The organism is Paenibacillus sp. J31R98 (genome assembly GCF_056269245.1).
Map to the genome: position 1 here is coordinate 1,614,381 of NZ_JBWDNO010000001.1, position 57,671 is coordinate 1,672,051.

Below are 57,671 nucleotides of genomic sequence, written 5' to 3' on the forward strand. Positions count from 1 at the left end.
ATTGTAAGGAAGAGCCGTATTACTTGTCCGAATTAATTGAACAAAATATGTCTCACGGCAATTCGCCTCGAACCAATTATCATTCCTTCGTGAACCAATATTACGGCGAAGGACAGGATGTTTATTTGCCGGTCATCAATGAGCAAGATGGTTTTTTGCGTATGGATGGTGTGGTTTTGTTCAGAGGAGATCAAATAAAGCTCTGGTTAAATAGCGAGGAAGGCCTGTACTTGAAACTGCTCAAAGACAAAGTTCTGACCGGTGAGTACGATTTCAAGACGGGGCCTAAAGCGATGTATTCCTTCGTTATTCTGCATGGCAAGAGCAAGATTGACCTTAAGCAAAACAATAAAGTGAAGATATCCCTTAAATTATCGATACAGCTTAGGGAAATCCCTGAGCGCGCCAACCTCCTAAACCAAGCAGGAATGGATCAAGTGCGCAAGCAAATCGAGACTAAATTAACAAAGGAAATGGAAGCCGCGTTAATCCGTATTCAGAAGTCCGGAACTGATCCCGTCGGATTCGGAGAACAGTACAGACGGCATCATAGATCGTTCAACGAGGCCGAATTTTACGCGAAGATTTATCCGGAATTGAAATTCGAGGTTGCGACGAAGATCATTATTTTACATTCAGGGGTTGGACGATAGTGCAGCAGTTCATTAAAGAAAACCATACGGTTTCCGGATATTTTGTTTTTTTCATCATCGGCGTTTCCCAAGCTGCTGCGAACATATTTAACTTTCAAAGCTTGATCATCGGACATGCAGGTCAAGACAGCTGGATCTCCATTATACTCATGGGTCTTAGCCTGCATGTTATTGTCTGGATGATTTACAAGATGCTAGGAAATCCAAGTAAGGATGTCATTACGTTGCATCGTAATTTGTTCGGCAAGTATGTAGGAAATTCCATCTCGTTGCTGCTCATTGGCTACTATTTCCTCATGTCGTTATTTTACTTCCGGGCTTACATTGAAATCATTCTCGTGTGGGTATTTCCAGCTTCTCGCACATGGGTCATAGCTGGCATTTTTGTTTGCATCTTCTATTACATCGTATCTGGAGGATTTAGAGTAATTGCCGGGTTTTCGTTCATGTACTTGTTTCTAGCTCCTTTACTGTTTCTGTTCTACTTCCCGATCCGGCAAGGCGAGCTTCATAACTTGCTGCCTATACTCAATCATTCCATATTGGAGCTGTTGCAAGGTTCGAAAGCTTCCACATTTATTTTCTTCGGGATCGAAGCTTTGCTGATCTACTTCCCATTCTTGAAAGAGGCCGGGAAACATGCGAAATGGGCCCACTTTGCCTTGCTTTACACGACGTTTAAATATACGTTTATTATGGTTGTCGCTCTCATGTATTTCAGTCAGGGACTAATGAAGCATTCGCTATGGCCATCGCTCGCGATGACGAAGATCATTGAGCTATCCTTTATTGCGAGGGTCGAGTATCTCTTTATATTCCTATGGATGCTGGTCATTATCCCGACCGTATGCATCTCGATCTGGTGCTGCACAAGAATAATGAAGCGTGTTGCTGGTCTAAAGCCTCGAATTGCTTTGCCGGTGATACTGGCAGCTCTATTCATCCTCTCGCTTTTCTTTGATGAAAGAACACAGATTAATGCGCTGGAATCCTTCATCAATAAGCTCGGATTCTATTTCATCTTCGCCTATATCCCGATCCTGTTTGTTATCAATAGCATCGCAGCTCTAATAAAAAAAGACCTGCCTTCAGGCAAGTCCACATAGATGAATGCAATGTTATTTCCGCCGTCTGCGCCAACCGAAAATTTTCACATGAATAATAGCTCTGGTCGACCAATGGGCCAGAACATGAAGAATAATAAAGATGATAACGAGTGGCTTGAACAACAGCCAGCTGACTATCCAAGTGATGAAGATCTGCCAGGGCTTCAACCGACGCAACAGTTGATTAGGCCATAAGCAGATGCGATAGAACAGATACCGATGGCGAAGTGCAGCCAAGTATTCGTCCTGGTACTGCTTATCATCTGGATTGTGCTGCACCGCGCTGCGCATATAGGTCTCCTGCAGCTTATAATCACCGCGGCTGGAGGCAGCCCAAGAGAGATACATCAATACCATAGGCTCCTCCGTCCCATAGCGGATTGCCTCGCGGTCCAATCGTCTTGATTCGTCATCCGCTCCAAGCAGCGCCTCAATATAACTAAGTACTGCAAGATAGAGCGCATTCTCGGAATCCAGCTCGAGTGCAACGACCATTCGCTCCCTTGCTTCCTTGAACTTAGCCTTCTTGTTCAGTCGATTCGCTTCCAAGAAGTAATAATGGGCTTCGTATGGATCAATTCGCTGCGCTTCTTGAAGTGCGTTATAGAAGGCCTTCTCGTTGTCGGTTTCATAATAAACTGACACACGCACATACCAGCCTAATTGATGCTCCGGATCCCTCTTCAACGCTTCTGTCGCCCAATGCTCCGCTCGCTCATAGTCGCTCATGAGCAGATGAATCTGCGCATATAAGGCATACGGATATGGATCATGAGGGTCATCTCGCAGCAGCTGCTCCGTTTCAACCAGAGCTTCCTTATACCGCTTCCAGGAGATGAGCTGATAGACGGCGCTATAGGATGAAGCAGATGCTGGGGTTACTAGCTCTTCCACGTATATATCCTCCTGCCTCCCCGGCTACTTAATTCCATGCTTCTTGATATAGTCAAGGACGATCTGATAGTCACCGTTCATGTCGCTGAATGTGGCATAGTTCCTTGCGGTAGAGAACCAATCGATCGTCGTCGCTTTCCGAGACTTAGATGATTTGCGGAGATCTTCCTGTTCAATTGGCTGGATTTCGCCTGTCTCGAACGTCCGCTCCATCGCAGAATCCACAGCATCCTTAACTACCTGCTCCAGATCCGCACCGGAGAATAACTTCGTATCCGCCGCCAGCTTGGACAGATTGAGCGAGCCTGTCGGCTTCCCTGCCAGCTTCAGCTTAAGGATCGTATTACGCTCTTCTTCCTCCGGAGGCGGCACGAATACAAGGTGATTGAACCGTCCCGGTCTGCGCAAAGCGGAATCCAGATACCACGGCGTATTCGTCGCGCCAATGACAAAGACTTGATCATTGCCCGATTGCAAGCCGTCGAGCTCCGTCAACAGCTGATTAACGAGCATGCGCTCATGGTGCTGCCTCATCTGGTGCCGGCTGCCGCCCATCGCATCGAGCTCGTCGATAAAGATCACGCAAGGCTTGTTCTCGCGAGCCTTCTGGAATAGATCGTGCAGATTATGCTCACTCTGGCCTACGTACATCGACAGAATAGCCTGTAGCTCGATATGAATAAAATTCGCATCAATCTCGCCTGCAACCGCTCGCGCGAGGAAGGTTTTCCCGCATCCAGGTGGTCCGTATAGAAGCAAGCTTCCTCCTGCTTCTTTGCCGTAAGCTTTGAAGATTTCCGGCTGCTGCAGCGGAAGGATGAAGTTCATCCGAATCTTCTTCTTCACGTCATCCAGGCCGCCAACATCTTCGAAAGTTTCTTTGGGCTTATCCGATTCAACCAAAGATTGGTCATCCTTGTTGAACTGGATCAGCTTTAATTTATTTTTACGCCTTTCCATTAACTCATCATGATCCGACAAGCTGTTCCCTCCCTCATTACACATAAACAAATCATATCACCAAATCTAGCAAATTTCATATAGGGCTCCTTATATTGGAAGCTGATTATAAACAAAAAGCACGACATGCCCACTCACTTTGGAGCTGCATAGTCGTGCTAGTTCATGTTGTTGATTCAATTATTGAACGACAGAGTTAAAGGACATAATCCATACCGAACCGGCAACGATAACCAGTACGATGAACAGCCCGAGGATAAGCGCCATAACGTTGTACTTAGGTCCTTCTCCTTCTCTGATGTGCATGAAGAAGAATAACTGCACAATGAGCTGGATGACTGCCATAGTAATGATTGTCACGATGACGCCCGTCTTGTTCATGCTCGTTTCGAACACAATGAGAAGAGGGATGACCGTAAGTACGATCGATATAATGAAGCCAGTGATATACGCCTTGAGTGAACCATGGTCCTCGTGTTCGTCATGATGATCATGTCCGGCTGCGCCTGTATGATGCTGACTCAATTACATCACCCCCATCAAATATACGATCGTGAACAGGAAGATCCAGACGACGTCAAGAAAGTGCCAGTACAAGCTGATAACCGTTATTTTGCGTCTTGTAACCGGCGTGACGCCTCGCATCTTCAGTTGCACCATAAGTGCGATCATCCAGATGAGTCCGACTGAAACGTGTAGTCCATGCGTGCCAACCAAGACGAAGAAGGCTGTCAGGAAAGCGCTCCTCGAGATCGTTGCGCCTTCGTGCACCATATTCACGAACTCGTTGATTTCAAGTCCGACGAACGCTGCGCCGAGCAAGACCGTGACGATCAACCAGCCGATGAGCTGGCCGACCTTCTTCTTGTTCATAGCGAGTACCGCAAGACCGCTCGTAAAGCTGCTCGTAAGCAGGATGAATGTTTCCGCTACGAAGCCTGGTATTTCAAACAGTTCTTTCCCCGTCGGTCCGCCGTCCGTATGTGCTCTGAGAACGACATACGTGGCGAACAATGTGCCGAACAGCAAGCAGTCGGTGACGAGGAAGATCCAGAAGCCAAGCACTTTCATCGACTCCTGATCGTGGTGACCATGGTCATGAGAGTGCGAATCAGCACTGTGCGAATGGCTGTGCTCCATGGCATGCTGCATATTAAATCGCCCTCCCTGCTGCTATTTCGGTTTCTCTGACTTCTTCGACCGGAACATAATAATCGGTATCGTATTGGAACGAACGGATAAGCAGCGTCACGCCGACGCCTGCCATGCCGAGAATCGCCATCCACATCCAGTCGAATACGAAGCCGAAGCCCGCTACGAACCAGCATGCGGAGAAGACGAACGGAACGCCGGAGTTCTTCGGCATATGGATAGCCTCCAGCTGCTCTACCGGAACTGGCGGTGCTGGAGCAAAGTTGCGACGCTCCTTCTCTTCCCAATACGAATCCCGCTCGCCTGCATATGGAACAACGGCGAAGTTGTACATTGGCGGCGGCGAAGGAATCGACCATTCCAACGTGCGTCCATTCCACGGATCGCCCGTCGTATCGCGCTCGCCATATTTAACGCTATAAAGGATCTGCCAGACTTGAAACACAAAGCCAATCCCCATCAGGAATGCACCGATTGTCGATACGAGGTTGAGCGGGGCCCAGCCCATATCCCAGCCGTACGTGTACACGCGGCGCGTCATGCCCATGAAGCCGAGCGCATATTGCGGCATGAAACAAACATAGAAACCGATGTTCCACAACCAGAACGCCCATTTGCCGAGGCGGTCATTCAACTTGAAGCCGAACAGCTTCGGCCACCAGTAATAAATACCCGCAAGATAACCAAACACAACGCCGCCAATCAGCACCTGATGGAAGTGCGCAATCAAGAAGTAACTGTTGTGGTATTGGTAATCGGCTGGCGCTACTGCGAGCATGACGCCCGTAGCCCCGCCGACGACAAAGCACGGGATGAATGCGAGTGTCCATAACATCGGCTGCTCCAGCCTGATCCTGCCCCTAAACATCGTGAACAGCCAGTTGAACACTTTTGCCCCGGTCGGAATGCCGATGGCCATCGTCGCAATGGCGAAGAAGGTGTTAACGTCCGCCCCGGCGCCCATTGTGAAAAAGTGATGCACCCAGGTGAAGAACGACAGGATGCTGATACTCATAAGTGCGAATACCATGGATTTATAACCGAATATTCGTTTGCGAGAGAATGTAGCAACGATCTCGGAGAATATCCCGAATGCCGGCAATACAACGATATAAACTTCGGGATGTCCCCACATCCAGATCAGGTTGACGTACATCATCGGATTGCCTCCGCCATCCATCGTGAATAGATGACCTCCGAGGAAACGGTCGATGAACAAGAGTGCAAGCGTAACCGTCAGAATCGGGAAAGCGAAGATAATGATAATGCTGCTCGACAGAACCGACCAAGAAAACATTGGCATCTTCATCAGCTTCATGCCAGGTGCGCGCATCTTGAGAATCGTCACGACGAAGTTGATGCCTGTTGCAAGTGAACCAATACCCGAGATTTGAATACCCCAGATGTAGAAATTCTGCCCGACTCCCGGGCTATGCGACATCTCCGACAGCGGCGGATAGCTCAGCCAGCCCGCGTCCGGTGAACCACCAATGACAAAGCTGATATTGAACAGCATTGCGCCGAAGAAGAACAGCCAGAAGCTAACGGCGTTCAAGTACGGATACGCGACGTCCCGCGCTCCGATCTGCAGCGGTACAACCATGTTGAATAGACCGAACATCATTGGCATCGCCATGAACAGAATCATAATCGTGCCATGCGTTGTGAATACTTCGTTATAGTGCTCAGCTTGCAGGAAGTGCACGTTCGGCATCGCCAGCTGTGCCCGCATTAGCAGCGCATCCACCCCGCCGCGGAACAGCATGAGCAGCGATGCGATAAGATACATCATTCCGATTTTTTTGTGATCGACGGTCGTTAGCCATTCCCGCCATAGCCAGCCCCACTTCTTGAAATAGAACAGTACGAAGAGGATTGCGATGGTAGTTAGTCCAATGGAGACGTCTGCTCCATAAATAAGCGGATCGCCTGTCACAAAAAAAGAGGAAGCGAAAGATTGAATACTTGCAAACATAGCTTGTGCTCCTCTCTTAACCCATTAATGATTGTGATTCATTTCACTTGAATTCGAATTGCTCATATCCATGTCGCTCATATCGTCCATATCATGGACTTTATTAGAGTCGGAATCGGACTTCGGCGTATCCTCTTTGTCCTCATCTTTGTTCATATCCATATGATGACCGCCGTTCTTCATTACGACGGAATCGAACAGGTCAGCTGGATACGAGGAGAAGGTTTGCTCCTCTGATTGACCTGGCTTCGCTAATGCCACATAGCCGGCTTTCGTCAGCTCATTGTTCGAGCCTTTGACGCTCTCCACCCATTTGTTGAAGTCTGCCTGTGATTCTGCGACGACGTTAAATCTCATATGTGCAAAATCTTTACCGGTAAAGTTAGCGCCTGTACCGTAATACGTGCCTGGATGGTCAGCCTGCAACCACAGTGACATCGCCATACCTGGCATTGTGTATTCCTGTCCGCCAAGCTGCGGAATCCAGAAGGAATTCATTGGCGCATCGCTTGTTAATTCGAAGTCGACCTGTACGCCTGCCGGAATGTGCACGTAATTGACCGTGGCAATGTTCTGGCCCGGATACTGGAACAACCACTTCCAGTCGAGCGATGTGACTTGGATCTTGATCGGTTTGACATCTGTCACCGCAGGCTTCTTCGCAAGCGCGTAAGTGTCGCGAGCCGTGTAGGCGCCGAGGATACCGATAATAATAATCGGGATGCCCCACCATAGCACTTCAAGCACTTTACTGTCGTCCCAATGCGGCTTGTATGGAGCCGTATTGCCTGGTTTGTCGCGATAGCGAACGACGATAAACACCGTTATCGCCAGAACGGGAATAACGACGATCGCGCAGAGAATCGCGGATAGAATGATCAGCCGGTACTGGGTTTCTGCGACAGGACCTTGCGGATCAAACACGACAAATTTGCCTTCACATCCGGACAAAAGCATAACGCTTAACAGTCCGGTAATCAGCAGCATCAAGCCGCGGAGTTTGGAACTTTTCTTCATTGCTACTCATCTCCTTGCACGCTCGGTGGCGTGCTTTCATGGCCCTTTGTCGCTAGCATATCAGAGTCATGAGCAATTGTTACCGTCGTTAACAAAACCGTCAATCTTCTGTTTCTTTTCAGACACTTTGTGTTCAACAGTCGTTCAAGAATAGGACAATAAAGGGCTTACATGCACAAAATCAGGAAAACAAAAAAAGCTCCTCCACTCCCCGGCGGGAAGTGAAAGAGCTTAATTATTAAATATATCTTAAATATGTTCTGGCTGCTGTTCAGCTTGAACCTTCTGGCGATCTTTAGCGAAGCTCGGCTGCAATGCGTGGAACAACGATCCAAGTAACAGCACCTGAATGCCTCCGATAATAAAGCCGAATCCAATCATAAGTCCTAGATTCGTATCTTTAAAATCATGAGCAAAGCATGCGCTCAAGATGATGCCAAGAAGCATCAAACCGAAACCGATGCGCGGCATCAGAGAAGTCCAATAGTTGATTTTCTGCGCTTGCGACGGAACTTGAATCTCAGCACCTGCTGCTTTCGTGTTCTTATTCATTGTGAAACACTCCCGATGACGTATTGTATACGTTTACTATATCACAATTTTGTCACCAGGTGTTCACTTTTTGTTCATTTTTTTCGAAATAGGTGCTTATCCGATATCACACGCATTCTCAGGCGTGCGGATTGGGTTCTTTTCAATGGTGAATACTATATGGAAAATCTATTCTGAGGAATATAACCTGTATGTAACTTTATCGCACTTCCTCTCGTTTAGTGGTTGTAGCTTCGCAATTTAAACAGAATGGAGATCAACCACATTGATGAAGAAACAAGCTGTGAAATCGCTCGTCGCTGCTGCATTGCTGACCAGCATGATGATGCTCTCGGCATGCTCGGGCGATAATACGTCTAACAATGCCAACTCGGCCAATTCCAATACGACTTCGCCTCCTGCGAATTCGACGAATACGGGCGATGAGCCATCTAATGCAGGCAACGCTTCGAATGCGCCGACGAATAATACTGGCAATAATACGGGGACGGGGACGGATACGAATTCAAACTCTGCACCGGATACAGATAATACGACTTCGCCATCCACTGAGCAGAGCCAAACAACCAAGGATCTTAAAGCGATGCTGACGCTAGCGAAGGACGGGAAAGTAAAAGGGATTCCTTTCCAAGCCGATAAAGGGCTCATCGACGATGTTGAGAAGGACTGGGGCAAATCCGACAAGACGGATTACGCAGGCAAAGGGATGTATGCAAGCTATGCGAAGAAGCACGCGGTGATCGGCTTCAATAAAGGCAGCCAAATCTTCGATGTTCGTTCTGATGCGCCTGAGCTGCAATCGTTGACGCTCAAGCAGATCGAAGCAGCTCTTGGCAAAGCAAAGAATGTCACCAAGAATGGCAGCGACACGATCTATACGTATGAAGCGAATAAAACCTTCGAGCTGCGCTTCATTATCTCGAAGGAAACAGGCAAGGTTGACCATATCTCCGTGTATGCACCTGCGGATACCGTCAATAATATGGCGGGTTAAGCAAGAAAAAGAAAGGAGATTTCCTCGTCCACATGGGCGCAAGGAAATCTCCTTCTTTCATTCTCACTGTAATCCCCATGCAGCCAGCTCCAGCTCGGAGTTACTCTCGAAATCCGGGCTTATCGGCGTGACCCGCACGTTCACGTTCGCCTTCCAGAAGTTAATTGAAGTGTCGAAAGAAGCGCCTTCGTAGATGAATCTACCTCTGCCCGATTGCTGCACCGGCTCCAGCTTCACTTTCCATATCCCTTCACGGCCATCGGAGCCTACCGCTTCCACGCGCACGTCCTTATACCAAATCGGGCCGAGCTCGATTTCGGTCCGGAACGCCGTCTTATGCAGCCCAATTCTGCCGCTATGGTTATCTGTCACAATGTCCACTTTGCTAACCCGCACTCCAGACCAATTGTCCCGAATGAATTGCTTATAGGCTGCCACTCTGGAAGCGACCTCATAGTGATCTGATGCGAACCGCTTCCCTCTTGACATGACAGGTACATACAGCTTCTTCCAATAATCAATAATCATTCTATGCGTATTGAACGCTGGCGCGAGTGAGCAGATCGACTCCTTCATCCTATTGATCCAATCCATAGGGATGGACTGCTCATCCTGCTTGTAGTACAGCGGGATGATCTCTTCCTCAAGAAGACGATACAGCGCTTCGCTATCCTGCTTCACCTGAATATCGTGGTCGCCGTCCACATTGCCCTCGATCGCCCACCCGTTCCGCCCGTTGTAGCCTTCCGCCCACCAGCCGTCCAGCACGCTGCAGTTCAGCACGCCGTTCACCGCCGCCTTTTGCCCGCTAGTGCCGCTCGCCTCCATCGGCTTGGTCGGCGTGTTCAGCCAGACATCAACGCCTTGGACGAGCTTCTTCGCTTTATCCATGGCATAGTTCTCAACGATATGAACGCGGCCTCTGAACCTGTCTTCGCGTGAGAGCTCCACAATTTGGCGGATCATACTCTGTCCAGGGGCATCCGCAGGATGCGCTTTTCCCGCGAAGAGAAGGCACACCGGGCGCTCCGGATCGCCAAGTATACGAGCAAGCCGCTCCTGATCACTGAAGATCAGAAGTGCGCGTTTATACGTCGCGAACCGTCTGGCGAACCCAATCACGAGCGGTTCTCTGCCCCGCGAGCTTAGCGGCAGGTTTAGTTCTTCGAACATGTCTGCTTTGGCCTTCTGATGCTCCTCCCACAGCTCGATGCTTGGAATATCGCGAACGGCCGCCCATACTTGCGGATCCGCATTGCGTGAAGTCCAGTCCGGCGCAAGATAGCGGTCGTATAGCTCCTTCATCCCAGCGGCCAGCCATGTCTCGATATGAATGCCATTCGTAATGGAATCGACCGGAATGTCCTGTTGCGGGATATGCGGTATCCAGCGGTGGAACAGCTCACGGGTCACCTCTCCGTGCAGCTTGCTCACTCCGTTCACCTTCGAAGAGGCGCTGACGGCAAGCCTTGTCATGTTGAATGCGCCATTCATAAGGCCAAGCGACAGTATTCGCTCTCTATCCGCCCCAAGCTGCCAGTAATAATCGCCGAAATATCGATCCATCATCTCAAAGGAGAAAACATCATGTCCAGCGGGAACCGGCGTGTGCGTGGTGAACACGGTGCTTGCTTTGACCGTTTCGAGTGCTGTCTCGAAAGGTACGCCTTGCGCGGACAACACCCGAATGCGTTCGAGCGCCAGGAATGCGCAGTGCCCTTCGTTCATATGCCATACTTCCGGCTGGATGCCGAGTGCCGCAAGCAGTCGCGTGCCGCCGATGCCGAGTAGAATCTCCTGGCTTATACGCACATCTTGATTGCTCGGATATAACGTATCCGTCAAGCGACGGTCCGCTTCACTGTTGGCTTCAACATCCGTGTGGAGCAAATAGACCGTGACTGAGCCCACCTGTACAGCCCATGCTTTTGCAAAAACTTTCCTACCTCGTATCGGAATCTCGATGACAAGAGGTTGATTGTTATCATCCACGACAGGATGAACCGGATAGACGCTTGCCTCCAGATTAACCTCGGGGTACAGATGCTGCTGCCAGCCATTCTCGTCGATGTGCTGCTGGAAATATCCTTTGCCGTAAAATATACCTACGCCCGTAAGCGGAATATTCATGTCTGCTGCTGCCTTAATATGGTCGCCTGCCAATATGCCAAGACCGCCTGAGTAAATCGGTAATGACTCATCGAGTCCGAATTCTGCCGAAAAATACGCGATACCATGGTTTTGCATGATGTCCACCTCTTTTTAGCAAGATGCACTTCGTCATGTAAGCGCCTAACTGGCGCCTCTTTACTATATGCCGGCAAGTGGTGTAAGTGCCCATGGCAGCGAAATGGAAAAAAGACAGCTGTCCGATTGGACAGCCGCCTTCTCTCCTTCGTTCCAACTATTGATCTATGCTCATTGCTCAGTTTGTCGTGACAGACTTATCTGAAGCAACCGCAGATGACAATCGCAAGCAGAATGAAAAGCACCAGAATCGAACCGGAGCTTGTAAACGCACCACCAACATGACCACCGTTAAAACCGTTCATGTATTGCACCTCCTGAAGATTAGAGTCTGTTTAGAATATGTCCGAGGTACACGATTGGATTGGGTGCTTGGCAGGGATACAATTGCTCGGGTATGAATGCCTATTACTTGGAAAAGCAAAAAGCCCGCGGGAAGCGCGGGCTTGAGAGTCATTTACATCGATGAATTTAGGCAATAGGCTATCCCCTGCCAATTACAGTCGCCACTTTCCAATAACAGGCGATTGCTTCGGGCAATTCGCCCGAAGAGCTGGAGCGCGGCGACATCGTCAAGCTCGGTTACAGACAAGCCGAGATGCTCATCGAGCAGTTCATCAAGAAGTGCGCGAGCAGTCTCTTGATCCCAGAAAGCGGCGTTCATTTCACAATTGCCAAATAGCGAATAGTGATGTAGGTTGCATGAGCCAACCGTCCCCCATTCTCCATCGACAATCATGAGCTTCGCGTGCACCCAAACGTTATTCCGATTGGGTGTCCCATCATCACTGAGACCAGCGATGCCCGCTAAGGTAAACTTATCGAACGCAGCAAGCTCAAGCAATGCTTTCGGCAATGTATCATCGGCTGGCACAACGACCACGATTTCAACGCCTCGCAATAAAGCTTGCCGCAAGCCTTCGATAATTTCGGGAACCGTGATCGACTGGTTCTCCATATAGATCGAACGGCGCGCCGCACGGATTGCAGCGCAATATTGATCAAAGTTCGAGCGTTCGCCTTCAGCAGTCGGATACGCGATGCCTTGTGGCACTGCGTGCCCGTTAGACAAGCGCCCGTCTGCGATCGTCCTTTGAATCTGAACAGTCGCGTTGCCGCGTCTGCCCGGTACATCGGTCGGAAAAGCAAGATCATGCTCACTGCCAGCGCCCCAACGACCATCCGTAAGCTCACGTTCGCTTGCTTCGTTCCAGCGCTGTACGAAATTATGGTGAACATCGACTACGGAAGGCCCAGTGAGCTCGATGTACACATCATGGTTTTGTCCTTTGTCGCCGCGATGCCCCGGAGCGACCACGGAGTGCGGGTTGAGATTAATCCCGCCTAGAAAGGCCGTCTCTGACTCATAGCCTGCGTCAATGAGCCAGCTCTTCTGGTGCTGGCAATAGCCTGGCTTCGCCCGATCCCAGCGGATACGAAGGTACGGGGCACAAGCGCTGAGCTTACTGAAGTGCTCAGGTGCTCCCCAGAACGCATTCGTTCTCAAGTGTTCCGTCTCCTCATCGGGGCGCCAGAAGATGACGCGAACGTCCAATCCTCTCTCCGCAGCCGCACTCAGAACGTCAAGCGGGGAGCCTCTGCCATCCGGCATCCGGCATGCCGCCCACATGAATGTGACGGTTACCCATACGCTGTGCTTGGCCCCTTCAATCGCCTCGCATATGCGCCGAAACGCTGGTTCTCCGTCGATGAGCGGCTTAATATGATTCCCGGAACGCACGGGGTATGACGCACTACGCACATAAGGGATTTTAACTAGGTTATGACTTTCATGAGCCATGTTAACGCAACCGATGTCCGCCGGTAATCGCAAGCTCCGTACCCGTCACTGAAGCGGACTCATCGCTCAGCAGGAATACCGCGCCGTAAGCAATGTCCTCCTCCGTTTGAAGCCGCCCGAGCGGAACGGTTGCTTCGCCCATGGAAGCCAATTGTTCGGCGCTAATCCCCATCTTCTGGTGCAGCTCGATCTCGCCATCGGAGGCAACCCAGCCGACAGTGATCCAATTCGAGCGAATCCGTTTCTCCGCGAAATTCGAGGCAATATGCTTGCTCAGCGTCAGCATCGCGCCCTTGGAGCAAGAATAAGCGGCAAGATCCATCTGTCCCATATAAGCATTGGTTGACCCGATATGAACGATTGCGCCTCCCCCCGATTCCACCATCGAAGCGACGGCGTATCTGGAACAATAGAACGAGCCTTTAATGTTCACATCAAACACCGTATCGAACAATTCCTCAGACGTATGGAGCAGATCGCCTCGCGGGAAGATCGCCGCATTATTGACGAGCCCATTAATTCGACCAAAGCGTTCTACCGCTTTAGCAATCAATTGCTCGCAATCCTCCGTCTTGCTCACATCGGTACGAACGAACAAGCCGCCAGTGCCATAGGTCTGTTCAATCTCCCGGATAACGGCAGCGCCTTCTTGTTCGCTCCGGCCAGCAACGACAACGTTCGCCCCTTCGCTTGCACATTTAAGCGCGATGCCTCTACCGATTCCCTTAGTCGCTCCGGTCACGATAATTGTTTTACCATTCAGCCGTTGACCCATTCGATTCACTCCTTAGCAGCCCACTCCGCCAATTTCGCTTTCAAATAAACGCCCGATTCCCGCATCTCGTCCAATCCGTTGATCCCATCCTCAATGGAGATCCACCTATGGAAACCGATTTCACTCAATGTCGCGAAGATCTTATCGTAGTCGTTCAGCCCCTTGCCGATGACGCCATGCGCCAGCGCGGCCGAGTATCCCTGAAGCGTATACTCTCGCAGATCATTCAGCGTATAGCCTGGCTTCAGATACCTATCGCTAGCATGCATCGTCAGGATGCGAGACTTCACTTTCTCCATCACATCCAGCGGATCTTCTCCCGCGAGCAGCGCGTTCGACGGATCGAAGTTGACGCCGAACCATGGAGACGATAGCTCTGAGATGATGGCTAAGAACGTCTCGGAGGATTGCGCGAACTCTGGATAGACCCAATAGCCGTCTTTATAATGATTTTCCATCACCAGATGAACGCGGTTCTCTTCCGCATAAGGAAGCAGCTGACGGATGCAATCGACCGTCCACCTAATGCCGTCCTCGCGATTAAGATCAGGCCGATTCTGTCCGGAGAGGACACGTACGCTGCGGAACGCATCCGGCCCTATGAGTGCCATGATGTCGATCATCTGTTTCATCTTCTCGACTTCTTGTTCCCTTAGGTTCGCATCGGGAGTTGTGAAATCCGGCGACGAGCACATCATCGGAATTTCAAGCAGATGCGCTTCTGCGGCAGCTTTCACTTGAAGCAAGTAAGCTTCATCCGTTTGCTTCAGAAAAGTCGGATATAGCTCGAGGCCATCCACGCCGAGCGTAGCGGCCATCTCGATCCAATCGAATATCGTGATGGTACCGTCCGTCAATTCGTCCATTAGCCCTTTCGGGAAAACTGCGACTCTTGCATCTCTTAGACTAGGAGTTGGCACTATTCTTCACCTTCGCTACTAGAGTTTCGAGCACTTGCTTCAGTTCTCCGCGATCCGTGCTTGGACGGAATTCTTTGTGGTCAATGACAAGCGGAGCTCCGACGACGACAAGCGGTGCGCCAAGCTTCGGCATCTCCGCTGCTTGGTCAATGGAAAGTCCGCCAACGGCTTGAACAGGTATATTCACCGCTTTGACTACAGCTTCCAAATGATCGTATGGACTGCGGGCCGGATCTTCCCCTCGCTCGTCGAAGGATGTATGCACGAGGATATAATCGACGCCGTTCTGTTCCAGGAACTGGGCGCAAGCAACCGGATCCGGGGCAGCCATAATATCGCCCATTACTTTAATGCCGTAATCCCGTGCCGCCCGAACGACAGCCCGCACAGTCGCCGGGTGAGCGACGCCCATGACGACGACATGGGTCGCGCCGGCCTTCGCCATCATCTCCGCTTCCAGGTATCCGCCGTCCATCGTCTTCAAATCCGCGATGATTGGATGGTTCGGGAATGCTTTGCGTAGCGCTACGACAGCATGAAGCCCTTCGCCAAGCAACAGAGGCGTGCCTGCTTCAATCCAATCAATTCCTGCTTCTACGGCGATCTCCGCCATTTCCAGCGCTTCTTCAATGGTCGTTAAATCTAGTGAAATTTGAACGATCGGTTCCATTCGAACATCATCTCCTCATTCTCCTATTAAGCTTCTGGCAGAATAATCGACTTCGCATGCTGTAAACCATCCATCTCGTCAAAAGCCTGCTTCCAATCGCTGATGCCGTAGCATTTGGCCATTGGCAGCGGATCGATCAGGCCAGCGCCCATGAGCGTCAATACTTTCTCCCACATCGGATAATTGTGGCTGAACGAGCCTTGGAGTCGCGCTGCTTTCTGAATCAGCGGATCGAGCGAGAAGCCGACTGGCGCCGGTCCCCAGCCAATCTTGGTAATTTGTCCGCCAGGGCGGATCGCATCTATACTTTGGCGGAGTGAAGCGCTTACACCTACGGCATCCAGAATGACATCCGGACCGAAGCCGTCGCCATAAGCTAGCAGCTCCTCAACAACGTTCTGCTTCTCGGCTACGATGATGCAGTCCGCGCCGAATTGCTTAGCGATTTCCATGCGATTCGCATCTTTCTCCGTCCCAATGACAGTCAATCTTGCGGGGTTGAACAGCTTCGCGATCTGTACGCACAACAAGCCGATTGGACCAGGACCGAATACAGCAACGTAGTCGCCTGGACGAATCTCAGAATGATGGGCGACCGCATTATATGCGACGCAAGAGGGCTCTGTAAGCGCTGCCTTCTCGAAACTAACGTTGTCCGGGATACGATGAACGATTGCCTCTCTCGTCCTTACATATTCCGCCATGGCTCCATTCTCCAGAACGCCAAACCCTCTTCTTGTCGGGCAGAGGTTGTATTGACCAGTACGGCAATAAATGCAAGTTTCGCACACATAGGAAGGGGTTTCGCTTACAACGCGGTCACCTACCTGGAATTGCTTCACTTCAGCTCCAAGAGCAGCAATGACGCCGGAGAACTCATGTCCAAGCGTTACTGGACGATTGACCGGAAACCCTTGAATATCATGGTACATATGCAGATCGCTTCCGCATACGCCGGCTGCTTTGACTTGAATAAGAACCTCACGAGGTCCGAGCTCCGAAGGAATCGGCACGTCGCGAACCTCAACGCTTCCACTTCCAGATGAATAATTGACTACAGCTTTCATGGGCAATCTCCTTTGTCAGAGAAAATAGTCTTAACCTTGCGGATAGTCCCCCCATAATTCGATGGCGTTGCCATCTGGGTCGTAGAACTTAAAAGACAAGCCTTGATAGTCTGTCAGCTTTCCTACCTGGATTCCTCTGTCTTTGAACTGCTGGTACACCAGCTGAACATCATCAGCCACTGTAAATCCGTAAGTTGCCTGCACGCCATTCGAATATTTCATATGCGAAGTAACGTTCCCGTCATCATTCGGAATTAGGAATATTCGAATTCCTGACTCTGATCTTAGCTCCAAGCAAATCGGATCTTCTACGGCTAAAGTAAAACCGAGATGTTCTGCGTACCAATCTGAAGCTGCCTGAAGATTCGATACAGGTATGTACTGGTAACTGGATTGTAACCGCAGTGAAAACGCCCCCCTTCAATGCACATGATTGTTAACTGTCTTCAAAATTAACTTCCACATCACCCATGTAGAATCCTTCCGATTCTTGGAAGTTAAAGCAGTTCTTTGACGGAAATCTGTTCGAATGTCGCAGAGCCGAACTGAACAAAGAAACGCAGGCTCCGGTTCCCAGGACTTATCCGCGAAATAAGCGTGCGTTGGCCGCCGACGCATAGGTCGATCCAGCCATCCGTCACGATCGCTTCAATGGCGATCTTCTCGGTTAACCCATCTACTTGGTGGATGGAAGAATCTTCACTGGCCTGAAGGGAACGTGCATGCAGCGGATGAATGCCGACTTTGCGGGCTGAAGGTTCGAAACGAACATCGTATCCACGCTCGAAGTTCGATGAATCCGCTACGGTGAAACCGAAATACATGTTCGGATAGTTCGCACTCACCTCGAACGAGACGATATAATCGCCATCGAACGAACCGATCTCCCTTGATTCGAAGCCGCTCATCGCGTCGAGTGTGATATCGTCGAAGGACTTCGAAAGGTTCGTCTCATCATCTTCATCTTCGCGCAGCTCAGGCACGAAGCCGAGTCCTAATGAGCCGTCAGGCTGCTGCAAGACTTCACGGAAAACAAGCTCGCCCCCATATCTATTCGGCGAAGAGAGGAACCCTGCCGCAATCCGCCTTCCATTATGGAACGAAGCTGTCTTCGGCACGCGCCATTGCACACAATCCAGCGTATCCATCTCCGGTCGCAGCCATGGCCCTTGCGGGTTGCGCGAATATCGGTAACGGGCAAGACCGTCATTGCTGAAGATTAGATAATACCAGCCATTCCACTCGAAGAAGTCTGCGCATTCCGGCTCGTCGTGATAACCTGGCACGATGAATGGTTCAAGCTCCTCCCAGTCCGTGAGGTTGTCCGAAACGAGATGCGCGAGGCAGCCTTGGTGTTTAATCGGATGGACCAGGCTCGTCGTAACGAGCATATGGTACTTGCCTTGTTGATCTTGATACACATGAGGATCGCGGACGGATGATAATAGGTAACGGTCGGAGATTCGAATGGCTGTATTCGATTTGTCGAAATGGATGCCGTCGCGGCTCTCCGCCCAAGTTAACGTCGCTGGAGATCCGTCATTCGCTCTGACCGCATAGAACGCATAGTAGACTCCGTCCTTCACAAACACAGAGCCCGTGCATATGGAGCCCTCTTCTTCCGCCGTAATACCGACAGCAATAGGATGATGCTCCCACGAGCGCAGATCTTTGCTCGAGACTTGTGCCCATTGATGCGCGCCAAGCCCCCACTTGCTGCCATGGCCTCTCCGGTCGAACAAATAATAGACTCGGAAGCTCTCCCCATCGAAGAAAGGCATGCAATCGCCGACACTTGTATTGAAGCCTTTGGGCCGCCAGTATTGCAGCGCAGCCGGTTCTTCACCTAGAATGCGAGCCTCCTCCTCTGGAGTCGATAACGATTCAGGCTGGACCGCTTCATTCCACAGACGAAGCCGCTCTATATTGGTATATAACTGTATCGCTGCATCGCCAAGGTCAACGGCCCCCATCGGCCAATCTTCATCAACGATCACCCCATCTACATATAAACGAACGGCATGGCCCAAGTATTGAAGGTGGACAATGTGCTTCGAGCTGCCAATGCGACTCCACGGAGCAGACAAGACGATCGGCGTCTCTCTCGCATCCGTATACAGCTCTGCGATTAACGAAAGCGCTTTAATATTATTGGTAGATCCGGTATAGAATCGAATCCGCACGCCGGATTCGGCTGATGCGATTACAGCAAGCTCTCCCTCTGACTGATCGGTTACTTCTATACTGGCAGCCAGCGCTTGAACTTTGCCCCAGTCCAGCTTAATAGGCGCATCACCTTGTACGGCAGTAATTGCAGCTTGTGTTGAAGTGTTCAAGTTCATCTAAGATCAGCTCCTTTTCTAATTAAGATGAGAATCCAGTAGTGGGAATAGCTTCTTATTCGCGCTGTACAATTCTCTGTATATAGCATGCAGACGCGTATAAGTCTCGTGGTTACGGGGATTAGGCATCACTGGCGTCTCATTCATTCGAACGATCGTACCGCAGGCCTCTTCTACGCTTGAGAATCGACCGATGCCTACACCTGCCATAATGGCAGCCCCGACACATGCCTGTTCTTGCATTGTGCTTGTGTATACCTCTTCATCGAAGATATCCGCGATTATCTGTTTCCACAGCGCACTCTTGGCTCCGCCGCCGGATAGAATCAGTCTGGACGGCTGAACGCCAAGCTTTGTAAAGATATCATAGCTGTCTTTCAGCGAGAAGCTGACTCCTTCCAGCACAGCGCGCACGAGATGGTTTCTTCCATGATTCAACGTGAGCCCGAAGAACGCGCCTTTCGCATGCGGGTCCATATGCGGTGTTCGATCTCCGGCCAAATAAGGCAAGAACAACAAGTTATCGCTGCCCGCCGGGATTGCCGAAGCCAATTCATCAAGTGCGCCGTAATCCTGCACATTCAGAATTTGATTGCTCAGCCATTTCAGAGACAGCCCTGCGCTCATCGAAGCACCAAGCAAATACCATCGCTCCGGAACTGCATGAACGTAGGTATGAGTCCTTAAGGCTTCATCGAATACCACCTTGTTAATCGTCGTGAAGAGCTGACCGCCAGTGCCGATCGTACAGGAAACCACGCCAGGCTCGATGATGCCGTTGCCGACCGCTTGCATCGCTTGATCAGCACCGCCATATACGACCGGAGTGCCCGGACTTAGCCCCGATTCGGCGGCTGCCGATGCCGTGACGGTTCCGCAAATTTGCCATGGCTCGCCGGCTTCCGGGAACAACGCGGGGTCGATCTGAACGCGCGACAACAAGGCGGTGGACCACACCCGCTCCGCCACACTATATGCAGAAGTGCTGGAAGCATCCGTTGTGTCTACGCTTATCATGCCGGTGAGCCGGTATCGGACATAATCCTTGGGTAGAATGACGGATCGGATTCGGCTGAAGACCTCGGGTTCATTCTCCTTGACCCACAATAAGGAAGCGAGTTGGAATCCAGTCGCGATATGGTTCTGAATGAGCTCGCCGAGCTCCTGCGTCGTGAATAACTCGTCCAGTTGCTCCTTCTGAGGAATGGAACGCTGATCGCACCATATGATCGCAGGCCTGACTGGTTTACCTTCCGCATCCAGCGCAACGAGTCCGTGCATCTGACCGGAGAAGCCGATTCCCGCAATATCTTCCGGCATTAGCTTAGCTTCCCGAATGGCTGCGCTGGACGTTTGGCAGACCAAGTCCCACCATTCGTCTGGATCCTGTTCCGCATACCCATGATTCGGGATACGGATGTCATAATTCAGTTGCGCAAAGCCGAGCATATTGCCCTGATCATCCATGACCATAGATTTTACACTAGAAGTCCCAATATCAATGCCCATAAGAATTGCCAAACTTGATAACTCCCTTCCATCCATGATTCCTCTATTATGTTCGCCGCGATTCCCATACCTCCTTTTTCCAAATCAAAAACCTTACATAAAAATAAACACAAAAATAAACACAAAAAAACCTCAGCGATTGCTGAGGCTTACTATTCATTATGTATGGGAAGGGACCCAGCCCAATATCTGCATAATCGTAATCACGACTTCAATGACAATGAGAATAACGACAATCCATTCGACGAAGAGACCGCGGATGGAATGGCTGATGTCGGAGAAGCCTTCGGTGATATGATACAGAATATCTGTCTTGCTTTTCAAGATGGTGTAGCGGTCGTTTAGTTCAAAGAAATTCATCATCTTCTCGTAGAACTGGCTTGCCGATTGGTGAGTCCATGTGAGCTCGGGCTTGTCCAGGATCATGATGTAAGCGAGCGTATTGAACTCATGACGCACGATCTTGGCTGTCGTTCTTGCCAATACTTTGTTGCTGATCCGAAGCTTGCCCTTCTCTAATTGCTCAATCATTACTTCCAAGCTGTCTTGTACCTTGCTTAGCTGCAGCTCGGCTTTCTCAAGCGCGACTGATTTGGCTAATACGGTGGCGACTAGCTCAGGCAGAAAGAATTCATATTCATTCACAACGACATACTCGTCCGTTAGCTCCATGCTCTCGATGTTCTCAATATGCAGACTATAATCATCTGTGAAGCTATTCGTGCGCGATAGATCGATTTCCGGCTCGAAGGACTGGAGAAACTTCAGAAGCAGCTGAATCTCGCCCTTGCCCGTATGATTTACGAAGACGACGCTGCCAAAAGAAAATACGAGCACCTGCTGCAGCTCATTCATTCGGGTTGGATAGATGGTTTTGAGCTCGTTCGCTCTTAGTATTAACGGCTGCTCCCACGTATACTTCTTAGGCATGCCTAAGTGAATGGCGATTTTGTTGAGGTCGATTTCGTTCGTAATCGACATTGCTTTGAACGAGATATTGGTCAGTTCCATATAGGTTCCACTTTCGCGATTAGCTGATCTGATTGTAAGTCTTCACCAGTCGCAGGCGATGTAAACTTGACCAATAGAAAAAGCAGCCGATTCATAATCGACTGCTCCACTGCGTTGTTACTTTAACAAATTCAAATACTTCTCAGCTTCCTTAAATTCAGGAGAGTCTTTCAACTGTTCGTAAAGGGCTTCGAACTTCACAGGGTCGAAAGTGCCGTTATTAATTTGCTCGATATATTCGTCGATCTGCTTATTCGCCACATCCGAATTCGCAGCGAGCTGATCATGAAGATTCTGCAGTTTCGCAGGCGGTTCCGTCTTCACAAGCTTGTTCAGCTCTTCTTTAACGGTAACCAGTTGCTTCTTGATCTCCTGCTCTGCCACTGATTTGTTCTCGTTCTTCGCAGCATCGGTGCCCTTCGTCTGAGTCTCCTTCGCTTGTTGAATCAACGCAGGCAGCTTCTTATTGACCTCATTCACAGTCGAGGCGGTTTCCTTCGTTTGTTTGGCAAAGTGAACCGTCTCGACGATGGCGTCTTTAAAATAAAGGAATACACCGCCTAATAGGACAACAAGCACAGTCGCAACGATTGCTAATTTGCGCAGCAAGCGGATCCCACCTTCCTATGCCGGCTTAACGCCTGACCAAGCACGTATCAGCCAGCTCGCTTGATTAAAGTTTGGTCGCCGAAGAATCTAGCTTATCGAAGTAGTATTTCCGATAGTTGTTGATATGGCCGAAATAGTAGCGCGAAACTCGCAATATGCGCTTCACGTTAAGATCCTTGCTATACCAGAGCGACTTAAGCACTTTACCCTGCCTGTAGAGTGTACTGATCTCGGAGGATAAGGCTGGCTCCGTTACATATTTGCGGAGGACAGATCTCGGTACGTTCGTCCACAGGGCTGTTTGATCACTGTATACGGTTGCCTCATTCTTGCCGTACACGACGTTATCGATCAATGCTTCTATCATATTTAACCCAGCAGCCCTTACAAAGAAACTGCTTCTGCCGAGGCGAGGGTTAATCTCGAACAGCATATATTTCCCTGTTCTGCTGTCATACTTCATATCAATGTTGGAGAAGCCGATATAACCGATCTTCTCCAGAAATTTCTTGATTTTCTCGTAAATCGCCTTATCCGAACGGCTAATGATTGCGGCGTAGTTGCCAAGCGTCTTCGGCGTATACTCCTCAAGCACTGGCTGACCAAGACACATCATGCGCACTTTCCCATCATCGTCAGAGAAGCTGTTGATCACGCGCATCGAACTGTCGCCGCCTGGAATGAACTCCTGGATAATCAGCTTGCCTGAATAATCCGATCTATTCATGCTCCTAACCATCGTCAAGTATTCATCCTTCGTATTAAAGAAGAACACCTTCTTCTTCCCTTCGAACTCGCAGTACAAATATTCATACGCATTGCTGTTCTCCGGCTTGACGACGATCGGGAACTGGAATTCCATCTCGTCCAGCGCGCTCTCGCGTTCTTGCGGCTCGCTTACAATCGTCTTCGGATAGTCCATTCCGTGCTGCTCGCACAGCTTGTAGAACTTGTCCTTCGTATCGAGCGTATCAAGCAGCGATTCGGATATAAAATGATTCGCGATCAGCCCTTTGAATGTGCTGTAATGACGCGACAGCATGCCGGCATAGTAATCCGAGCAAGGAATCACGACTAATTTGCGGTTTGGTGCAGCAGCAGCATGCTTCTCCAATATCTTAAGCAGTGCGCCCGGAAAGACGCTCTCACTATCAAAGCGGTCAATTTGAACGAGATCGAACAGCGAGCTATTCATCGTTGGGATTAACAAACGGCTGCACAGCAGCAGCGGCTTAATCTGGTATCGCTCATGAATCAATCTCACGTTGCCATAGGCATTCTCATCGCTTCCAAGTATAATCGGTAAAAAATCGTGGCTTGTCATCGTAATCTCCTTGTTAATCATGAAATCAGTGCTCTAAAATCAATGCTTTAATGAAGGATAAGCTGTCATCTACTTGATCTTCTCTCAATCCATGCAGAATGAGCGGCCCTATAAAATTCACTGCGGATAGCAGCTGCAAATAATGATGATAATCGACCATGCCTTGGCCGGCAGCAACAAACTCTGCCTCTCCATTCACCTTGATATCCTTGGCATGTGCAATCACGATATGCTCGCCCAGGATGTCGAAGGCTTCGGACAGGATATCGCTCTGCGAACGGCCACTCTCAGGATTATACAAATTCGCAGCATCCATTACAATCTTGACGTGAGCTGATTGCAGCTCGTCTAGCAGAAGCCCTGCTCTCCTCGCATCATACACGACATTGGCGAGCTCTGGCTCGACGCCAAGTACGATATTATATTGCTCTGCAATTTCCACCGCCGCCGCTATCGTCTCCAGCATATCTGCCCAAGCTTCCTTGCTCCCATTGTCCGAATGACGCTTCCACATATTGGATTGATCTCGGCTGCCTGTGCAGAGCGTTATTGTTGAAGTTCCGAGTGTGCCGCTTGCTTGCGCAAGAACACGCAATCGGTCAATTCCCGCTTGACGGTGGCTCCGGTCGGGATGTGCCATATTGAATGTACCCGATAGTGCGGACATCTCAATCTGATTGTGCCGGCAAACATTGTTGATCTTCTGTGCAAGCTGCATATCGATGTCGTCTGGCATGGACGACAATCCGGCGCAGGCCATATTAAATTGCGTCTTTGATAACCCATATCCGCGGATCACTTGTGCGATTTCTTCGACTGAGCTCCGATTAAAGGTTTTCGCGAAGATTCCGAGATCCATCACACACCGCCAGTCACTTCGGAGAGACTGACTTTGCCGCCGCCAATCTCTGCAGATCTTGCCAATGCGACCATCGCTCGCATATTTTGCACGCCATCATGGATGGATGCGCCGACTAGAGGAGCACCGCCTAGGATGGTATCCGCGAAGCCTTCTAATTGAAGCTTGTAGAAATGCGCGTCAGCACCAAGCGGCTTGCGATACAACCCGTCTTTAGCAGAGAACACTTCTACATCGCTTGCCTTGAACAGCCATGGATTATAGGTCTTCGCGATGACGCTGCCATGCTCCCCGTACACTTGAAAGCCTTCATGCCAGTCCATTCTCACCGCTACCGTGAGATCGAGTTGCCCTACCGTTCCATTCGTATATTCAATGGTGCACAACCAGTTATGCGCACCGAAGCGTTCCGTATGCCAGGCATGCACGCTGTCAATCTCTCCGCCGAGGAATCTTGCCGTATCCACGAGGTGACTGCCATGGGTCATCACATAATAGCGTTGCTTGTCCAGCTTGGGGTTCCCCTCTGGTTTCTTCGCTGCGTCGCTTAACATCATGACAGGCATTACATTCTCTGTCACCGCATAGCGGTAAGTTGAATCGCAATACCAGGCTTTGAGCGCCAGCATCTCGCCCATTTCTTCCTGAATGAACTTCTTCGCATATGCAATTCCGGGATCGAACCTCTTCATATTGCCAACTTGGAATGTCAGGTTCGAGCGCCGGACGATGGCATCCAGCTCTTCGCATTCTTCAATGGTGACGCCGAGCGGCTTCTCTACGAGGACATGTTTGCCTGCGAGCACGGCCTTCTTCGCCATTGGCACATGGAATTGATCAGCGATCCCGATAATTACAGCTTCCACTTCTGGATCTGAGAGCATCTCATCATAATTCGTATAAGTCCGTTTGGGGTTATATTTATGCTCCATCTTCTCTACTAAATCTTGAGCAACGTCGCAGATCGCAATGAGCTCAACATTGTTTGCTCTTGCGCAAGCTTCCAAATGTGCAGCTTGGGAGATCACGCCACAGCCGAGCACGCCGACCTTTAACTTGTTCGGGTTCTCCATCTATGTATTCCCCTCGTTTCCATTCGTTTCTTACTACAATAGCATCTGCCCCTCTTAAAAGAAAGAAGCCCGCGATGAACGCGGACTTCCTGTTAATTAATCATCTATACCTTTGCCATTCAGAATATGCTCCGTATACTTCTCGACCCTCGCCGTGCGAGTCTTGGATTGCTTAGGTTGCGAGAAATGCAGCAAGTAACCTCTTTGACGACCAGGCGTCAACGCTTCAAAGGCGGTCTTCAAAGCAGGATTCTCATCGAGCTTCACTTGAAATTCTTCCGCAACTGCAAACTCGGTAGCCTTCTTAAGGATGACTTCCTTGCCGGACTTCTCAATCTCAATGGCTTCATATAGGTAAGCTCGAATGGTGAGCTCCATATCTAGAATCTCTTGCAGACTGGTGAACCGAAGTTGGCGCGCCGCTTGTACATTCTCCGTCTGTTGGATCAGAATGCCATGCGGATCCTTCAACAAAGCCCCTTTGTGAAACAGCATCGCGCAATAATCCTTGAAGCCATGGATGAGCACGACATTCTTATCATTCAGTGTATAACACGGATGCATCCATTTGAAATCCTCCGTAAGCTCGCTATCCAAGATGATTTCCCTGAGCTTCTCGAACTCTTCCTTCCATTTGCTAGCCATGCTGATGAACATGTCCACTGTCGGATTTTTAACTGTATCGGTCATTGAGGACACTCCTTTCTACTTGATGTGTGGTCACTTCATTGCGATCAAGATTTCAAATATCTCCCCGTAATCGAGAGCTCGGCGCGAATGATATCCGAAGGTATCCCTTCGAACACCACCTGTCCGCCCTTGCTGCCACCGTCCGGTCCCATGTCGATAATCCAATCCGCTTGGCTGATCACTTCAAGATTATGCTCGATGACAATGACTGTATTGCCTGCGTCAACGAGACGGTTCATGATCTCAAGCAAGTGCCCGATATCGGACATATGCAAGCCGGTCGTAGGCTCATCCATCACGTAGATGCTGCCCTTCTTATGCAGCTCGCTTGCGAGCTTGATCCGCTGGCATTCTCCGCCCGACAGCGTGCTCATCGGCTGGCCGAGTGTAATGTAATTCAGCCCGACATCACTCAGTGCCTGAAGCTTGCGAACAACCTCCTTCAGCTCGAAGAACTCGAGTGCCTGCTCTACCGTCATCTCAAGCACATCAGCGATGGACTTGCCGTTCAGCTTGTACACGAGTACTTCTTCCTTAAACCTTCTGCCTCCGCACACTTCGCATGGCAGATCCACGCTGTCCAGGAATGATAGGTCAATGGATATTACGCCTTGCCCGCCGCAGTTCTCACAGGCTCCCTTGGAGTTGAAGCTGAACAAGCCTTGATTCACTTTATTCGCCGAAGCAAAAGCTTTCCGCACATCGTCCATAATTCCCGTGTACGTTGCTGGATTCGAACGTGTAGATACGCCTATTGCCGATTGGTCGATAACGATTGCGTCCGAATGGTTGCTTAGGAATACATCGTTAATGAGCGTGCTCTTACCCGAGCCGGCAACGCCAGTGACGACTGTCAGCACACTCGTTGGGACATCAACACTGACGTTATGCAAGTTGTGCAGCGTAGCATTGTTGATCGATAGCTTGCCGCTTGGCTGTCTGGTCTCCTGCTTCAACGCTAGAGGGCGCTTCATATGGTTGCCTGTCAGCGTGCCTGATTCCAGCAAGTCTCTGAAGCTTCCTTCAAACACAATGTTCCCTCCACGACTGCCGGCATACGGACCAACATCGACGATATGATCCGCAACCTTGATTACATCGGGATCATGCTCGACAACAATAACCGTATTGCCCTTGTCGCGCAGCTTCTGAAGCAATTCATTCAACCGATGTACATCACGCGGATGCAAGCCTACGCTTGGCTCATCGAAGATATAAGTGACATCGACAAGACTGCCGCTTAGATGCTTGACCATCTTGACGCGCTGCGACTCTCCTCCGGACAACGTATCCGTCTCACGATCGAGCGTCAAGTAATCAAGTCCGATATCGACGAGATGCTGCAGCCGATCAGCCAATGCTTTGATGACAGGCGCGGCAACAGGATTGTCGATCTCCCGCACGACTCGGATGAGCTGACCCACTTCCATCGCGGCCAGATCGGCAATGTTATATCCATTAATCTTGCTGCTCAGCGTAGCTTGGCTGAGTCTTGCACCGTGACAGCTGGAGCATACGCCTTCGATAATATAAGGCATAACAGCCTTCTGAGTACGCTCGGACATCGTCTTAATATCTCGTCTGATGTACTTGTTCGTAAATTTCTCGATGCAGCCTTCGACGGTCACATTCATCGGCTTGCTCATGAATTGGACTTCGACCTTCTTGGCTTTGCCATATAGCAGCTCGTCCAGCTCTGCTGCTGAATAATCGCTTAGCTTCTTATCGGGATCGAAAGACCCGGAGTCAATAAGGATAGTGAGATCAAAGCTGCTCGACTTGTAGTCCGGCAGCAGAATTGCTCCTTCACTGAGCGACTTGGACTTATCAATCGCTTTGCTCATGTCGACGACCAGACTGCGGCCGAGTCCGTTACAATCCGGACACATGCCTTGCGGATCGTTGAAGGAGAACATATTCGCGGTTCCAACATAAGGCTGCCCCGCTCTAGAGAAGAGCAAACGAAGAATAGGAGAAATATCGGTAATCGTGCCCATCGTCGAATGAGAACCGCCACCCAGCCGCTTCTGATCCACAATGACTGCCATGCTCAGATTCTCGATGGCGTCTGCATCCGGCTGCGGTACGCGCGGTAGAAAGTTGCGAACGAACATACTGAAGTTTTCATTCAGCAGCCGCGTTGATTCAGCCGCAATCGTATCGAAGACGATGGATGACTTGCCAGAACCGGATACGCCTGTGAAGATGGTGATCTTCCGCTTCGGAATGCGCAAGGACACATCCTTGAGATTGTTTTCTCTTGCACCTGATATGACGATAAACTCCTGATTCGATTCGGTCATGATAACATCCTTCCACTAGTAAGTTGAATAATATTCCACTTCATATTGTACAGAAACAAGAGGAATTTGCCATACTGTCTATGCAGACATAAACCGGCTGCATGAGCTTGCTGCCGGTTCATGTTTCTTATTGCGCGAGCAGCGTCTCGAGCTGGCCGCCCATACTCGTCCAACCATATTTGGCGCCGTTCAACGCTTGTGGATTGGAGATGCCTGATTGCTCCAAATGCAGGTTGATTTTGCCGTCTCCCAGATCCTGCAAGGTCCATACGACAGTATGCTTCTCCGCACCTGTGCCCCACGTATAAGACAGCTTGCTCGGCTTGTCTACGATGAGTACTTCACCTTCAACAATGCCATCCCAATATTCGGTTGGCTTCTGACGGAATTGAAACTGATAGCCAACTTCAGGCTTGAAGTTATTCTCCATAACCCACTTGGCAAGCTTGTCAGGATCCGTTATTGCGGTCCACAGCTTCTCGATCGTAGTTGTATATTGAAAATCCAAATTCAATGTTAAACTCATTCTTCTTCCTCCTCTAATAATAGCTGGTTCAATCGCATCATATTGGATGTCCAGAACTTTCTGTAAAAGGCGACCCAATCTTGAATCTCTTGAAGCGGTGCAGCATTGAGCCGATACCGGGTTTCTCGGCCGACTTTCCGATCCGTAACAAGTCCTGCTTCTTTAAGTATGGTCAAATGCTTGGATACCGCCGTCCGGCCCATCTCGAATCGAGACGTCAGCTCATGAAGCGGCAGCTCCTCAGCTTCTGATAACAGTTGTATGAGCCTTCGCCTGGTAGGATCCGCAATCGCGTCAAACACATCCCGCAGCTGTTCGTTATCGCTCACAACACCCTCTCCTACGTGTTCAGTCGACTATAATCGGACACCATTTGGTGACATTTTTATTGTATGACACCGTTTGGTGTCCTGTCAAATCTGCGTTAGTATGCCCTCTGATCAAAGAAAAGCCCGCGAATAGAATTCGCGGACGATTGATTTCTCACTCACGCAGCCCTGTCATTCAGGCGATTGCGCTGCTGCTTGTTTAACGGCTTGCTCCAGGACATCGTTTCGATCCAGCAGTCCTTGAAATTGCCCATTAAATGAAGTAATCGCAATGAAATCGCCTTGTGAATCTAGTATCTTCTGGAACTGATCGTTGTCGATCTTAGGCGGCTTGACGTTGTTCGATTGAATATAGGTGGGATGAAGGTCATCATCTAGAAGCTGCTCCAGCAATATACCGTCGATCCACTCTGCATGTTCATAGGTATGATTAGATGCAGTTAAGCTAAGCCATTCTGCTCTCTTGCTTAGCTCTACTTGCTGAATGTCGTTCACTTGTACCTCACTCAGAAAATGTTGAAGGACGGTCACAAACGGCTTGCCATCGCCAAGCGCCCCTCGATTAGAGGTGATGAGCGGCTCGCTCCCATACGCTTTGACTACCGTGCAATAAGCTTCAGCGAAGGCAGCCTCAAACCACGGGTAGCGTTTGGCTAGCGCAAAACGTATCGCTGCAGGTTTGGCCCAGCCTGCAAATCGTTTGCGAGTGCCGTTGTTCGATTCCAAGAACACAAAGGCTTTCATATTCTTCTGATGCGCATACATGATAGACATGATGAACAGGCGCGAAGTTAGCCAGTTCTTGCCGCTTCCGAGATGGATGACCGTATAATCCGCGCTGCCTTCCGATAACAGCTCATATCTAATATCGATCTCTCTACTTGATTTCTGCATGGCTTCCATCATATTGCTCAAATCCAACTGGCTAACCGATAGGCTCGGCGTGAAGGATTTTGCTTCGGATAATTCGATTGATACGCCTGCAAAATCCAGCCTCTTCACACGTTTCAGCAACACGCTCAGCAAATCCGGCAAATGCTTGCGAAAGATTAACAGCAGAATGATTACTGTAGCCGGCCAAATGACAGCAGAAACAAGAGTTGCGATATCGAGATTGACAGCCACCTGAACACCCGCTCTCCGTAGGAGTCCTTCGCATGTTCATGCGAAATCCTTTACGAATATATGCAGCTATTCAATGACCCATCTCCAATTGTTTATTACTTCTGCCGATCCACCATTCAGTCAGTCTATCCATTCTGCAAAAAAAATCCGCGGAGGCCGCGGATTCCATACTCATTTATTGATTTGCTTGTTCAATTGCCTGATTAACCGCTTCACTGCCGTTCAACTCGCTTGGCACCGGCGCGCCTGCTTGAACGAGCTGCTTCGCAACATCTGCATAATCGCCGTATGGAGAACGAAAATGAATGGAGCCCCACATACAGCTGCCAAGTGCTGCGCCGCCATATCCATGCGTTAGCTCTGTTGATGCGCCGTTCGCGAGAAGAAGTCGCACGATCTCGGCATTGCCGCGCATAGCTGCATGATGAAGTGCTGTGAAATCCGCCGGGGTACGCCGTGCGTCGGCTGGGAATCCGGCACTCAGCATGCAACGAATGGCATCCGTATCGTTGTTTGAAGCTGCATCAGCGATTGTGCCAAGCTCAGCTTGGGAGAGTGTCTTCACAATGTCGGGCTCTTGAGCGATCAGAGCTTGAACCGCAGCTTGATCGCCAGTCAAACACGCATACAGCAACCGATTCGCTGTAGGACGATGCTCCAAGATCAGTTCTGCAATTTCAGTCCGCTTATGACGCGCAGCAAGCAGCAATGGCGTCATATCGGAGCCGACTTTATACAAGTAAATATGTCCGCCGTCAGAGTCACCGGACGTGAAACGTCCTTGACCGATTCGAGCATCCAGACAATCGGGCTCTGCTTGAATCAACTGGCGGACTAGCTCCGTATCGCCAAGCTGAATCGCCATGTAGATATCCGCTGAAGCGCCGCGTTCGATGAGATAGTTGCATTTCTCGGGTTGATCAATCGCCCATTGAGCCGGTGTACTGTAATGGTCGATATCACGCTGATCAATCTCGGCTCCGTGCTCGAGCAGGAAATCAATAATCGCTGGATCAGTGGCAAAGTGAAGCGGAGCTTGTCCATCCGGACCGCGCTCGTTGACGGCCTCGGAATTCTTCGCTACCATCTCTTGCAAAGTCTCGATCATCCCAAGTGCGGCTGCTGCATGCATATCAACTGGAGCTCCCCGCTCTATCAGATAGCGGGATAGTTCATGATGATCATGGTGCAGGACGCCGAAGCCTCCCGCCCACCAAGTACTCTTGGCAAACAGATCGGCACCGTGCTCCAGGAGCAGGTCTACCAATTCGCGATTCCCGCTCGCCGCTGCTTTGACGATCGCAGGCGAATCGAATGAGAACCAAGGCTCGTTTATTCGCTCAGCCAGGAACGGATATTCTTGCAGGCACTTGCCTGCCTCCGCTATATCATTATTCGAAACGGCTTGTTTAAACTGTTCAATCGCATGCTGCTCATCCATTACCTGCGCACCTCCGATTGGTATACTAACTTCTCTATCTTCTCTATTTTACTTGTTTATTTCTACCAAATCCATGATGGATTTGGCGACTATGCTAACTTGCGAAAAGATGATACTTTCGTGAACGGCTGGCAATCTACGAGCAGCCTAAGGTAGAATAAAAGCATTCATATCCCTCAAGGAGGTTAATGACGACATGCTGCGCAACCCATACAGCCGATTCCGTCTTATCGGGACACTGGAAGGCCTCTCATTCCTGCTCTTGCTTTGCATCGCAATGCCGCTCAAATATTGGGCCGATATCCCTCATCCCGTCACCGTTGTAGGTATGATCCACGGCGCATTATTCAGCCTTTACATCCTTACTGCTATTTCGATGCTCTTCTCGTCAGGCTGGCGGATAACAAGACTTCTCGGCGCCATTATCGCTGCATTCCTGCCATTCGGACCATTCATATTCGACCGCCGCATTCGCGAAAATAGCTGAATTCTATTCTAAATTAAAGGCTGCCGATCATAGATCGCGCAGCCTTCATTTCTTCTAACACACATCCGTATAATGTGCAGTCTTAAGTTCCACTTGTCTCCACGATGATCGTCGTTACACTCTCCGCTTTATAAGTCCACTCGTTCAGAGTCAAACCATTATAAACACAGGCAAGGTTATCATCCTCTGATGTGACGTATACAGCAGCGTTCTTGATACGGATAGAATCTGAATCTGAGCCGAGCTGGAATTCGGAAGTTTGGGATTCTTTGCTGTTATTAATAACAACAAGTGTCACCCGCTGACCGTCTTGATCCGCATATGCTACCACTTTGAGCTCTGGATGAGCGACTTCAACTTCGATTCGAATATCTCCCGGACGTATGAATTTACTGAAATTGCCGAACGCCCATAGACGCTTGGTCTCTTGGAACGTCCCTTCCGATTCGTCAAGATAGACAAGTCCATCACGGAAATCATATCGGGATACGGCGATCCAATACTGCCAGGAAGTCACTTGTCCGACGGTAAGATCCTCTTGAATCAAATTCGCCATCAGGAGGGCCGATGACATACCGAAGTCCTTGCCCCCCTCCATCTCTGTCCATTCAGACATCCAGATAGGCAGTGTCGGCTGCTCCTTCTGAATCAACGTGGCGAATTCTTCTTTGAAAATGCCATTCGAGACATGCGGCACATAAGAGTGCACCGCGATATTGTCAATATACTCGAGCAGCTCCTGATCTTCAGCCAGCTTGTAATAGTACATTCTGGCGCTGGACCATTCCCCTGCTTCAATTGCAGATATGCGGATTGGCAATCCTTGCTCCTTGATACGACGAGCGAGAGCGCGGTACACAGATACACATTCCTCCGGCTGATAATGGCAGCCTTCTTGCCCATTCTGCGCATTCCACAGCCACATCGGCTCATTGATCGGCGAGATCCAATCAACCGGCAATCCTTCTTCTTGCACGAGATATTTAATTACATTAACTAAATACGTAGCAAAAGCATCCTCCATGCCTGCTTTGAAGTTGGATCTCCCTTCCTGATGCCCGGAGGTCATACCGGATTGCGTCATTCTTGCCGTTGGACTATTCGCGAAAGCGACGATTCGCTCTGCACCGCTTGCAACCGCCTGCTTCATGACGGCGACAGCTTGCGCGTCCCGGCTCCAGTCATACTCCCCTTCCGACACCTCATAGCTCTCGGCACGACGCCATGGATCTTCAATCTCTTGCCCATCTCCTGCACCGATATTGTGACGGTAGATGGTAAGCCCGATGCCCGTTTGCGGGTTAAACAGCAGCTCAAGCAGTCGCGAAAGTTCGCTTGGCTTCCAGCTTCCCGTATGCTGCGCCCACCAAGCTCCTGATGCGCCGAACCCCTCCATCCTCTGCTTCTTGTTCGCCAGATTTACTGTAATTCGCTTCATTGTTTCCATAACTCCCCCGCCTTTTTCATAGATTCTACTTGAACAATTGCCGGATGATTTGGAGTGCGCTTTTACTACGCCCGTACCGAAGCGGAAGGTCAAATGCGGTCGTTTGGGTGAGGACGCTTTTGGGATGAGTGAAGCATTGGAAGGAAAACACGCCATGATAAGCGCCTGAGCCGCTGCTGCCAACCCCGCCAAACGGCAAATGCGGATTCAAGAATTGGAACAGCGTGTCGTTAATGCCGCCTGTACCGAATGGCAGCTCGCGAATGACTTGCTTCTTCACTTGCTCGTTCTCTGTGAACAGGTACAGAGCGAGCGGCTTCTCTTGCTTCTTGATCTGTGCAATTGCTTCATGAAGCGAGTCATAAGGAAGAATCGGCAGGATCGGTCCGAAGATCTCGTCTTGCATGATCGCATGATCCCACGAAACCTCTGTCACGATGGTTGGAGCCAGCATTCTCTTCTGCCGGTCAATTTCACCGCCATAATAAACCATCGGCCCATCTAACAGGCGTTGCAAGCGGCTCAAGTGTTTGTCGTTGATGATGCAGGTGTAATCAGGGTTGTCTAGAGGCCGTGCCGTATGTAACTGGATCATCTCCTCTCTTAAACGCTCGCGGAATTGCTGCTCAATCGAGCGATGGACATAGATATAGTCAGGCGCGATGCAAGTCTGCCCGGCATTGAGTAGCTTCCCCCATGCGATTCTTCGTGCCGCAAGCGTGATGTTGGCACTCTCATCGACAATGGTCGGATTCTTGCCGCCGAGCTCGAGCGTAACCGGTGTGAGATATTGACTTGCTGCGGACATGATGAGCTTGCCGATCGAGCTGCTGCCGGTATAGAAAATGTGATCGAAACGTTCCTGCAGAAGGGCCGTCGTCTCTTCCGCCCCTCCCTCTATGCATGCGATGTACTCAGCCGGGAACGTATTCGCGAGCAGTTTATGGAGCAATGCAGAGGAATGGGCTGCCAGCTCCGAAGGTTTTACGATGGCGGTGTTGCCGCCTGCGATTGCCCCAATCAGCGGCGTAATCGTGAGCAAGAATGGATAATTCCACGGGGCGATGATGAGGTTCACGCCATAAGGATCGCGATAAATCTTGCTGCTGCTGCCAAAATGGGTCAAAGGCGTCCTCGCACGCTGCGGCTTCATCCAGCGCTTTAGCTGCTTACGAGCAAACGAAATCTCGTATTTGATGTAGCCGACATCTGCGAAGAACCCTTCCAGCTCGCTTTTATTCAGATCCTCGTGAACTGCATTCAGAATAAGCTGTTCGTTATCTGCAACAAGCCGATACAACTTCTCCAGCTGCTCTTTGCGAAATGCATAGGACCTTGTGGCGCCTGTTTGAAAGTAAGCTCTTTGAGCTGCAACAAGCTCAGAATAGGATGGCATCGCTCCGCTCTACCTCCAACCTTAGTATCATTAATTTGGCTTCTTCGCTGCCTGCTTGGAATAGCTCTTCAAATACATAAATCTCATAAGCAGACTCTCTAGCGGATGAATCGGTTTGAGCGGGCCGAACAATGAAGCACCAATAAGCGCTTTGCAATTCTTCTCCAGTACCATCGCAACTGCAGTGGCATCACTTCTCGAGCTTCCGCAGCATAATGCACCGTTCTGATGGAGAAGCACAGCAGAGGCACGTCTCAATGCACCAAGAATACGTGGACCATCCATTGATGGCACAGTCTTGGCAGAAGTACCCACAAGCTGAGCGAAGTCATCAAGAAGCGGACGAACGGTCAGGTCAGCTTGCGACACTGCGATTACACTTGGAGAGTCAGTATGTATAATGTAATTAATGTCATTAAAAGAATGATAAATATCGTTAAGTATCTTGAATTCCCTGGGGAGTGAAGCATGTAGCTCGCCCTTCTTCACATCTATCGCTTCACCATGATGAAACTTTAGCCTGAACCCTGTTTCTGTTCTCTCACTCTCGAAGGGAAGGTTGCCGATTCCCGGTACTTCTTCTATCTGCGGCTGTTGAGAGAGAGGCTTGCCGATTAGTCGAGAGACGGCATAACGATTCAGCTCCAACCAATCGACGCTGTTCCTGTTCTTACCGCTAAGTTGTTCGTATTGTTTGAAGGCGAAATCTGCACAAGACAGTTCCAAATCTGTAGCGACTTGGAACGCCTCTTCATCATTCGCCCCGAAGCAGAGCGAGCCATGGTTTGCCAAAATAACGGCTTGCCCACTCTTCTGCATCAGCGCTTTCGAGACTTTGCGAGCAAGCTTCTTCGTCGTCGGTAATGCGTAATCCGCGCAGATGACTTCATCGCCAAGGAGCGGATAATCCCCTGTTACTTTCATCGCCGATAATCCAGCCGTACTTATGACGGAGGCATTCTCCTGATGGGTGTGAATGACGAAGTGAACATCCGGATATTGCTTATACACCGCTGCATGCATCGCTTTCTCAGAGGAAGGCTTAACGTCGCCGCTATAGCTGCAATCGGATATCGCCACTTCGACAATATCTTCAGCCGTCAGCTGTAAGTAATCCCTGCCTTTAGGCGTAATGACGAAATGCGAATCGCTAATCCGGCAGCTGACATTTCCCCAAGTGCGAGCGATCAGCTTCGACTCCACCAGTCTTCGGCCTGCCTTGACGACTCGTTCTTTTGCTTCCTGTATGTCTTCGTTCACGCGTGAGCTCCCCCAGCCTTAAGTGGAGTATTAGGCTTTAACAGCAACCTGCCGGAATATGCGGTCGAATCGGACCAATACATCATCAATCATTTCATCTGTATAGGCAGCGCTTGTGTACAGCCTGCTGCCTGCAAGTGTCACAATTCCTTCGGCCATATAGGCAGCGCCCATATGCTCCATCTCTTTCTTCCGCTCCGATGTCGCTTTGAGCACGCTAGGGATGCGCCAAGGCATCGACCAATCGATTGCATAATGCAGTGTCCCAACGGTTTCGAGGTGACAGATCGAGCCTTGATTAAACGCGACAAAAGGCAGTTGATGCTGCGCGATAAGCGCTTTCAATCCTCGGGTCAAGATGTCCCCCATCTTGCCTGCGTGCTGCACCGCATTCGTTCTTTCCATCTCTTCAAGCGTATAATAACCGGCCACGCAGCTAAGCGGATTCGCCGCCATCGTTCCGCCGACGAGCGCCTTCTTGTGCTTGTCTCCCGACTGCAAGCCTGCTGACAAATACTTCATATACTGCTGCTTGCCGCCGAGGCCGCCTGCTCCCGGATACCCTCCGGCGACGACTTTGCCGAACACAGTTAAGTCAGGAGATACCCCATAATAACCTTGCGCCCCGCTCATACCGATTCGAAAAGCAGTGACGACCTCATCAAACACTAGCAGTGCGCCATACTTGCGGCATAGCGCTTCAACGCCTTTGTTGAAATGAAGATCGAGCGGCCTCGTTCCGCTCTCTGGACCTACAGGTTCAATCAGTACGGCAGCTGTGCCACCGCGCAATCGATTGAACTTCAGCTTCCGTTCAAGATCGTTCAGATCGCCGGGAAAGAACTCCTGCGTATACTTGAACATATGCCGCGGAACACCATGTGCCTGCGTCCATTTGGAGCCGGGGATCCGAATCCCGTATGCCAGCTGATCGCTCCAGCCATGGTAAGCGCCGCCCATCTTAAGAATATGCTTCTTCTTGGTCGCTAGTCTTGCGACTCTAATGGCAGCCATGCACGCTTCGGTACCTGATCCTAGCATGCGGAACATCTCTACCGATTCGATATGCTCAGCGATTTTCTTCGCTAGCTTATATTCATATTCATGAAACAAGCCCGTTGAAGGACCGCATTCATTCAGCAATTCAATGACTTTGCTGCGAACTGCGATTGGATTGCTGCCAAGCACAGTCGGGCCGCCTGCCTGCAGGAAATCATAATATTGATTGCCGTCAATATCGTACAGATAAGCCCCTTCCGCCTTCGTGAATACAAGTGGAAACGGGTGATTGAAGGCAAGATTATGCTGCACGCCTCCAGGAATTACATGAACTGCTTCCTCAATCATAGCCTTGGACTTGGCGCACTTCTTCTCATAATAATTGAGTTCGTAGGCTTTCAACGCCTCGGGTTTAATCGTATGAATCGGTTGATTGATTAAGGCATCGAGCTGTCTTATGATTGCAGCCGTATCTGGGTACTCGGAAATCGCGAATTTATTATCCATGATCGCCCTCCACATAGTCATCGGAAGTGTTCAACATGCCTGATTTTAAGTGTGAGTGAACGTTCACTCACGATTTCAGTATAGTAGCCTACCGCCAATTGTCAACAGAATTGTCAGAATGATTGCAATAGTCCAATTGTATGCTAGAATGTGAGTGAACGTTCACTCACTCATTATTTCGAGGTGCCTACTCATGCTTGAAGACCACTACTCCGATTCATTCAAGAAAATATCGCAAGATAAGCGGGATAAAATAGTAAATGCCGCGATTATCGAATTCGCTGAACATGGATATGACAGCGCCAACATTAATCAGATTGCCCAGAAGGCCGAGGTTAGCGTCGGCTCACTCTATAAATATTTTGGCAGCAAAGAAGATCTGTATCTCATGATCATTCGCATCGGAATCGAATCCACCAAGAACGTGCTCGAGGATATCATGCGGAGCAAGCAAGATTTCCTTAGCCGCATTGAATTGATCATTCGGACGATCCAGCTCCAATCTCGGGAGAATCTTCATCTGACGCGGTTATATAATATTATGGCGGCGGAGAGCAAATCCGAGCTTGCCGGTCGAATTGTGTCCGAGATGGAGAATGTCACGGCCGGGCTCTATGCTTCGTTCATTGCAGAGGCACAAGCCACCCACACGATACGGTCAGATATTCATCCGCAATTGTTTGCTTTCTTTCTCGATAACCTCTTCATTACGCTTCAATTCTCCTATTCCAGCGACTATTACAAGGAACGTCTGCGGACGTTTGCAGGCATTGATATTCATGAGCAGGATGAGCTTGTTGCAGAGCAGCTGCTGAAGTTTATTAAAGGAGCTTTCTTCTTGAATTAATCTTGAAGTGCTGAAGTTGACCCTATCCGTGCGAGAGGATGCTGGTTCATGGCGGCTTATGTGATTGCGTATGACGTAGGAACTACAGGGATCAAGACCTGTCTCATCGAAGTTTCGGACACGATCAAACTGGCGGCTTCCGCTACGGAGCACTATAAGCTGTACGTGATGGAGAACGGCGGCGTCGAGCAGGAGCCCCAGGACTGGTGGGATGCGATGCGCATTACCACTGAGCGCGTACTGCAGTTATCAGGCCTCCCTGCCGAAAGCATTCAAGGGATATCGTTCTGTGCCCAGATGCAAGGGCTCGTACTCGTCGATAAGCACGGTGTGCCACTGCGTCGTGCCATGAGTTATATGGATCACCGGGCGAAGCGTGAACTGAAGGAAGGCATTGCGAACGGTCTGCAGATTGCTGGAGCAAATGTGTTCAAGCTGCTCAAATCGCTTTCCATTACAGGCGCCGTCGCATCGAGCGTCAAAGACCCGGTCTGGAAGTACAAATGGGTGCAGCGCAATGAACCGGACGTGTTCCGCAAAGTCTTCAAGTGGCTTGATGTGAAGGAATACCTCATCTGCCAATGTACCGGAGAGTTCATAATGACCCAAGACAGCGCATTCGCCGCTCTGCTCTATGATACTCGGAAAGGCAAGGAATGCTTCAGCGAAGCGGTTTGCAGCATGTATGGTGTTGATATGACTCACCTCCCTCGTATTGTTCGCAGCACTGATATGGTCGGACGCCTCACGAAAGAAGCTGCAGCCCAGCTGCATCTAGCGGAAGGCACGCCAGTGTTCGGCGGGGGCGGCGATGTTTCGCTCATTGGTATTGGCGCGGGCGCTGTCGATCCTGGAAGCACGCATATCTATTCGGGAACTTCCGGCTGGGTATCTACCGTCGTGAACCGACAGCTCGTAGATGCATCGGCGATGATTGCGGCGATCGTTGGGGCGAATCCTGGGACTTATAACTATTTTGCCGAGCTCGAAACCGCGGGTAAATGTCTGGAATGGGTCAAGGATCATCTTGCGCTCGATGAGATTAACATTTATCTGGAGAAGAAGCATGTATCGGAGGCTTATGAATCGCCATACGAAAGCCTATACGATTACATGATGGATGCGATAAAGAACGTGCCTGCCGGCAGCAACGGGGTTATCTTTACGCCTTGGCTGCATGGCAATCGCAGCCCCTTCGAGGATGCCAACGCGCGTGGCATGTTCTTCAACATTGGCCTCGAAACCGGCAAAACCGAGATGATTCACGCGGTTCTCGAAGGGATCTGTTATCACCTCAGATGGCACCTTGAGGCGCAGGAGAAGAAGGTGAAGACGTCGCCTGTGATTCGTTTCGTCGGCGGCGGTGCGCTCGCTCCCCTCACCTGCCAAATCCTCTCCGATATTCTCGGCCGCGAAGTAGAGACCGTCGAGAATCCGCACAATGTCGGCGCTGTCGGCGCTGCAATCATTGCAGCCGTTGGCCTCGGCTGGATTGACCGGGTCGACGACGCCCGAACACTGGTCAAGTCGAGCGCTCGCTACACGCCTAATAAAGCGAATAAAGCCGTTCATGACCGGAACTTTAAAGTGTTCAAGGCGCTGTACAAGAACAATAAGAAAGACTTTCTGCTGCTTAATGCGAGCAAGTAAGGCATCATGAGACCGCCAGGGGGCTCTCAGCTACTAAAAACCAGCGCTAAAGCCATTTCTGATTTGTGAGAGTCGAATTTTTTGACTCTCAGCTTCATTTTCGCGTCGTTTGGCAGCTGAGAGTTCGATTTTTGGACTCTCAGCTGCTAAAGACCCACGCTTAAGCCATTTCTCTTTACCGAGAGTCGAATTTTTTGACTCTCAGCCTCATAATCGCCTCGTTTGGCAGCTGAGAGTTCATTTTTTCGACTCTCAGCTGCCCAAAGACCAGCTTCTAAGCCATTTCTCATTCGCGAGAGTCGAATTTTTTGACTCTCAGCTTCATTTTCGCTTCTTTCGGCAGCTGAGAGTTCGATTTTGGGACTCTCAGCTGCCAATGACCAGCTTCTAAGCCATTTCTCTTTAGCGAGAGTCAAATTTTTTGACTCTCAGCCTCATATTCGCGTCGTTTGGCAGCTGAGAGTTCATTTTTTCGACTCTCAGCTGCTAAGGACCCGCGCTTAAGCCATTTCTCATTTATGAGAGTCAATTTTTTTGACTCTCAGCTTCATTTTCGCGTCGTTTGGCAGCTGAGAGTTCGATTTTTCGACTCTCAGCATCTGATTGATTGTTCATCACGCATCATTCTGGCAGGGCTTCGAATCTAAGAATGAGAGAGTAACTACGTGTCAGTAAAATCCTATTCTCGCTGACTCATACTTCCTTGATTGACAAGGAATCCGCGGACGGTTTGCGTCCCCTTCCCTGCTGGGAGTAGTACTTTCTTCTGACACAGTTGATGTAACACACGATACGCTTTGAATCGACTGAGGTTCAGCAGCACCATCACATCGCGTGGACGCAGCGGGCGGTCGAGACGCAAGGCGTAGCGCAAAATCTCGGACTCGATGAGATCGTCCACTTCGATGGTCGAACAACGATTGCCTCCAAGCCAGCGTCCTATGAATTGCTGCAGTGTTTGTTCGCACATGCGCGGCCTCTCGTTTATATCATCGTATGAGAATCGGAGGATTTGCCATCCGTCGATGATGAGATGATTTTGGCGCATCAGTGAATCGGCGAACTGCCACCGTGTGACTTTGGAGGAATGAACGCCGTACCCATCTATCTCGATCGCAAGTTTAATTGGAGACTGAATGAATGCAAAATCCAGATAACGTGATCCGTCTTTGAAGTCTGCCACCTCGTATTCTCCTTGAAGATGGTCGAAGCTTCGGAAAGCAGGATACCATACCTTCTCCAGAAATAACTTCTCCGCATGACCATGCCCTTCCTCAAGCCGCTGCTTTCTATCCCCTTGTGCGCTTACTCGCTGCTCCTCATACCAATTCTGATAAGCCATCTGAAAGTTCACTTGTCCACTCTCCTCGCTCGCTTATTCAAATAAAAAACCGCCCAATCCGGGACACGTCGTGTCCAGAATGAGCGGTGTGTTCTTCACAACCGTATGAATTTCTTAAACCTTACCATAGCATTTGGAATGCCCTTATTCATTACCTGTTAATCGTGGAAATCAAGCCCCGAGTGAACTTCCTTCACATACTCCGCGCGGATACAGAAGTCACCGAAGTGCTCCCCTTCTCTACGCTCCTTCGCATACTGGAGCAACATCGGACGCAGCTCGCTGAGAATCTCGTTCTCGCCGATATTCTCGCGATACAGCTTGTTGAGCCGGTTGCCGGCAAAGCCGCCGCCAAGGTACATGTTGTATTTGCCCGGTGCCTTGCCGATGAACGAAACCTCCGCCAGAGCTGGGCGAGCACAGCCGTTCGGACAGCCGGTCATCCGGATAACGATTTCATCGTCGCGCAGACCTGCTTCGTCCATGACCAGATCCAGCTTATCGATCAGCGTAGGCAGATAACGCTCCGATTCCGCCATCGCGAGTCCGCATGTCGGCAATGCGACACAAGCCATCGAATTACGACGCAGCGCAGAATATACGGAACCGTCAGTCAGATTGTAGGTCTCAATCAGCTGGTCGATTTTCTTCTTCTTCTGGCTGGATACGTTCCCGATAATGAGGTTCTGGTTCGGCGTAAGGCGGAAATCGCCTTTATGAATCTTCGCTATCTCGCGCAGCCCAGTCATCAGCTGGTAACCGGCGTCATCCTTCACACGGCCGTTCTGAATGAACAATGTATAATGCCAGTTGTTGTTGCTTCCCTTCACCCAGCCGTACCGGTCTCCATTATGGTCGAACTGATACGAACGCGCTTCTTCCAGCTTCCAGCCTAAGCGCAGCTGCAGCTCCGTGATGAACCATTCGAGTCCGCGATCGTCAATCGTATATTTGAAGCGTGCATGTTTACGAACCGCGCGGTCTCCATAATCACGCTGGATCATGACCGTTTTCTCCGCAACCTCAATCATCTGCTCCGGCGTAATGAAGCCGATCGTGCGCGCAACCTGCGGATACGTCTTCGGATCCCCATGCGACATCCCCATTCCACCGCCGACCACGACATTGAAGCCGAGCAGCCGTCCTTGCTCATGAATGGCAATGAAGCCAAGGTCTTGAGAGAATACATCCACTTCATTCGCTGGCGGAATTGCGATACCGATCTTGAATTTACGAGGCAGGTACACTTTGCCATAGATCGGTTCCTGTTCTACTCCGTCATCGCTGCTGGCAACCTTCTCCTCATTGAGCCACAACTCATGGTATGCTCTCGTATGCGGATCAAGATGATTGCTGACGCGCTTCGCCCACTCATAGACCTCTTCATGCACTTCGGAGAGATAAGGGTTCGGATTGCACATGACGTTACGGTTGACGTCTCCACAAGCAGCGAGTGTGCTCAGCAGCTCCTCGTTCACTTCTTGGATAACGGACTTCATATTCCACTTAATAACGCCATGCAGTTGGAAAGACTGCCTGGTTGTCAAACGAATCGTATCATTCGCATATTTCTGCGCGATCCGGTCCATCATGAGCCATTGCTCAGGAGACACGATACCGCCGGCAGCGCGAACACGAACCATGAACTGGTAAGCAGGCTCCAGCTTCTGCCGATTCCGTTCATTACGGACATCACGGTCATCTTGCATATAGCTGCCGTGGAATTTCATGAGACGGTTGTCATCTTCAGAGATCGAGCCGGTAATCCGATCCTGCAACGTCTCTTCCAGCGTTCCGCGCAAATAATCGCTTCTATCCTTGATCGCCTCTACATCGCTATGCGGTGCACTGTTTGGCGACAGCAAGTTATTGTCAGACATTCCGCTTACCTCCTTAGTAGACATCCCGTTGATAGCGTTTCTCTTGCTGCATCTTCGACAAGTAAGCAGCTGCTTCTTCTTCGTTCAAGCCGCCTTCTTGCTTAATAATCGCGAGCAGTGTTGCCTGAACGTCATGCGCCATTTTCTTCTCATCTCCGCAAATATAGACAACGGCTCCTTCTTGCAGCCATTGATACAAGTCTTTGCTGTGCTCTTGCATACGGTGCTGGACGTACACTTTCTGATCCGTATCCCGCGAGAATGCAACGTCCATCCGAGTCAGAACGCCTTCCTTCAGCCAGCGCTGCCATTCCACTTGATACAGGAAGTCCGAAGAGAAATGCTGATCGCCGTAGAACAGCCATGTCTTTCCTTCTGCACCAACTTCTTCACGCTCGCCGAGGAATGCTCGGAAAGGTGCAACTCCCGTTCCAGGTCCAATCATAATAATCGGCGTATCCGGGTTCGAAGGCAGCTTGAAGTTCGAATTCTCTTGCACGAACAGCGGCAGCTCTTGGCCTGGTTCGAGCCGTTCAGACACGAAGGTCGAACAAACGCCGTAGCGGACTCTTCCCAAGTTCTCATAATGGACTTTGCGAATGGTCAGATGAACCTCTTCGGGATAAGCTTTCAAGCTGCTTGCGATGGAATACAATCTTGGAGGCAATTTACGCAGCTGAGCCGTGAATGCCTTAGCGCTTAGCCCCTTCAAGTCATAATCCTGTACCAGATCAAGCAGATCCCGGCCTTTGCAATACGCTCTAAGCTCCTGCTCTTGACCTGGTTCTAACAGCTGCTTCAGCCCGCTGTCCGGGGCTACATCCGCTAACTTATCAATAAGTGCAGGAGTCAAAACCGTTATCTCATAATGGCTCGTTAGTGCATCCTTGACCGCGCAACGCTCGGAGCTCTTATGAATAGGCACTTTCGCATCCGGCTGCCATTCCATCGCTTCTATCAATTCATCCACAAGCCGCGGATGATTCTGCGGGTAGATGCCGACACTGTCGCCAGGCTCATATTGGATGCCCGAGCCTTCCAATGAAATCTCGAGATGGCGTGTCTCGCGATCGGCGCCTCTTCCGTTCAAGTTCAAATTCTCAAGCACATTCGCTTGAAAAGGATTGGATCTCGTATATTCCGTCGATTGTCCGCTCAGCTCAGAAGAAGTGCCCGCTTCGGCGGCCAAAGGTGACACCGCTGCCGATGCAGTCTCTGCTGCTGCTGCAGTTTGCCCCGTTGCCTGCAGCACGCTAGTGAGCCACTCCTGCGCCGATTCCTCGAAGTCGACGTCACAATCGATTCGCGAAGCAATCCGCGTCGCGCCAAGCTCTTCCAAGCGTGCGTCGAAATCTCTACCAGTCTTGCAATAGAATTCATAGGACGTATCGCCAAGTGCGAGCACGGAGAATGACATCCCATTCAACTGCGGCGCCCGCTTGCTATGAAGATATTCATAGAACGAAATGGCATTGTCAGGCGGATCGCCTTCACCGTGCGTACTTACGATGACGAACAAATTCTCAACTTTCTTGAGCGTGTTCGGCTTAAAGTCAATCATGGATGAGAGCGTAACCTGCAGCCCTTGATCCTGCAGCTTGCCTGCAAGCTTCTTCGCGAGCTTGTGGCTATTGCCGGTTTGCGACCCGAAGAGTACGGTCGCTTCTTTGGCTACTGCGACTGCCGGTGCACTTGCGGCCGGCGCTCCTTGCGCCGTAACCGTAACACCTGCTTGTACGCCAACTTGCTGATAAGCCGCCAAATAGCCGCTTAACCAAATTTTCTGTCCTTCCGTCAACGTAGGCAGCAAGCGGTTTAGAAGCTCCGCCTGCTCTTGCCCGAACGGACTGTTCGTTACTTGCAGCATCTCTCTCGTACACCTCACTTTTCGCGCATTATGAAATATTCCGATCATTCGGATTTCAATGACAAACATTCATATATTTACCCTACCACGCCTTGCTTGGTTGAACAATACAGATGATCTTATAACATTTATAAGGTATTCCAATAAAGCACATATTTCGGGCGGCTTAGACAGGGGAATAAGCGAAATTTCGGAGGAAAATGCCTCAATGGAGCGCATTTGAACTTACGAGGGAATGGCGAACAAGGACATGCGTACATCCCGGTCTAAATTGATTTTCCGGAATTCACCAGAGTCACTTTAACTTTAACATGGATATTCAAGTTCGAATATACCGTACTCCGGTTCATAGTGTTCCATCTCTCATAGGTTGAATGATTGCGTATAACCTTTCCGATTCCGATAGGATCGGTTTGATTTTTTTGCAATTTGGCAATGAGCTTCTCGGAATTGCTTACTAAATAGAGTTCAATTTGTTTTTCCAATTGCTTTTGATATTTTTCTTTGCTGATATCCATTGTTCCTGTGTATTCGAGCACGCTTGCTTTCAAATTTAGAATGATGTCGACTTTCATATTGCTCGTGTCTATTTGTTTATCATTCGCCGAACGAATGCTGCTTAATGCAAGCTGTTCAGTCTGACCTGTCTTCGTATCATTCAAACTAATGATCAGTCTGCCATTCTTGATGTCTCCCATCAAATAATTAAGGACTTGCATTTCACTCGAGGTTAGAAGGGTAACATATTGGTCACCTTTAAAAACGCCTAATCCCTTTAATCCAATCGTCTCACCTTCGTATGAGAATACGGGCAGAACCGGATCAATGCCGTCGTCGTAATAATCTCTCAGAAAACGATATTGATTCGTAACTAATACCTCTTCTCGTTTGCCTGCTCGATCCAGGAACTTGGACAGAAACTCTGCGTTATCTTCAATAGAGGGAAAGCTTTTCTCAAGAAGTTTCCCCGCGCTCCCCTCTACGATGGCGAACTTAATGCGAGTTCCGAATTCTGGATCCCTTTTCAAGGATCGGACAACATTGAGAAGTCCCTTCCGCGATAATTTCTCCCCGAAGAGAATCGTTCCTTGCCCTCCAACGATCTTTAGGTTGGTTAAATTTTGAACTTTAAGGAAAGTGTCATGAATGGATTTGCCGCTGGCAGTCAGGGTCATCGTATCAAACTGCCCCCCTTTCGTAACCGTAGGAAAAAGGACGGTGGTTGTGATCGGATTTTCATTGCCTTCCGTCAAATCATACGCACCCGCTTCAAGGATAGCTAATTTCTCAATCACACTGCTTTCTTGGCAGCCAGTCAAGGTAAAGAGGCAGCTTGCGATGCTTAATGCGATGATTCTATTTGGCATAATCTGTCTCCCTCCGCATTTGACCTTGCAGCATTTGAATGAATAGAACGCACATCACGAGAATAGGCAATGCCCACGCAATGATAATGGCACAATTGCCCAGCCAATTTAACCACTTCTCCACATGTGCCACCGTATCAGGAATGAGCGCGAGCACAAATCCGGCAGCAAGGATGGTGATGATCCATATCTGATGCTTCACTTTTGGGGCAATATTCTGAAGTGTTTGCTGAGCTCCCCAGTAATAGATAACCGTTGTCGCCAAGACCTTAAAGGCGAACACACAGAAGCAAAGATTCTCCGCCCTTGAGAGGAAAGGAACTTCGGTATACTCAAACAAAGTCATAATGGGGTATAGATCGTTCAGGATTTGATCGAAGCTGAAGAAGCCAAAGCACATAAATGTAACGATTAAATAAACAAACAATGAGAAGAAATTTCCTATAAAAAGCGATTTCGTCCACTTCTTCTCGACCATTGGGAAGAATAGCATGGAAACTTCAATCCCTAAATAAAGGGAATAAACGTGCAGCGATCCCTTGAAGTAATCCGTCCCGCCTTTGAAATAAAAAGGCGTGAACCGGGCAAATTCAAAGTCCGGAATGAGATAAAGAAGCAATACAAGCATCGGCATTACGAAACAGATGAGAACGACAAATGACTTGGCGATATGTCGAAGTCCTCCAGCTAAGAGTTGAAAACTCAGAAGCGTAAAGAAGATGACAAAATAGGTAGCAGGCAATGCGGGATAGAAGAAAATCTTCATAATGAAGATATATTCCCTCATAATCATGCTTGCCAGTCCAATCCAAACACCTATGATAAACAAATAAAGAGGTAACATAACCCATTTGGGTATGGTAGCCTCAATGATTTCGAAGATGGATCGTCCTTTACCCAGCTTATAAATGAAGGCAATCATAAGAAGATTGATATTCACGAGTATGAATATGAAGATAATGCTTAACCAGCCATTCGTCCCGAAATACTGAGCAGCTGTTCGCGGCAACGTATACAAGGCAAGGCCATTTTGGATGCTATAGAGTAGGATAGACAGTGGAAGCGCGTGGATTCGTTCCTTCATCATGTTCATTTCCCTTCATTTATTTCGATTAAAAGGCTTGATGATGATGGTATTCATCCAACTCTTGAAGAAGGTCGGAGAAATCGCCTTGATGTAAGGAGAGGAGAAATTGGTCAACCCCATCAAGTGGACGACCACGATCCCTAAAGTGAAGAAAATGCCGATATTGCCCAAAAATCCTGCCATGATAATGAACAGAAATCGAACGAGCCGTATAGAAGCACTCATCCCATAGCTTGGCACGATGAAGGAAGCAATTGCCGACACGGCTACAACAATAATCAAGATATTGCTGGTGATCCCCGCCTCAACAGCCGCCTGACCAATTACAATACCTCCGACTATGCCGATCGTTTGGCCGATTTTCGTTGGCAGTCTCGCACCAGCCTCCCTTAGCAGCTCAATGACGATTTCCAGAAACAGCGCTTCAATAAATGGTGGAAAAGGAACCCTGCTCCTGGACTGCATAAGGCTCTGCAGCAGGGATTGCGGAATCATCTCATAATGAAATGTACATATAGAGACATAGAAAGCAGTAAGGATGAGTGTGACAAATAAAGCTAAGTATCGGAGGAACTTGACTGCTGCTCCGATTGTCCAGCGCTGATAAAAGTCATCTGGCGATTCAAAGAAATCGAAGAAGCTGGAAGGCGTGCAAATAATATTCGGACTCTCGTCGACTAGTCCAATAATCTTCCCGCCATACAGCTTGGACACAGCAATATCTGGCCTTTCGGTGGTATAAAATTGAGGAAACGGCGAGTTCTGATGATCATCTAGCTTCTGAATCAAAAAGTTGGAGTCCGTTATGGAATCTACTTTTAACGCTTGAATCCGATTCTTCAACTGGTTCACAATGTCCATTCTTGCGATACCCTCAATATAGATGATCAACACTTTCGTTCTGGAGATTTCCCCAACGGATAACGAAATCATCTTTAAGCGAGGGCTTCTGATTCTTCTTCGAATTAAGGATACATTCGTATTTAATACCTCATTGAAGGAATCATGCGGGCCGTTTATTACAGTCTCTCTTTCGGATTGTGAGATGGCACGCTCTTCGAATCCTGGTACATTGATTAGATAGGCATGCTCCAGCGTGAACAGGGTCACATTACCGTCTACTATCCCTTGTATGACTTCCTCTTGCCCATTCACACGTTTATAGAAAGACTGCTCAGCAGACTGTTCGAAATGATCGAACGACATTTCTCTTAATGGCGAGAGTATCTCCCACTCTAACGAGTGAGAATCCACTAATGAGTTCAAATAAACAATGCGAATTTTATCCTGATGAAAGGAACGATGGATGAGATCATAACTATCCTTGAATTCCGCTAGTGTCTCTTCATAATTTGCTACTGTCATTGTCGTTGTCCTTCTGAACTTTGTCATTCAAGTACCCAATTATTATGGGGTTCATACTTAGCAAATATGCATAAGAAAACAGCCGGTCCCAAGGACCGGCTGCTCTCGTCTTGTCTTATGCAAGCTTAAAGAACGGTGCGTTGCTCATATAGATCTCTTCAATCTTCTCATAAAGCTTACCATTTCGTTCCGTGCGTTCCTGCAGCTCCAGCCATTCCGGATCGTCCAGAAATGCCTGAAAGTTCTTCTCGCGCGCGGCTGCGTCCTTATGCTCGAACACATAATAGAACTGATTCTTCGACTCATCCACATTCAGCCAGAAGTTCGTCACTTTCAGATGATGCTTCTCGAACAGCGTCAGTGTATGGTCGCGGAAACGATCCAGCAGATCCTGCATCCGGCCAGGGACAACGTGATAAATTCGAAGTTCATATAGCATAGCGACTTCCTCCTCTATTCAATTCTTACCACTGCCCAGCGTTTTGTCCGCCATCAACATGAAGGATTTCACCTGTAACGAACGGCGCTGAGTCCAGATAAAGAATGGCATCGACGATATCTTGCGTTTCGCCCATTCTGCCCATAGGATGCAGCTTCGCAAGGAAATCATGCGTCTCCGGAGCATGCATTGGTGTTTTAATAACGCCTGGAGCGACCGCATTGACGCGAACGCCTCGGTCAGCAAATTCAATTGCCAGTGACTTCGTCAAGGCGCTCACGCCACCTTTCGTTAAGGCAGCAAGCGTCGCCGGCACGGATTTGATCGGCTGATCGCCAGCACCGCTCGCGGTTAGATTGACGATGTGACCGGAACCTGCTTTCAGCATTTCTTTGGCAGCCAGCTGCGTCAGATAGAACAACCCGACAACATTCGTGTAGAGCGCAGATGTGAACTCTTCCTCTGTAATTTCAGCAAACGGCTTAGCAATGAATATACCTGCACTGTTGATTAGCGTATCAATACGGCCAAAGCGCGCTAGTGCTTCCTTAATCAGCTGATCAGCAACACGCTGATCCGAGATATCTCCGGCAACATAAGCTACATGTTGGCCAGTGGCATCCATTTGTTGCGCAGCTTCCCGAAGCGCTTGTTCGCGGCGGCCATTAAGGACAACATTCGCTCCTTGCTTAACCAGCTCGATTGCGACAGCTTTACCAATACCGCTGCTTCCACCTGTAACGACGACGACTTTATTTTCAAATTTCATTGTATGATTCTCCTTTGTTTTGTTTTTATCTATTAGTAGGTAGGTCAGTTGGTTAAAAAAATTACGCAACAATGGCCGGTTGTACGGAACGAATATGCTTAAGGTAAGCTTCAGTGCTTTGTGCAAGCCGTTCATCTGTTAGATTAGACACATCACTTAGCGCAAAGTGCGGCAAGTATTCGCCACCGATGAATTGCGTTGTCGCTTCGATCGGGCGCAGAATCTCTGCTAACGTGAATCGGTTAGAACCTGACGACTGATACGAAGCTTCTGAGCCATAAGTTGAAATGGCAGCACCGAATTGTTTGCCAGCTGTCGCCGTACCATCGGGACCGAAAGCCCAGCCATATTGAAGCACGTTATCAAACCATTTCTTCAGCAGCATCGGCGAGCTGTACCAATAGAGCGGATATTGGAAAATAACCCGGTCATGCGCTTCAACCAACTCCTGCTCCTTGGCAACATCGATGTTCTCATCCGGGTAGGCCTTATACAGCTCATGTACCGTAATATCGCTATGCTTGCGAAGCTCTTCTAGCCAAGTGGAATTAACACGGGATGCCTCAATGTTTGGGTGTGTTACGATTACTAGTGTTTTCATGGTTGTTTGCTCCATTCGTATGTTTTATTTGTTGGTAAAAAAGTTGACGTCTTGCATAAAGAAACTCTCCTGCTTCAGTACGAGCGGACCATCTTGTTCGGATATCCATCTAATTTCAAGCCATTCCGGATCACTCCGGAATCGCTCATAGTTCTCGTTGCGCAGCTCCAGACTATCATGCTCCACAATATAATAAAGGCGATTCTTCTCTTCATCGAGATCAGCCCAGAAGTGAGTAATGTTCATTCCGTGCTTCGTGAACAAGGCAATCACATGATTATCGAACCGTTCCTGAATAGCTTTCATTTTGCCAGGATGCACGTCATAAACACGCAGTTCGTATATCATTGTCTCACCTCCTTTCAAAGTTAATATAACTCAATTAATCTGTTTTGTCTATCTACTAAAAGGTAGACATTCTTCGGAAAAAATATCCGCCCGTTAAGCCTTTAAAGCGGATATTAAACCTTTCGCAATCATCTCGAAGCGCTCTGGATCGCGGAAACCGCGAGATAGCAATTGGCCGCCTTGCAGTGAAGCAAGAAACTGATGAGCCTGCGCCTTCACTTCTCCTTCGAAATGCAGCTGACCTGCCCTCCGGCCTTCTTCGAGAACACGCTCGAGATAACTCAAGTTGGCGTTGAAGAAATTAGCCAAGCCTTCCCTAACCTTATCTGATAAGGTCGCAAGGTCTGAAGAAAGCATGACGCTCAGACAAGCATTGTTATCCTGTACGGGTCCGCTAAAGATGCGGGTAAACCCGTAGAGCCGCTCCAAGTTGTCCGTCGTGCCGGCGTCGATTTGGGCGCTTGCAGCATGAAATCCCTTGAGATATCGAGCAATTAGAGCTTCTCCCAAATCCTCCTTATTCGGGAAGTAATAATGGATGCTCGCGGTACGAATACCGACCTTCTCAGCGATATGCGCGTAGCTGAATCCGTTAAATCCGAATTCCTGAACCATGGCTTGAGCCGTATCTAAGATCTGCTCGGCCGTGTTTTTTGTTTTCGTCATGTTGTTATTCTACCTTTTAGTAGATAGTAAGTCAACTCGTATAAAGCATTTCCTTTCAGACAATACTTGGAGATATTTCCGTGCAGCAAGGAGAACTCATGAAAATATCAGCCGTTGAGAAGATTTCGGGAACGCAGCTCGGTTTAATTCTGTACACGTTCGTCGTCTCCACCATTAACTTGACCGTGCCTGGCCAAATGGTCATGTTCGCCAAACAAGATGCATGGTTGTCTGTGTTTCCTGCCGCTATTACCGGAGTGATTAGCATTTGGGTGATGACGACACTCGCGCGTCGTTATCCAGGACTAACGATTATCGAATACGGCTCAAAGATTCTCGGCAAATGGTTCGGTTTCATTTTAGGACTGAATTTTATTTACTATTGGTTCGTCTCCATCTCTACCATTACCTTGCAGCACACGGCATTCATCAAAACCCTGCTGCTGCCCGAGAGCCCAACGCTCGTGGGCAGTCTTTCGCTTCTTCTTCTTTGCGCCTTCGCAGCAATTGCCGGCATCGAAGTCATCGGAAGATGCAATCAGTTTCTAACGCCGCTTCTTATGGTGTTCGTGCTGCCCATGTTCATCCTCGCCATCAAAGACGCGAATCCGGCTTATCTCAAGCCCGTTCTCGGAGATGGAATAACTCCTGTTCTCTATGGCGCGTTTATGCCTGCAGGAGCATTCATGAATCAATTGTTTATCTTAGGTTGGCTGCTTCCCTACTTAAATAATCCGAAACGCGATCGCCAGGTTTCCTATTTCGCGCTAACGGGCACTACCGTTATTATCTTCGTTATCGTTTCGCTCTCGATAATGGTGCTTGGACCGCTTACCGGCAAATTAACGTATTCGTTCTTGAGCGTGATTCAATACATCGGCATTGAAGGATCGATCGAACGGTTGGAGGCGATCGCGGTCTCGATTTGGGTAATGGGTACTTTTGTCAAAACGTCCGTTTCGTTATTTATTCTTTGCCTCTGTATTAGCCAACTCTTCGGCATCCAGAGTCATCGCGATATCGTGTTTCCCGTCACGCTGTTGTCCGTCCTTGGCTCGATATGGATCTTCAGGAACGCGTCAGAGCTGCTCAATTATCTAGTGTTCACGTTCCCGCTCTTGGCGTTCCTTAATCAGACGTTCTTGCCACTAATGCTATTACTAATTGACACGGTTCAAAGAACGATCCGGAAGAAAACAACCAGCTCAGCGGCCTAACAGCTTCATACCGATGGGCTCGAACAGCAGCTGGAATGGGACAATAAAGCTTGGCAGCTCCACCTTCGCAATGCACAAAGACCCGAGAACCGCAGCAAGAACCAATAAGCCGCCATATAGGGCGGCTTCTTTATTTTTCTTCTTTATCACGAATGAGCGAATACTCAATATTGACCAAACAGCGAGCATCAAGATGTATCCGATAAGCTGAGCAATCATTTGATAATCTCCTTCTCTTGAAGCTGCAGCGGTGGTCCTGCCATGCCAACGCCTTCTATGGTCAGCTTAACGGTTATGACCACTTCAGTCTCCTGAAACTTATCGTCCCATTGGCTCTGCAGTCGTTTCCACTCCTTCGGGTGATTCCGATATATCTCTTGACCAATTCCCAGGCTATCTACATGATATTGCTTCTGCAGCTTCTCAAACACTTGGCGAATTTGCGCTTGAATGGACTTCTCGAATACCTTCTCAACAAGCGCGCGATTCTTCGGTCTGCTTATATCGATACGGGAGTTATTCTCAACGAGACTGCCTTTCCCCTCGACTTGAATGATCACTTTGGTTTTGTCTCCGTTCACATACGTTTTCATCCTTCGATTCGTATGGCTCAGCAGCAAGCCTACATTACCTTGGCCATTAGGCAGATCTACATTTGGACGGCCAGATTTCATCCGACCCGTTGCCCATAGAAAACCGCTCGTTTCATTACCATCAAGGAATCCTACGAGCTTGGAGTCCTTGAATATCGCGGAACCGGCTTGCTTGAACAGCTTGTGGCCGTCTTCGCCCTCTTGTGAATCCGATTCGGTTTCCGTCTTGATAACACCCATAACGGGGCTAATGCCTTGGCTTGATGCAGCGATGAAGTAATCCCGCAAAGTGACGGACAGCTCGGTTCGCAGCCCTTCCAGTTCCTTAATGGACTCGATTGGCACTTGCTCGAACGGATATCTCGTCTCTAGGATTTTCTTCCCTTCTTCCCCTTTCACGACCATGATATAAGTCTTCAACCGCTGCCTCGGATCATGCGCGAATACATCGAGCACATCGTTAATGCCATGCCTGCCTAATGACTCGCCGATAAAGATAACGCTGCGATGGGCCGTAAATAACCGGCGCGAGCTCTTCTTCTGAATGATCTCGAACGCTTCGTTTGCATTCCTGCCAGCGGCGGATAAGACAAAAAACTTGTCCCCTCCTTGCATGCCGCCACCGCCTCCTGCCCCACCGCTTGGAATCGCAATTTGCAGGGATAGGATGTATTGCCCGTCCTTCGTTAAATCGAAAGCCGCACCGGAAGCGAATGCTAAGTCGTTAATCTCCGTGCGATCCCAGCATCCGCCCAAGAGCACCATGCTTCCGAGCAGCCATATATATCGGATACGTTTCATAACGCTGTTCCTTTCTAATCGCCCTGAGACGGTTTTCCTCGTGCTGGACTTGGCTTCTGTCCTGATGGCTCTCGGACTGCTTCATTGACTCCCGAAAACTCAGGCCGAAGTGTTCGTGACCATATTGGTGAGCGGATCAGAATATCCTTCAAGCTAGCTGATGAAACCGGGGTGAAGTACGGCACGCCAAATGACCGCAGCATGGACACATGCAGCAGAATGCCAATAAAGCCAAGCACAATGCCATATAGCCCAAGTGTCCCTGCTAAGAAAAGCATTGGAAATCGCAATAATCGGATTCCATTCGCGAAGCTATACCTTGGAATAGTGAACGCTGCGATACCCGTAATGGACACGATGATGACAACTGGCGCGGAGATGATTCCCGCTTGGACGGCCGCCTGCCCGATTACGAGAGCGCCCACGATACTAACGGCTTGGCCGATCTGTTTCGGCAATCGGATTCCTGCCTCGCGCAAGGCTTCGAATATGATCTCCATCAGCAGCGCTTCCAGTAATGCCGGGAACGGAACGGCTTCTCTGGCGGAGGCAATGCTTATCACAAGATTCGTCGGGATCATTTCCTGATGGAAGGTCGTGATCGCCACATATAGAGGCGGAGCGAATATGGCGATGAAGACAAATAGAAACCGAATCCAGCGAACGAAGGTAGCAATGGGCCAGCGGATATAATAATCCTCGCTTGCTTGAAGTCCGGCCCAGAGCGTCATTGGAGCAATAAGCGCGAACGGAGTCGTATCAACGAGGATAACGACTCTTCCCTCGAGCAGCTCGGATGCGGCAACATCCGGTCTCTCCGTACTATGTAAGGAGGGAAATGGTGAATAAGGGGAATCTTCGATGAACTCTTCCAAATAACCGGAATCGAGAATCCCGTCAACTTGAATCCGCTTCACCCGTTTCCGTACTTCTTCGAGCAGAGGCTCCCCTGCGAGCCCTTCGATATAGACAATAACGATCTGAGTTTGGGTCAGCTCTCCTAACGTGACGGCTTCCGTCTTGAGTCGCGAGGTCTTCAATCGGCTGCGCAATAACCCCAGATTCGTAGCAATATTCTCGATAAACCCATCGCGTGGACCGCGAATAACCGGCTCGGATGAAGGCTCTTCAAGGCTGCGCTGCTTCGTTTCGCTTGCTTTGACCATCATCGCTTGATGCTCGGCTTGCGCAAATACGATGGCATAGCCGCTTAGCAGCTTGCGGACGATAACCTTCATGCTTGCCGTCACTTCAATCGAACCGGCTGTAAGGATTTCACTCGCACATTCCTCAATTGACAACCGCTTGTCCGAGGACAGGGTAATCACAGGTTTTAGGATATGATCGTCAATGAGCTGCTCATCGACAAGACTGGATATGTAGATGACCATCCATTCTTGCTTCTCATCCTCGCCGCGGCGCACTTTACGAAAGATGATATCCGAACAATTGTCGAATACCTCGCGCAATACGTGCTCATCCTCCTCCAAGCTCGGCGATACCGTGACGCTTTCATCGAGCTCAGATGCAGCCATCTCCGCAATAACGGGATGTCTCGATTGCTTGCGCTGCCATTTTCTCAACCTTGTCATGTCAACCTCCGTACCTCAGCACATAAGCTGTAACGTCATTTTCCCCTGGCGAAAAAGAACTTATTCTGCGCAAAACAACAAAGAAGCCCGCGGAATCCGCGGGCTTCCCTTATCATCCATCCGTTGCTGCCACAAGCATTAAGCAGCTCGAACGGCAGTAAACTTACGGTATAACCATGCACTTACAATGGATAACAGTGCAACAACAGTCAATCCCCAAATAATATTATCAAATGCGCGTACTTGCGGAAGCGACTTCTGCCATACGAGTGCGCTGCCCGATAATGCGACACCGAACGCGCCGCTGAAGAACTGCAGCAGCTGGAAGAGTCCCATACCTGAACCGATTCGCTCCTTCGGAAGCAAGCGTGAAAGCTCATTCGATACAGCGCTGCTGATGGAAGTGAAGCTCACACTGATCAGAATGTAGACGACGGCAACTAGAATGTAGGAATATGTCGCGGTCAACGCCATCAGTATGATCGATCCAAGCAGCACGAACGGCGCGATACGAATCAGACCCTTGTTGCCAAAACGGTCGATAATTCGGCCAACTCGGTTCGATACGACCATCGCCAGTATCGCACCTGGGAACAACACGAGACCAGAATCGCCCGGAGTCAACTTGTAAACATGCGACAACAGTTGTGGCGCGATGAACAGGAACGAGAAGCTAACCATATATGCGCCAATTACGATACCCACTAACGCCAGGTACTTCTTGTCTCCGAATAATGCCGGCAATACGAACGGATTAGCTGTGGTGCGAATCCGAATGGTGAATAGAATAAGGGCAATGATTCCGATAATTAATGCGATTAAACTCTTCGAAGTGAGGAATAACAGCAAGCTGGTTGTTCCCGTACCGATCAGGATCGCTCCAATGAAGTCAAACGAACCGCGAGCTGGCTTCTCTTCCGGCAGCATGAAATAATACAGCGGAATCAGCAGCAGGTTAAGACCAGTAATGCCGAAGAGGAAATGCCAGCCCAAATATTGGACTACGAATCCACCGACAACAGGACCAAGTCCGAGACCTAATGCAATGGAAGACAGTACGCCGGACATGGCGAGGCCCCTGCGGGATACCGGAATGTAACGAGTCAACAGGACCATGCCCAGAGACGGAATCGCGCCTGCGCCTGCCGCTTGAATGAGCCTTGCGCCGAGCAATACGCCGAAGTTGTTGCTGAATATGCCTATGATGGAACCGAGGCTTA

The 57,671-nt window shown here is 49.5% G+C and carries 55 protein-coding genes (2 of these 55 cut by a window edge); 7 read left to right on the forward strand and 48 right to left on the reverse strand.

Translation table 11 applies throughout. From position 1 onward, the window contains the following. Together AC0YNX_RS07270 and AC0YNX_RS07275 are read left to right on the forward strand one after the other, a co-directional pair. Positions 1-653, forward strand: partial view of a Ger(x)C family spore germination protein gene (locus AC0YNX_RS07270; RefSeq protein ID WP_475814954.1) — the 3' portion only. The gene continues 403 nt to the left of window position 1, outside the view; the window shows 653 of its 1,056 coding nt (coding positions 404-1,056); the start codon falls outside the window, past its left edge; its stop codon occupies positions 651-653. Further along, positions 653-1,759, forward strand: coding sequence for a GerAB/ArcD/ProY family transporter (locus tag AC0YNX_RS07275; RefSeq protein ID WP_475814955.1), 1,107 nt, complete (start codon positions 653-655; stop codon positions 1,757-1,759). The genes AC0YNX_RS07270 and AC0YNX_RS07275 overlap by 1 nt, the downstream gene beginning before the upstream one ends. 12 nt (positions 1,760-1,771) lie before the next feature. Here the strand turns inward: AC0YNX_RS07275 and AC0YNX_RS07280 are convergent, their stop codons facing one another. From AC0YNX_RS07280 to AC0YNX_RS07310, 7 genes are all read right to left on the reverse strand, one after another. Then, entirely contained in the window at positions 1,772-2,653 is an 882-nt protein-coding gene (locus AC0YNX_RS07280) for a tetratricopeptide repeat protein (protein ID WP_475814956.1), read from the reverse strand. A 24-nt stretch (positions 2,654-2,677) separates the two neighbouring features. Further along, complete coding sequence (locus tag AC0YNX_RS07285) at positions 2,678-3,634, reverse strand: ATP-binding protein (protein ID WP_475814957.1); 957 nt, start codon at positions 3,632-3,634, stop codon at positions 2,678-2,680. 159 nt (positions 3,635-3,793) lie between these two features. After that, positions 3,794-4,138: a cytochrome o ubiquinol oxidase subunit IV gene (cyoD, locus tag AC0YNX_RS07290; protein ID WP_475814958.1), complete on the reverse strand. Its 345-nt coding sequence runs from the start codon at positions 4,136-4,138 to the stop codon at positions 3,794-3,796. Further along, positions 4,139-4,765 (reverse strand): cytochrome o ubiquinol oxidase subunit III, encoded by a 627-nt coding sequence (cyoC, locus tag AC0YNX_RS07295; protein WP_475814959.1) that lies wholly within the window; start codon positions 4,763-4,765, stop codon positions 4,139-4,141. Position 4,766: 1 nt separating this feature from the next. Beyond that, positions 4,767-6,740 (reverse strand): cbb3-type cytochrome c oxidase subunit I, encoded by a 1,974-nt coding sequence (locus AC0YNX_RS07300; RefSeq protein WP_475814960.1) that lies wholly within the window; start codon positions 6,738-6,740, stop codon positions 4,767-4,769. A gap of 24 nt (positions 6,741-6,764) precedes the next feature. Next, positions 6,765-7,757: a ubiquinol oxidase subunit II gene (locus AC0YNX_RS07305; RefSeq protein WP_475814961.1), complete on the reverse strand. Its 993-nt coding sequence runs from the start codon at positions 7,755-7,757 to the stop codon at positions 6,765-6,767. Between the two features lie 249 nt (positions 7,758-8,006). Then, on the reverse strand, positions 8,007-8,309 hold the full coding sequence (locus AC0YNX_RS07310) for a hypothetical protein (protein ID WP_475814962.1): 303 nt from the start codon (positions 8,307-8,309) through the stop codon (positions 8,007-8,009). Positions 8,310-8,577: 268 nt separating this feature from the next. On the opposite strand from AC0YNX_RS07310, the gene AC0YNX_RS07315 reads away from it, so the two are divergent. Then, a complete protein-coding gene (locus tag AC0YNX_RS07315; protein WP_475814963.1) occupies positions 8,578-9,303 on the forward strand; it encodes a YjgB family protein in 726 nt (241 codons plus the stop codon). A 63-nt stretch (positions 9,304-9,366) separates the two neighbouring features. Here the strand turns inward: AC0YNX_RS07315 and glgP are convergent, their stop codons facing one another. The 21 genes from glgP to AC0YNX_RS07420 form a co-directional block, all read right to left on the reverse strand. Next, entirely contained in the window at positions 9,367-11,550 is a 2,184-nt protein-coding gene (glgP, locus tag AC0YNX_RS07320) for an alpha-glucan family phosphorylase (RefSeq protein WP_475814964.1), read from the reverse strand. A 197-nt stretch (positions 11,551-11,747) separates the two neighbouring features. Beyond that, on the reverse strand, positions 11,748-11,855 hold the full coding sequence (locus AC0YNX_RS07325) for a sporulation protein YjcZ (RefSeq protein ID WP_475814965.1): 108 nt from the start codon (positions 11,853-11,855) through the stop codon (positions 11,748-11,750). A gap of 152 nt (positions 11,856-12,007) precedes the next feature. Continuing rightward, the gene (locus AC0YNX_RS07330) at positions 12,008-13,351 is read right to left on the reverse strand and encodes a phospholipase D-like domain-containing protein (protein ID WP_475814966.1); all 1,344 of its coding nucleotides are present in this window, start codon (positions 13,349-13,351) and stop codon (positions 12,008-12,010) included. A 1-nt stretch (position 13,352) separates the two neighbouring features. Next, positions 13,353-14,126 carry an SDR family NAD(P)-dependent oxidoreductase gene (locus AC0YNX_RS07335; protein WP_475814967.1) on the reverse strand — a complete coding sequence of 258 codons (774 nt, stop codon included), beginning with the start codon at positions 14,124-14,126 and terminating at the stop codon, positions 13,353-13,355. Positions 14,127-14,131: 5 nt separating this feature from the next. Further along, positions 14,132-14,992, reverse strand: a complete 861-nt coding sequence (locus tag AC0YNX_RS07340) for a sugar phosphate isomerase/epimerase family protein (protein ID WP_475814968.1) — start codon at positions 14,990-14,992, stop codon at positions 14,132-14,134. Positions 14,993-15,032: 40 nt separating this feature from the next. After that, positions 15,033-15,716 (reverse strand): orotidine 5'-phosphate decarboxylase / HUMPS family protein, encoded by a 684-nt coding sequence (locus AC0YNX_RS07345; RefSeq protein ID WP_475814969.1) that lies wholly within the window; start codon positions 15,714-15,716, stop codon positions 15,033-15,035. Positions 15,717-15,742: 26 nt separating this feature from the next. Further along, positions 15,743-16,783 carry a zinc-binding dehydrogenase gene (locus AC0YNX_RS07350; protein WP_475814970.1) on the reverse strand — a complete coding sequence of 347 codons (1,041 nt, stop codon included), beginning with the start codon at positions 16,781-16,783 and terminating at the stop codon, positions 15,743-15,745. A gap of 30 nt (positions 16,784-16,813) precedes the next feature. Then, entirely contained in the window at positions 16,814-17,188 is a 375-nt protein-coding gene (locus AC0YNX_RS07355) for a VOC family protein (RefSeq protein ID WP_475815203.1), read from the reverse strand. Positions 17,189-17,280: 92 nt separating this feature from the next. Further along, positions 17,281-19,125 carry a family 43 glycosylhydrolase gene (locus AC0YNX_RS07360; RefSeq protein WP_475814971.1) on the reverse strand — a complete coding sequence of 615 codons (1,845 nt, stop codon included), beginning with the start codon at positions 19,123-19,125 and terminating at the stop codon, positions 17,281-17,283. A gap of 18 nt (positions 19,126-19,143) precedes the next feature. After that, positions 19,144-20,646 (reverse strand): xylulokinase, encoded by a 1,503-nt coding sequence (gene xylB / locus AC0YNX_RS07365; RefSeq protein ID WP_475814972.1) that lies wholly within the window; start codon positions 20,644-20,646, stop codon positions 19,144-19,146. 147 nt (positions 20,647-20,793) lie between these two features. Next, positions 20,794-21,645, reverse strand: a complete 852-nt coding sequence (locus tag AC0YNX_RS07370; RefSeq protein WP_475814973.1) for an RMD1 family protein — start codon at positions 21,643-21,645, stop codon at positions 20,794-20,796. A 117-nt stretch (positions 21,646-21,762) separates the two neighbouring features. Continuing rightward, positions 21,763-22,254 carry a DUF6376 family protein gene (locus AC0YNX_RS07375; RefSeq protein ID WP_475814974.1) on the reverse strand — a complete coding sequence of 164 codons (492 nt, stop codon included), beginning with the start codon at positions 22,252-22,254 and terminating at the stop codon, positions 21,763-21,765. A 64-nt stretch (positions 22,255-22,318) separates the two neighbouring features. Next, a complete protein-coding gene (locus tag AC0YNX_RS07380; protein WP_475814975.1) occupies positions 22,319-23,599 on the reverse strand; it encodes a carboxylate--amine ligase in 1,281 nt (426 codons plus the stop codon). A gap of 4 nt (positions 23,600-23,603) precedes the next feature. Next, positions 23,604-24,437: a sugar phosphate isomerase/epimerase family protein gene (locus AC0YNX_RS07385; protein WP_475815204.1), complete on the reverse strand. Its 834-nt coding sequence runs from the start codon at positions 24,435-24,437 to the stop codon at positions 23,604-23,606. Next, on the reverse strand, positions 24,437-25,510 hold the full coding sequence (locus AC0YNX_RS07390) for a Gfo/Idh/MocA family protein (protein ID WP_475814976.1): 1,074 nt from the start codon (positions 25,508-25,510) through the stop codon (positions 24,437-24,439). Before AC0YNX_RS07390 ends, AC0YNX_RS07385 begins: the two co-directional genes overlap by 1 nt. Before the next feature lie 96 nt (positions 25,511-25,606). Then, positions 25,607-26,200, reverse strand: coding sequence for a YdeI/OmpD-associated family protein (locus AC0YNX_RS07395; RefSeq protein ID WP_475814977.1), 594 nt, complete (start codon positions 26,198-26,200; stop codon positions 25,607-25,609). A gap of 44 nt (positions 26,201-26,244) precedes the next feature. Then, a complete protein-coding gene (locus tag AC0YNX_RS07400; protein ID WP_475814978.1) occupies positions 26,245-28,503 on the reverse strand; it encodes an ATP-binding cassette domain-containing protein in 2,259 nt (752 codons plus the stop codon). A gap of 127 nt (positions 28,504-28,630) precedes the next feature. Next, the gene (locus tag AC0YNX_RS07405; RefSeq protein ID WP_475814979.1) at positions 28,631-29,029 is read right to left on the reverse strand and encodes an SRPBCC family protein; all 399 of its coding nucleotides are present in this window, start codon (positions 29,027-29,029) and stop codon (positions 28,631-28,633) included. Next, positions 29,026-29,358: an ArsR/SmtB family transcription factor gene (locus AC0YNX_RS07410; RefSeq protein WP_475814980.1), complete on the reverse strand. Its 333-nt coding sequence runs from the start codon at positions 29,356-29,358 to the stop codon at positions 29,026-29,028. Before AC0YNX_RS07410 ends, AC0YNX_RS07405 begins: the two co-directional genes overlap by 4 nt. A gap of 171 nt (positions 29,359-29,529) precedes the next feature. Further along, positions 29,530-30,483 carry a hypothetical protein gene (locus tag AC0YNX_RS07415; RefSeq protein WP_475814981.1) on the reverse strand — a complete coding sequence of 318 codons (954 nt, stop codon included), beginning with the start codon at positions 30,481-30,483 and terminating at the stop codon, positions 29,530-29,532. Between the two features lie 175 nt (positions 30,484-30,658). Then, a complete protein-coding gene (locus AC0YNX_RS07420) occupies positions 30,659-31,924 on the reverse strand; it encodes an ankyrin repeat domain-containing protein (RefSeq protein ID WP_475814982.1) in 1,266 nt (421 codons plus the stop codon). A 196-nt stretch (positions 31,925-32,120) separates the two neighbouring features. Between AC0YNX_RS07420 and AC0YNX_RS07425 the strand changes: the two genes are divergently transcribed. After that, a complete protein-coding gene (locus AC0YNX_RS07425) occupies positions 32,121-32,411 on the forward strand; it encodes a DUF3817 domain-containing protein (protein WP_475814983.1) in 291 nt (96 codons plus the stop codon). Between the two features lie 82 nt (positions 32,412-32,493). Here the strand turns inward: AC0YNX_RS07425 and AC0YNX_RS07430 are convergent, their stop codons facing one another. The 4 genes from AC0YNX_RS07430 to AC0YNX_RS07445 are packed head-to-tail and all read right to left on the reverse strand — an operon-like array spanning position 32,494 to position 38,020. Beyond that, positions 32,494-33,858, reverse strand: a complete 1,365-nt coding sequence (locus tag AC0YNX_RS07430) for a glycoside hydrolase family 30 protein (RefSeq protein WP_475814984.1) — start codon at positions 33,856-33,858, stop codon at positions 32,494-32,496. 25 nt (positions 33,859-33,883) lie between these two features. Continuing rightward, complete coding sequence (locus tag AC0YNX_RS07435) at positions 33,884-35,254, reverse strand: aldehyde dehydrogenase (protein WP_475814985.1); 1,371 nt, start codon at positions 35,252-35,254, stop codon at positions 33,884-33,886. Positions 35,255-35,284: 30 nt separating this feature from the next. Further along, positions 35,285-36,514 carry a class II aldolase/adducin family protein gene (locus AC0YNX_RS07440; protein ID WP_475814986.1) on the reverse strand — a complete coding sequence of 410 codons (1,230 nt, stop codon included), beginning with the start codon at positions 36,512-36,514 and terminating at the stop codon, positions 35,285-35,287. A 30-nt stretch (positions 36,515-36,544) separates the two neighbouring features. Then, positions 36,545-38,020 (reverse strand): aspartate aminotransferase family protein, encoded by a 1,476-nt coding sequence (locus AC0YNX_RS07445; protein ID WP_475814987.1) that lies wholly within the window; start codon positions 38,018-38,020, stop codon positions 36,545-36,547. A gap of 193 nt (positions 38,021-38,213) precedes the next feature. Between AC0YNX_RS07445 and AC0YNX_RS07450 the strand changes: the two genes are divergently transcribed. Together AC0YNX_RS07450 and AC0YNX_RS07455 are read left to right on the forward strand one after the other, a co-directional pair. Continuing rightward, positions 38,214-38,867 carry a TetR/AcrR family transcriptional regulator gene (locus tag AC0YNX_RS07450; protein ID WP_475814988.1) on the forward strand — a complete coding sequence of 218 codons (654 nt, stop codon included), beginning with the start codon at positions 38,214-38,216 and terminating at the stop codon, positions 38,865-38,867. 48 nt (positions 38,868-38,915) lie between these two features. Beyond that, complete coding sequence (locus tag AC0YNX_RS07455) at positions 38,916-40,517, forward strand: xylulokinase (protein WP_475814989.1); 1,602 nt, start codon at positions 38,916-38,918, stop codon at positions 40,515-40,517. Between the two features lie 146 nt (positions 40,518-40,663). Here AC0YNX_RS07455 and AC0YNX_RS07460 read toward each other — a convergent pair whose 3' ends face one another. From AC0YNX_RS07460 to AC0YNX_RS07515, 12 genes are all read right to left on the reverse strand, one after another. Then, the gene (locus AC0YNX_RS07460; protein ID WP_475814990.1) at positions 40,664-40,894 is read right to left on the reverse strand and encodes a hypothetical protein; all 231 of its coding nucleotides are present in this window, start codon (positions 40,892-40,894) and stop codon (positions 40,664-40,666) included. A 302-nt stretch (positions 40,895-41,196) separates the two neighbouring features. Beyond that, on the reverse strand, positions 41,197-41,871 hold the full coding sequence (locus tag AC0YNX_RS07465) for a DNA-binding response regulator (RefSeq protein WP_475814991.1): 675 nt from the start codon (positions 41,869-41,871) through the stop codon (positions 41,197-41,199). Positions 41,872-42,017: 146 nt separating this feature from the next. Beyond that, positions 42,018-43,739, reverse strand: coding sequence for an assimilatory sulfite reductase (NADPH) hemoprotein subunit (cysI, locus tag AC0YNX_RS07470; RefSeq protein WP_475814992.1), 1,722 nt, complete (start codon positions 43,737-43,739; stop codon positions 42,018-42,020). 13 nt (positions 43,740-43,752) lie between these two features. Then, positions 43,753-45,606 (reverse strand): assimilatory sulfite reductase (NADPH) flavoprotein subunit, encoded by a 1,854-nt coding sequence (locus AC0YNX_RS07475; protein ID WP_475814993.1) that lies wholly within the window; start codon positions 45,604-45,606, stop codon positions 43,753-43,755. A 266-nt stretch (positions 45,607-45,872) separates the two neighbouring features. Further along, positions 45,873-46,973 carry a Ger(x)C family spore germination protein gene (locus AC0YNX_RS07480; protein WP_475814994.1) on the reverse strand — a complete coding sequence of 367 codons (1,101 nt, stop codon included), beginning with the start codon at positions 46,971-46,973 and terminating at the stop codon, positions 45,873-45,875. Beyond that, positions 46,963-48,060, reverse strand: a complete 1,098-nt coding sequence (locus AC0YNX_RS07485; RefSeq protein ID WP_475814995.1) for a GerAB/ArcD/ProY family transporter — start codon at positions 48,058-48,060, stop codon at positions 46,963-46,965. The genes AC0YNX_RS07480 and AC0YNX_RS07485 overlap by 11 nt, the downstream gene beginning before the upstream one ends. Positions 48,061-48,072: 12 nt before the next feature. Next, positions 48,073-49,425, reverse strand: a complete 1,353-nt coding sequence (locus AC0YNX_RS07490; protein ID WP_475814996.1) for a spore germination protein — start codon at positions 49,423-49,425, stop codon at positions 48,073-48,075. 115 nt (positions 49,426-49,540) lie between these two features. Next, on the reverse strand, positions 49,541-49,864 hold the full coding sequence (locus AC0YNX_RS07495) for an NIPSNAP family protein (protein WP_475814997.1): 324 nt from the start codon (positions 49,862-49,864) through the stop codon (positions 49,541-49,543). Positions 49,865-49,889: 25 nt separating this feature from the next. Continuing rightward, the gene (locus AC0YNX_RS07500; RefSeq protein WP_475814998.1) at positions 49,890-50,633 is read right to left on the reverse strand and encodes an SDR family NAD(P)-dependent oxidoreductase; all 744 of its coding nucleotides are present in this window, start codon (positions 50,631-50,633) and stop codon (positions 49,890-49,892) included. Between the two features lie 61 nt (positions 50,634-50,694). Next, positions 50,695-51,234 (reverse strand): NAD(P)H-dependent oxidoreductase, encoded by a 540-nt coding sequence (locus AC0YNX_RS07505; protein WP_475814999.1) that lies wholly within the window; start codon positions 51,232-51,234, stop codon positions 50,695-50,697. Positions 51,235-51,258: 24 nt separating this feature from the next. Next, positions 51,259-51,582: an NIPSNAP family protein gene (locus tag AC0YNX_RS07510; RefSeq protein WP_475815000.1), complete on the reverse strand. Its 324-nt coding sequence runs from the start codon at positions 51,580-51,582 to the stop codon at positions 51,259-51,261. 93 nt (positions 51,583-51,675) lie between these two features. Next, positions 51,676-52,248, reverse strand: a complete 573-nt coding sequence (locus AC0YNX_RS07515) for a TetR/AcrR family transcriptional regulator (RefSeq protein WP_475815001.1) — start codon at positions 52,246-52,248, stop codon at positions 51,676-51,678. An 80-nt stretch (positions 52,249-52,328) separates the two neighbouring features. Between AC0YNX_RS07515 and AC0YNX_RS07520 the strand changes: the two genes are divergently transcribed. Then, positions 52,329-53,465 (forward strand): GerAB/ArcD/ProY family transporter, encoded by a 1,137-nt coding sequence (locus AC0YNX_RS07520; protein ID WP_475815002.1) that lies wholly within the window; start codon positions 52,329-52,331, stop codon positions 53,463-53,465. On the opposite strand, the gene AC0YNX_RS07525 is transcribed toward AC0YNX_RS07520, so the two are convergent. From AC0YNX_RS07525 to AC0YNX_RS07540, 4 genes are all read right to left on the reverse strand, one after another. Beyond that, on the reverse strand, positions 53,454-53,684 hold the full coding sequence (locus AC0YNX_RS07525) for a hypothetical protein (RefSeq protein WP_475815003.1): 231 nt from the start codon (positions 53,682-53,684) through the stop codon (positions 53,454-53,456). The genes AC0YNX_RS07520 and AC0YNX_RS07525 overlap by 12 nt on opposite strands. Further along, positions 53,681-54,859 carry a Ger(x)C family spore germination protein gene (locus AC0YNX_RS07530; protein WP_475815004.1) on the reverse strand — a complete coding sequence of 393 codons (1,179 nt, stop codon included), beginning with the start codon at positions 54,857-54,859 and terminating at the stop codon, positions 53,681-53,683. Before AC0YNX_RS07530 ends, AC0YNX_RS07525 begins: the two co-directional genes overlap by 4 nt. A 14-nt stretch (positions 54,860-54,873) precedes the next feature. Continuing rightward, the gene (locus AC0YNX_RS07535; protein WP_475815005.1) at positions 54,874-56,451 is read right to left on the reverse strand and encodes a spore germination protein; all 1,578 of its coding nucleotides are present in this window, start codon (positions 56,449-56,451) and stop codon (positions 54,874-54,876) included. A gap of 138 nt (positions 56,452-56,589) precedes the next feature. Continuing rightward, positions 56,590-57,671, reverse strand: the 3' portion of a protein-coding gene (locus AC0YNX_RS07540; protein ID WP_475815006.1) for an MFS transporter. 325 nt of this gene lie beyond the right edge of the window; only the last 1,082 of its 1,407 coding nucleotides appear in the window; the start codon falls outside the window, past its right edge — the gene reads right to left on this strand; the stop codon is at positions 56,590-56,592.

Bases quoted from the DNA above. Each gene is read 5' to 3' on its own strand.
- AC0YNX_RS07450 (WP_475814988.1), top strand. From the start codon at position 38,214: ATGCTTGAAGACCACTACTCCGATTCATTCAAGAAAATATCGCAAGAT.
- AC0YNX_RS07305 (WP_475814961.1), bottom strand. From the start codon at position 7,757: ATGAAGAAAAGTTCCAAACTCCGCGGCTTGATGCTGCTGATTACCGGA.
- AC0YNX_RS07430 (WP_475814984.1), bottom strand. From the start codon at position 33,858: ATGGAAACAATGAAGCGAATTACAGTAAATCTGGCGAACAAGAAGCAG.
- AC0YNX_RS07485 (WP_475814995.1), bottom strand. From the start codon at position 48,060: ATGATGAAGGAACGAATCCACGCGCTTCCACTGTCTATCCTACTCTAT.
- AC0YNX_RS07505 (WP_475814999.1), bottom strand. From the start codon at position 51,234: ATGAAAACACTAGTAATCGTAACACACCCAAACATTGAGGCATCCCGT.
- AC0YNX_RS07510 (WP_475815000.1), bottom strand. From the start codon at position 51,582: ATGATATACGAACTGCGTGTTTATGACGTGCATCCTGGCAAAATGAAA.
- AC0YNX_RS07525 (WP_475815003.1), bottom strand. From the start codon at position 53,684: ATGATTGCTCAGCTTATCGGATACATCTTGATGCTCGCTGTTTGGTCA.
- AC0YNX_RS07480 (WP_475814994.1), bottom strand. From the start codon at position 46,973: ATGCCAAATAGAATCATCGCATTAAGCATCGCAAGCTGCCTCTTTACC.
- AC0YNX_RS07420 (WP_475814982.1), bottom strand. From the start codon at position 31,924: ATGGATGAGCAGCATGCGATTGAACAGTTTAAACAAGCCGTTTCGAAT.
- AC0YNX_RS07340 (WP_475814968.1), bottom strand. From the start codon at position 14,992: ATGGACGAATTGACGGACGGTACCATCACGATATTCGATTGGATCGAG.
- AC0YNX_RS07435 (WP_475814985.1), bottom strand. From the start codon at position 35,254: ATGCCATCCTATTCTGAGCTTGTTGCAGCTCAAAGAGCTTACTTTCAA.
- cyoC (WP_475814959.1), bottom strand. From the start codon at position 4,765: ATGCAGCATGCCATGGAGCACAGCCATTCGCACAGTGCTGATTCGCAC.
- AC0YNX_RS07315 (WP_475814963.1), top strand. From the start codon at position 8,578: ATGAAGAAACAAGCTGTGAAATCGCTCGTCGCTGCTGCATTGCTGACC.
- AC0YNX_RS07390 (WP_475814976.1), bottom strand. From the start codon at position 25,510: ATGGAGAACCCGAACAAGTTAAAGGTCGGCGTGCTCGGCTGTGGCGTG.
- AC0YNX_RS07455 (WP_475814989.1), top strand. From the start codon at position 38,916: ATGGCGGCTTATGTGATTGCGTATGACGTAGGAACTACAGGGATCAAG.
- AC0YNX_RS07515 (WP_475815001.1), bottom strand. From the start codon at position 52,248: ATGACGAAAACAAAAAACACGGCCGAGCAGATCTTAGATACGGCTCAA.
- AC0YNX_RS07385 (WP_475815204.1), bottom strand. From the start codon at position 24,437: ATGGATCTCGGAATCTTCGCGAAAACCTTTAATCGGAGCTCAGTCGAA.
- AC0YNX_RS07475 (WP_475814993.1), bottom strand. From the start codon at position 45,606: ATGCTGCAAGTAACGAACAGTCCGTTCGGGCAAGAGCAGGCGGAGCTT.
- AC0YNX_RS07530 (WP_475815004.1), bottom strand. From the start codon at position 54,859: ATGAAACGTATCCGATATATATGGCTGCTCGGAAGCATGGTGCTCTTG.
- AC0YNX_RS07325 (WP_475814965.1), bottom strand. From the start codon at position 11,855: ATGAACGGTTTTAACGGTGGTCATGTTGGTGGTGCGTTTACAAGCTCC.
- AC0YNX_RS07345 (WP_475814969.1), bottom strand. From the start codon at position 15,716: ATGGAACCGATCGTTCAAATTTCACTAGATTTAACGACCATTGAAGAA.
- AC0YNX_RS07490 (WP_475814996.1), bottom strand. From the start codon at position 49,425: ATGACAGTAGCAAATTATGAAGAGACACTAGCGGAATTCAAGGATAGT.
- AC0YNX_RS07500 (WP_475814998.1), bottom strand. From the start codon at position 50,633: ATGAAATTTGAAAATAAAGTCGTCGTCGTTACAGGTGGAAGCAGCGGT.
- AC0YNX_RS07405 (WP_475814979.1), bottom strand. From the start codon at position 29,029: ATGAGTTTAACATTGAATTTGGATTTTCAATATACAACTACGATCGAG.
- AC0YNX_RS07300 (WP_475814960.1), bottom strand. From the start codon at position 6,740: ATGTTTGCAAGTATTCAATCTTTCGCTTCCTCTTTTTTTGTGACAGGC.
- AC0YNX_RS07445 (WP_475814987.1), bottom strand. From the start codon at position 38,020: ATGGATAATAAATTCGCGATTTCCGAGTACCCAGATACGGCTGCAATC.
- AC0YNX_RS07310 (WP_475814962.1), bottom strand. From the start codon at position 8,309: ATGAATAAGAACACGAAAGCAGCAGGTGCTGAGATTCAAGTTCCGTCG.
- AC0YNX_RS07380 (WP_475814975.1), bottom strand. From the start codon at position 23,599: ATGATTAACAAGGAGATTACGATGACAAGCCACGATTTTTTACCGATT.
- AC0YNX_RS07535 (WP_475815005.1), bottom strand. From the start codon at position 56,451: ATGACAAGGTTGAGAAAATGGCAGCGCAAGCAATCGAGACATCCCGTT.
- AC0YNX_RS07360 (WP_475814971.1), bottom strand. From the start codon at position 19,125: ATGAACTTGAACACTTCAACACAAGCTGCAATTACTGCCGTACAAGGT.
- AC0YNX_RS07350 (WP_475814970.1), bottom strand. From the start codon at position 16,783: ATGAAAGCTGTAGTCAATTATTCATCTGGAAGTGGAAGCGTTGAGGTT.
- AC0YNX_RS07330 (WP_475814966.1), bottom strand. From the start codon at position 13,351: ATGGCTCATGAAAGTCATAACCTAGTTAAAATCCCTTATGTGCGTAGT.
- AC0YNX_RS07395 (WP_475814977.1), bottom strand. From the start codon at position 26,200: ATGACCGATACAGTTAAAAATCCGACAGTGGACATGTTCATCAGCATG.
- AC0YNX_RS07400 (WP_475814978.1), bottom strand. From the start codon at position 28,503: ATGACCGAATCGAATCAGGAGTTTATCGTCATATCAGGTGCAAGAGAA.
- cysI (WP_475814992.1), bottom strand. From the start codon at position 43,739: ATGTCTGACAATAACTTGCTGTCGCCAAACAGTGCACCGCATAGCGAT.
- glgP (WP_475814964.1), bottom strand. From the start codon at position 11,550: ATGCAAAACCATGGTATCGCGTATTTTTCGGCAGAATTCGGACTCGAT.
- AC0YNX_RS07335 (WP_475814967.1), bottom strand. From the start codon at position 14,126: ATGGGTCAACGGCTGAATGGTAAAACAATTATCGTGACCGGAGCGACT.
- AC0YNX_RS07495 (WP_475814997.1), bottom strand. From the start codon at position 49,864: ATGCTATATGAACTTCGAATTTATCACGTTGTCCCTGGCCGGATGCAG.
- AC0YNX_RS07370 (WP_475814973.1), bottom strand. From the start codon at position 21,645: ATGGAACTGACCAATATCTCGTTCAAAGCAATGTCGATTACGAACGAA.
- AC0YNX_RS07425 (WP_475814983.1), top strand. From the start codon at position 32,121: ATGCTGCGCAACCCATACAGCCGATTCCGTCTTATCGGGACACTGGAA.